This is a genomic window from Pedobacter sp. ASV1-7 (assembly GCF_040203335.1).
GTDB lineage: Bacteria > Bacteroidota > Bacteroidia > Sphingobacteriales > Sphingobacteriaceae > Pedobacter.
The window spans coordinates 403701-461371 of sequence record NZ_JBEHBV010000002.1; the positions used below are offsets into that span (position 1 = coordinate 403701).

General features: G+C 35.4%; 43 protein-coding genes (1 of these 43 only partly in view). 17 read left to right on the forward strand and 26 right to left on the reverse strand.

The window, feature by feature from the left end:
• The 10 genes in view from fucP to ABDJ41_RS06780 are tightly spaced (at most 44 nt apart) and all read right to left on the reverse strand, a layout consistent with a single transcriptional unit that may run on beyond the window.
• A protein-coding gene (fucP, locus tag ABDJ41_RS06735; protein WP_349785095.1) for an L-fucose:H+ symporter permease crosses the window boundary here: on the reverse strand, window positions 1-1129 show its 5' portion. 164 nt of this gene lie to the left of the window's left edge; the window shows 1129 of its 1293 coding nt (coding positions 1-1129); its start codon is at window positions 1127-1129; its stop codon lies beyond the left edge, outside the window.
• 44 nt (window positions 1130-1173) lie between these two features.
• Entirely contained in the window at window positions 1174-1617 is a 444-nt protein-coding gene (locus ABDJ41_RS06740) for a MaoC/PaaZ C-terminal domain-containing protein (RefSeq protein WP_349785096.1), read from the reverse strand.
• 15 nt (window positions 1618-1632) lie between these two features.
• Entirely contained in the window at window positions 1633-2709 is a 1077-nt protein-coding gene (locus ABDJ41_RS06745; RefSeq protein ID WP_349785097.1) for a Gfo/Idh/MocA family protein, read from the reverse strand.
• Between the two features lie 6 nt (window positions 2710-2715).
• A complete protein-coding gene (locus ABDJ41_RS06750; RefSeq protein WP_349785098.1) occupies window positions 2716-3951 on the reverse strand; it encodes an extracellular solute-binding protein in 1236 nt (411 codons plus the stop codon).
• A complete protein-coding gene (locus tag ABDJ41_RS06755) occupies window positions 3944-5125 on the reverse strand; it encodes a CaiB/BaiF CoA transferase family protein (protein WP_349785100.1) in 1182 nt (393 codons plus the stop codon). Before ABDJ41_RS06755 ends, ABDJ41_RS06750 begins: the two co-directional genes overlap by 8 nt.
• A gap of 2 nt (window positions 5126-5127) precedes the next feature.
• The gene (locus tag ABDJ41_RS06760) at window positions 5128-6279 is read right to left on the reverse strand and encodes a CaiB/BaiF CoA transferase family protein (protein WP_349785102.1); all 1152 of its coding nucleotides are present in this window, start codon (window positions 6277-6279) and stop codon (window positions 5128-5130) included.
• Window positions 6276-7436: an extracellular solute-binding protein gene (locus tag ABDJ41_RS06765; RefSeq protein ID WP_349785103.1), complete on the reverse strand. Its 1161-nt coding sequence runs from the start codon at window positions 7434-7436 to the stop codon at window positions 6276-6278. Before ABDJ41_RS06765 ends, ABDJ41_RS06760 begins: the two co-directional genes overlap by 4 nt.
• Window positions 7437-7461: 25 nt before the next feature.
• Entirely contained in the window at window positions 7462-9873 is a 2412-nt protein-coding gene (gene galB, locus ABDJ41_RS06770) for a beta-galactosidase GalB (RefSeq protein WP_349785104.1), read from the reverse strand.
• A 15-nt stretch (window positions 9874-9888) separates the two neighbouring features.
• Window positions 9889-11004, reverse strand: coding sequence for a glycoside hydrolase family protein (locus ABDJ41_RS06775; RefSeq protein WP_349785106.1), 1116 nt, complete (start codon window positions 11002-11004; stop codon window positions 9889-9891).
• Between the two features lie 8 nt (window positions 11005-11012).
• On the reverse strand, window positions 11013-13781 hold the full coding sequence (locus ABDJ41_RS06780; protein ID WP_349785107.1) for a glycoside hydrolase family 78 protein: 2769 nt from the start codon (window positions 13779-13781) through the stop codon (window positions 11013-11015).
• A 209-nt stretch (window positions 13782-13990) separates the two neighbouring features.
• Between ABDJ41_RS06780 and ABDJ41_RS06785 the strand changes: the two genes are divergently transcribed.
• The 9 genes from ABDJ41_RS06785 (at window position 13991) to ABDJ41_RS06825 (ending at window position 30606) form a co-directional block, all read left to right on the forward strand.
• The gene (locus tag ABDJ41_RS06785) at window positions 13991-14761 is read left to right on the forward strand and encodes an IclR family transcriptional regulator (RefSeq protein WP_349785109.1); all 771 of its coding nucleotides are present in this window, start codon (window positions 13991-13993) and stop codon (window positions 14759-14761) included.
• Window positions 14762-15059: 298 nt separating this feature from the next.
• Window positions 15060-17240, forward strand: coding sequence for a S46 family peptidase (locus tag ABDJ41_RS06790; RefSeq protein WP_349785110.1), 2181 nt, complete (start codon window positions 15060-15062; stop codon window positions 17238-17240).
• A 54-nt stretch (window positions 17241-17294) separates the two neighbouring features.
• Window positions 17295-17546, forward strand: coding sequence for a hypothetical protein (locus ABDJ41_RS06795; RefSeq protein WP_349785111.1), 252 nt, complete (start codon window positions 17295-17297; stop codon window positions 17544-17546).
• 260 nt (window positions 17547-17806) lie between these two features.
• Window positions 17807-18385, forward strand: coding sequence for a hypothetical protein (locus tag ABDJ41_RS06800; RefSeq protein ID WP_349785112.1), 579 nt, complete (start codon window positions 17807-17809; stop codon window positions 18383-18385).
• 259 nt (window positions 18386-18644) lie between these two features.
• Entirely contained in the window at window positions 18645-18827 is a 183-nt protein-coding gene (locus ABDJ41_RS06805) for a hypothetical protein (RefSeq protein WP_349785113.1), read from the forward strand.
• A 105-nt stretch (window positions 18828-18932) separates the two neighbouring features.
• Window positions 18933-25499 (forward strand): amino acid adenylation domain-containing protein, encoded by a 6567-nt coding sequence (locus ABDJ41_RS06810; protein WP_349785114.1) that lies wholly within the window; start codon window positions 18933-18935, stop codon window positions 25497-25499.
• Between the two features lie 17 nt (window positions 25500-25516).
• A complete protein-coding gene (locus tag ABDJ41_RS06815; protein WP_349785115.1) occupies window positions 25517-29542 on the forward strand; it encodes a non-ribosomal peptide synthetase in 4026 nt (1341 codons plus the stop codon).
• A 3-nt stretch (window positions 29543-29545) separates the two neighbouring features.
• Window positions 29546-30241: a 4'-phosphopantetheinyl transferase family protein gene (locus ABDJ41_RS06820; protein WP_349785116.1), complete on the forward strand. Its 696-nt coding sequence runs from the start codon at window positions 29546-29548 to the stop codon at window positions 30239-30241.
• Window positions 30242-30369: 128 nt separating this feature from the next.
• A complete protein-coding gene (locus ABDJ41_RS06825; protein WP_349785118.1) occupies window positions 30370-30606 on the forward strand; it encodes a hypothetical protein in 237 nt (78 codons plus the stop codon).
• A 248-nt stretch (window positions 30607-30854) separates the two neighbouring features.
• Here ABDJ41_RS06825 and ABDJ41_RS06830 read toward each other — a convergent pair whose 3' ends face one another.
• Window positions 30855-32024 (reverse strand): glycosyltransferase family 2 protein, encoded by a 1170-nt coding sequence (locus tag ABDJ41_RS06830; protein WP_349785119.1) that lies wholly within the window; start codon window positions 32022-32024, stop codon window positions 30855-30857.
• Window positions 32025-32028: 4 nt separating this feature from the next.
• Window positions 32029-32940 (reverse strand): glycosyltransferase family 2 protein, encoded by a 912-nt coding sequence (locus ABDJ41_RS06835; protein WP_349785120.1) that lies wholly within the window; start codon window positions 32938-32940, stop codon window positions 32029-32031.
• 189 nt (window positions 32941-33129) lie between these two features.
• On the opposite strand from ABDJ41_RS06835, the gene ABDJ41_RS06840 reads away from it, so the two are divergent.
• The 5 genes from ABDJ41_RS06840 to ABDJ41_RS06860 all read left to right on the forward strand — a co-directional run bounded on the left by ABDJ41_RS06840 (window position 33130) and on the right by ABDJ41_RS06860 (window position 39267).
• The gene (locus ABDJ41_RS06840) at window positions 33130-34944 is read left to right on the forward strand and encodes an ABC transporter ATP-binding protein (protein WP_349785121.1); all 1815 of its coding nucleotides are present in this window, start codon (window positions 33130-33132) and stop codon (window positions 34942-34944) included.
• Window positions 34941-35990 (forward strand): prenyltransferase/squalene oxidase repeat-containing protein, encoded by a 1050-nt coding sequence (locus tag ABDJ41_RS06845; protein WP_349785122.1) that lies wholly within the window; start codon window positions 34941-34943, stop codon window positions 35988-35990. Before ABDJ41_RS06840 ends, ABDJ41_RS06845 begins: the two co-directional genes overlap by 4 nt.
• An 18-nt stretch (window positions 35991-36008) precedes the next feature.
• Window positions 36009-37172: a glycosyltransferase family 4 protein gene (locus ABDJ41_RS06850; RefSeq protein WP_349785123.1), complete on the forward strand. Its 1164-nt coding sequence runs from the start codon at window positions 36009-36011 to the stop codon at window positions 37170-37172.
• A gap of 11 nt (window positions 37173-37183) precedes the next feature.
• Window positions 37184-38173 carry a UbiA family prenyltransferase gene (locus tag ABDJ41_RS06855; RefSeq protein ID WP_349785124.1) on the forward strand — a complete coding sequence of 330 codons (990 nt, stop codon included), beginning with the start codon at window positions 37184-37186 and terminating at the stop codon, window positions 38171-38173.
• Window positions 38174-38304: 131 nt separating this feature from the next.
• Entirely contained in the window at window positions 38305-39267 is a 963-nt protein-coding gene (locus tag ABDJ41_RS06860) for a glycosyltransferase family 2 protein (RefSeq protein WP_349785125.1), read from the forward strand.
• Here ABDJ41_RS06860 and ABDJ41_RS06865 read toward each other — a convergent pair.
• Genes ABDJ41_RS06865 through ABDJ41_RS06880 form a run of 4 tightly spaced genes read right to left on the reverse strand, consistent with a single transcriptional unit; the run spans window position 39264 to window position 42897 of the window.
• Window positions 39264-39695, reverse strand: coding sequence for a hypothetical protein (locus ABDJ41_RS06865; RefSeq protein ID WP_349785126.1), 432 nt, complete (start codon window positions 39693-39695; stop codon window positions 39264-39266). The two genes, ABDJ41_RS06860 and ABDJ41_RS06865, sit on opposite strands and share 4 nt — an antisense overlap.
• A complete protein-coding gene (locus tag ABDJ41_RS06870) occupies window positions 39696-41135 on the reverse strand; it encodes a GMC oxidoreductase (RefSeq protein WP_349785127.1) in 1440 nt (479 codons plus the stop codon). It lies immediately after the preceding gene.
• A 25-nt stretch (window positions 41136-41160) separates the two neighbouring features.
• Window positions 41161-42204 carry a UbiA prenyltransferase family protein gene (locus ABDJ41_RS06875; protein WP_349785128.1) on the reverse strand — a complete coding sequence of 348 codons (1044 nt, stop codon included), beginning with the start codon at window positions 42202-42204 and terminating at the stop codon, window positions 41161-41163.
• A gap of 18 nt (window positions 42205-42222) precedes the next feature.
• Window positions 42223-42897: an HAD family hydrolase gene (locus ABDJ41_RS06880; RefSeq protein WP_349785129.1), complete on the reverse strand. Its 675-nt coding sequence runs from the start codon at window positions 42895-42897 to the stop codon at window positions 42223-42225.
• A 67-nt stretch (window positions 42898-42964) separates the two neighbouring features.
• Between ABDJ41_RS06880 and ABDJ41_RS06885 the strand changes: the two genes are divergently transcribed.
• From ABDJ41_RS06885 to ABDJ41_RS06895, 3 genes are all read left to right on the forward strand, one after another.
• Window positions 42965-44605 (forward strand): glycosyltransferase family protein, encoded by a 1641-nt coding sequence (locus tag ABDJ41_RS06885; protein WP_349785130.1) that lies wholly within the window; start codon window positions 42965-42967, stop codon window positions 44603-44605.
• A gap of 59 nt (window positions 44606-44664) precedes the next feature.
• Window positions 44665-45528 (forward strand): beta-1,6-N-acetylglucosaminyltransferase, encoded by an 864-nt coding sequence (locus tag ABDJ41_RS06890; protein WP_349785131.1) that lies wholly within the window; start codon window positions 44665-44667, stop codon window positions 45526-45528.
• 480 nt (window positions 45529-46008) lie between these two features.
• Window positions 46009-47346, forward strand: a complete 1338-nt coding sequence (locus ABDJ41_RS06895; protein WP_349785133.1) for a hypothetical protein — start codon at window positions 46009-46011, stop codon at window positions 47344-47346.
• Between the two features lie 84 nt (window positions 47347-47430).
• Here ABDJ41_RS06895 and ABDJ41_RS06900 read toward each other — a convergent pair whose 3' ends face one another.
• The 10 genes from ABDJ41_RS06900 to ABDJ41_RS06945 form a co-directional block, all read right to left on the reverse strand.
• Window positions 47431-48318, reverse strand: a complete 888-nt coding sequence (locus ABDJ41_RS06900; protein ID WP_349785134.1) for a glycosyltransferase family 8 protein — start codon at window positions 48316-48318, stop codon at window positions 47431-47433.
• 80 nt (window positions 48319-48398) lie between these two features.
• The gene (locus ABDJ41_RS06905; protein ID WP_349785135.1) at window positions 48399-49241 is read right to left on the reverse strand and encodes a sialate O-acetylesterase; all 843 of its coding nucleotides are present in this window, start codon (window positions 49239-49241) and stop codon (window positions 48399-48401) included.
• Window positions 49242-49274: 33 nt separating this feature from the next.
• A complete protein-coding gene (locus ABDJ41_RS06910) occupies window positions 49275-50627 on the reverse strand; it encodes a lipopolysaccharide biosynthesis protein (RefSeq protein ID WP_349785136.1) in 1353 nt (450 codons plus the stop codon).
• Window positions 50628-50643: 16 nt separating this feature from the next.
• Window positions 50644-52341, reverse strand: a complete 1698-nt coding sequence (locus ABDJ41_RS06915) for a GMC oxidoreductase (RefSeq protein WP_349785137.1) — start codon at window positions 52339-52341, stop codon at window positions 50644-50646.
• A 4-nt stretch (window positions 52342-52345) separates the two neighbouring features.
• A complete protein-coding gene (locus ABDJ41_RS06920; RefSeq protein ID WP_349785139.1) occupies window positions 52346-52921 on the reverse strand; it encodes a gluconate 2-dehydrogenase subunit 3 family protein in 576 nt (191 codons plus the stop codon).
• A 30-nt stretch (window positions 52922-52951) separates the two neighbouring features.
• Complete coding sequence (locus ABDJ41_RS06925) at window positions 52952-53761, reverse strand: glycosyltransferase family 2 protein (protein ID WP_349785140.1); 810 nt, start codon at window positions 53759-53761, stop codon at window positions 52952-52954.
• A gap of 37 nt (window positions 53762-53798) precedes the next feature.
• Window positions 53799-54974 carry a glycosyltransferase gene (locus ABDJ41_RS06930; RefSeq protein ID WP_349785142.1) on the reverse strand — a complete coding sequence of 392 codons (1176 nt, stop codon included), beginning with the start codon at window positions 54972-54974 and terminating at the stop codon, window positions 53799-53801.
• Window positions 54971-56158 (reverse strand): glycosyltransferase, encoded by a 1188-nt coding sequence (locus ABDJ41_RS06935; protein WP_349785143.1) that lies wholly within the window; start codon window positions 56156-56158, stop codon window positions 54971-54973. Before ABDJ41_RS06935 ends, ABDJ41_RS06930 begins: the two co-directional genes overlap by 4 nt.
• 2 nt (window positions 56159-56160) lie before the next feature.
• The gene (locus tag ABDJ41_RS06940) at window positions 56161-56940 is read right to left on the reverse strand and encodes a glycosyltransferase (protein ID WP_349785144.1); all 780 of its coding nucleotides are present in this window, start codon (window positions 56938-56940) and stop codon (window positions 56161-56163) included.
• A 14-nt stretch (window positions 56941-56954) separates the two neighbouring features.
• Window positions 56955-57572 carry an acyltransferase gene (locus tag ABDJ41_RS06945; RefSeq protein WP_349785145.1) on the reverse strand — a complete coding sequence of 206 codons (618 nt, stop codon included), beginning with the start codon at window positions 57570-57572 and terminating at the stop codon, window positions 56955-56957.
• Window positions 57573-57671: the final 99 nt, after the last annotated feature.

The following is a 57671-nucleotide window of genomic DNA, read 5'->3' on the forward strand; positions in this document are numbered from 1 at the left end:
ATGATGAGCCTGGCTTGGTATCATCACCAATACCCTCAATTCCTAAAGCAAATATGGTTGGAAACATAATCGACATAAAGAAACCAATGGCTCCTAAGGCATATACCACATAAGCTCCATTACCAAAAATAGCCACAGCACTTAATAATACTGAAATTGCAGAATAGATTGCCAGCAATTTATGAGAAGAAATGAATTGTAACATTGCAGTTCCGGCAAAACGACCAACTGTAAAAAGTAAGCCATATATAGCCAGATAATAAGCGGCTGTTTTCTCATCAAAACCCGCCCCCTGCTGCGCCATCCGGATAAAGAAACTGGTAACACAGACCTGCGCACCAACATAAAAGAATTGTGCAACTACCGCCCACCTTAAGTGTCTGTGACGTAAGGCTCCAAAGAAACTACCTTTAGCTATGCCGTCAGTACTTTTTGTTTTTATTTCAGGGAGATTCACAAAATAAAAGATAATAGCTATAGCTACCAATACTACACCTAGAATGATGTACGGCATCTTCACAGAAGCTGCTTCTTCCATAAAATAACTATTGCGCGCAACATCTGTCATTGCCAAAAGCTCATCCTGAGTATGCGATTTCCCTGAAAGGATAAACATTGAACCAATAAATGGTGCAACCATAGCTGCCAAACCATTAAATGATGCCGCAAGGTTTAGTCTGCTCGTAGCTTTATTTGGATCACCTAAAACAGCAGCATAAGGATTTGCAGAGGTTTCTAAAATGGTCAATCCACAACCAATGATAAATAAAGCAATCAGAAACGTAGTATAAGACAATTGATTTGCAGCTGGTACAAATAAAAATGCTCCCAAAGCAAATACCAATAAACCAATAACCATACTGGCTTTGTAACCCCATTTTTTCAGAATCATACCAGCTGGAATAGCCATTAGAAAATAAGCCATAAATACTGAGGTATCTATTAATGTAGATTGCCTGTTATTTAAATTACAAGCCTTTTTCAAATGAGGAATTAATATCGAATCCAGATTATGTGCCATCCCCCACAGAAAAAATAAACTCACTACCAAAATAAATGGCACTAAATATTTCTTACCTGCTCGCGGTCCTCCATTGACAATTTCAACCTGCTCTGTTGTATGGTTCATATATTGGTTGTATTAGGTTTGATCTTTTAAAAATTGGCTTTACACTATGCGTTCTTCTTAACCAGCAACAGGTGATCACATACCAGAACTACTTCACCATGCTGGTTTTTAATTTCTACATGCTCAGTTACAGTACCGTACTCTGGTTTCTTAGCATCTGCTTTTTCAGAAATGGTAATTTCCGAATGGATGGTATCACCAATGTATACCGGTTTAACGAAACGCAAACGGTCATATCCTTTAGAGAATGCTTCCGGATTAATCTCTGATGCTGTTAAACCAATACCTATACTGAAAATCATTGTTCCGTGTGCAATCCTATGCTTAAATGGTTGTGTTTTACACCATTCTTCATCCATATGATGAGGAAAAAAGTCTCCCGTATGTCCTGCATGAACAACAAAATCTGTTTCTGTAATGGTTCTTCCTAATGTTACCCGTTTTTCTTCTAACTGATAATCTTCAAAAAATATCGATCTGAAATACATATTCTATAATGTGTTCTAATTGTTTTTAAATTGCTCATCTAGTTTTACACCACCTATTTCGCTGGAGATATAAGCACTTTCTACTACCGCCATAGTCTTAATCACGTCTTCCACACTTGTATACAGCACATCAGATGAACCTTCTTTACACCTCATTAAATTAGCCATTGTACCAATAAATGCCTCTGGAAACCATGAACCTTCCAACTCCAGCCGCTTCCATTCAGATGAACTTTCATCTTTCAGGCAATATTCAAATACATCAGGTATACCATGTGGGTAGTCCATCAAAAGCCCCACACTTGCCTTTATCGCCCCTTTTGTACCTTCCCATTTGATGAAACACTCCTGATTATGTGCCCCAAAATCATGGTCATGGTTGGTATTGATTACCGCATGCATCGTATCTCCGTAATCAAGTAAAATAGTAGAACGGGAAGAAGAAAGTGGTTTAGCAGGATGTTTTAAGGTTTTGGCCATGACCGTTTTCGGGTCGCCCAGAAAGGAACGAAGTAAATCCACATAATGAATACTATGGTAAAGAATTTCCAATCTTGGATGTACCATTACATGTGGAAAAATCTCCCATGGTGTTTTAATAGTAACCCGTACTTCCATATCATATAATTCTCCGATCATTCCCTGTTCGATCATATATCTTGCCGCACTTACAAAAGGTGCAAAGCGAAGCTGGAAGTTAATCGCAGCAATCAGTTTCTTTTTTCTGCATAACTGCAAAATCTCATTTGCCTGCTTAAAGTGATCCCCCATAGGCTTTTGGATCAACACAGCTGCACCATCAGGTAATTGTTCCAATACCTCAATATATTGCTCAGGCATAATAGTAAGATCGTAGACTGCATTTGCCGGAGCTTTAGCCACAGCTTCGGCAACAGATTCATAAACATTTGGAATTTGAAATGCCGCAGCTAGTTTCTCAGCCTTTGCTTTAGTACGGTTCACAATACCATGAACCATAAATCCAGCCTTTTTATATGCTGGAAGATGAGCATCTGCTACAATACCGCCAGCACCAATAATGATAACAGGTTGTATAGTTTCAGGTAGCTGAGGTTTATATATAATCTCCATAGAAGTTTATTTATCAATTAAATTAATCTTATCCTGACTCTCTTTTACAATATCAGCAATCGCCAGTTCAGAATTTAAAACGTTTAATACCATCCCATCAATTATTTCAGCAATTTCTGCCCAATTGCTCTTCTGAGGTAATGTCTTAGCACCTTCATGCAGTTGCTCTAACTTATGGTAATAAGGTACAACATGATTAATCTCTGCATCTTTCCATGTTGAAATGCGGCAACCGATACCTCCTTCAAGGGTCAATAGTTTATCGTTAGTCTCGTTCACTGCAAAACGAATAAAATCATAGGCCACCTGCTTATGCTGGCTGCCTGCACCTATGGTGTATAGCCAATAAACATTTAAAGAAGCAGATTTACTGCCGGGAGCAGCAGGTAGTAAAGCCACTTCTACTTTTCCTTTCACAGCCGAAGCCGGATCAACCTCACACACTGAAGCAAAACCAAACCAATTGATCATCATTGCAACTTCTCCTCTTGCAAAAGCTGCTCCGGCCCTAACCGAATCGAAATCAACTGAACCCGGATGTGTAATTCCCTTGTCTTTTACTGCTGCACGATAAAACTCAAGTCCTTCAATAGCTGGAGCAGAATTTACATTCACCTTCCCCTCTTCGTCTATCAATGTTCCTCCACGGCTCCAGAGTTGCAGGGAAAAGTCAAATACCGTGTTGTGTCCATCCGGATAGCAAGCAAATGCCGTCCCAAACAAATTTTGTTCCGGGCGGTTAAAATAACTGGCAACCTGCATAAAATCCTCCCAGGTTTCAGGAACCTTAAGCGCTTTGCCATATCTTGCTAAATAACACTCCTGTTCTGTCTTATCCTCAAAAAGATCTTTTCTATAAATTAAACATTCAGGACCATCATGAAATGGCAAACCAAAGATCTGGTCATTAAACTGTTGTGAAGCTAACAATGAATTACTCCAGCCCTCCGGGAAGGCATCAGGAGTTTGTTTTGCGATAAATGGTGTAAGGTTTTCAAAAGCACCATAAGAATATCCCTCAAATAACCAATCCGTATTAATATGAGCAACATCCCAGTCACCATTCTTCAACCCCTTATTCAATAAAGTATGCTCATGAAGATCGTGTAAATCTAATGGTACCAGTTCGGCTTTTAGATTACAACCAGAATAAAGGCAATATTTATCCCATACCTTTTGCATGGCAGACTCAAAAGGAGCAAACTTACGAACAGCTATCCTGAAAACTTCGTTTTTATCCATCAACATTTGATTTTACAGTTACAAACTGGTTAATGATATTTTCATTATCCTGCCCTAATTTAGGGGAACCTTTGGAAGAAACCAGCAAATCTCCATCAATCCGTATCGGACAACGTGTAGTTTCATAACGATAACCGTCTATCATTTCCACTTCCTGAATCATATTTAAGGCTTTAAACCCCTCATGCTCCATTAATTGATTCCAGTTCAAAACATCAGAACACCAGATATCTGCTGGTTCTAATACTTCAAGCCAGCTTTCTGTGGTTCCTGTTTGTAAATGCTCAGCAAGGATTGCTTTAATTTCATCTCGTTTGTCAAATGCTTCCGCGGGCTCAGTATATCCTTCCATAGCTTTACAACCTAACAAACTGCTCAATACTGGAATTGACCCCATGGCAAGTGCTATAAAACCGTTTGCAGTTTTATATATACCATATGGTGCACCAAGATAAGCATTCGCATTATTTTGTATTGTACGTTCAGGGAGTTCTCCACCATCATTCATAAAAGTTGTGATCGTTTCAAATTGAAAATCATAGGCTGACTCAATCATACTTACCTGTACCAATGCTCCTTCTCCAGCCCCATCATTATCATTAGCTATTGTCAATCTACGGAATAAACAAGCAAGAATTCCTTGAGCAAGGTGAGAACCCGCTAACATATCAACAATAGAAAGTCCCATTGCTACAGGACTACCTGCATTACCTGTTAACCAGGTTAACCCAGTTGCCGACTGTAATAATAAATCCTGACCAGGCTTCCCTTTTCCCTCACCATCTGTTCCATAACCCGAAAGCTCTGCATATATAATGCTTTTATTCAGTTGTTGAACAGTTGCATAATCAAAACCTAATCTTTCCATCACACCCGGACGGAAGTTATGAATCATCACATCAGCCTTTCTAAGCAGATCACGTACCATTTTGCAATCTTCTTCATTTTTAAGGTCTACTTCAAAGCTTTCCTTATTTCTGTTGATAGCATGAAAAACCGATGATTCTCCATTCATGACCACATTGGAAGTGTACAGTGTACGACAAATATCGCCAGTTCCTGTACGCTCTATTTTAATCACCCTTGCGCCCATATCTGCCAGCCTCAGACTTGCTGAGGGGCCAGATAAAAACTGGCTAAAATCTACCACTAAATAATCTTCCAGGGGTTTCATATTTATATCAAATCAAATTCTTTATTAATCTTATTATTATCTGCACCAATTTCAGGAGCTGCTTTAGCTGAGTAAAGCTTATGCCCATCAATACGAATTGGGCCTCTGGTAGTGGTTATTGTATGTCCATCTTCTAAATTCAACTTCTGTGTGATCTGCTGACTTTTAAACACCTCCAATTCAACTGCTTCTCTATAGTTTAATACCGCAGCACACCATATATCAGATGGCTCTAATAAAGCTAACCAATACTGGTTGCTCTGACTGATAAAAGTCTCCCCTAATACTTTCAATATTTCGTCTCTATTGTCGAAAGAAGCAGATGCGTCAGTATACAACTCTGAAATATCACAACCAATCAATTGACTGATCTTGCTCAGATTTCCCATAGCCAGTGCCAGGTAACCATCTTTAGTCTTATAAATTCCATAAGGCGCACTTAAATAAGCATGAGCACTGCCTTTCACTTTACTTCTTTGAGGTAGCTGCTTTCCATCATTTAAATAAGTGGTAAGCACTTCGAACTGCACATCAAGTGCTGATTCCAACAAGCTCACTTCAACTAACACACTCTTTTTTGTTTTAGCACGCTTAATCAATGCTGCTAAAATACCTTGTGTAAGGTGATTGCCACACATAATATCAGTTACCGATAAGCCGAAAGGCACTGGTCCTTCTTCACTACTACCCGAAAGTTGTGTTAAGCCAGAAACAGACTGCACCAATAAATCTTGTCCGGGTTTTGCTGCCCAGGGTCCCTCAGTTCCATATCCTGTAACTGCTGCATATACAATCTTTGGATTGATGCTTTGTACCGATAAATAATCCAGACCAATTTTCTCCATTACTCCAGGTCTGAAATTATGGGTCAGCACATCTGCTTTAGCAATCAGTTTCCTAAGTATTGCAAGGTCTTCCGGGTTCTTTAAATCTGCTGCATAAGAATCTTTATTTCTATTGATGGTATGAAAAAGCAAACTATCTCCATCAATAAAGAGATTTTTAATAGCAAGCTGTCTGCATGCATCCCCTTTTACCGGACGCTCAATTTTAATCACACGCGCTCCTAGATCTGCTAGTTTTAATCCGGCAGATGGACCTGCCAGAAACTGACAGAATTCTAAAATCAATATTCCTTCAAGTGGTTTTCTCATGATAATACCAGGCTTCTCGATTCTATATATAAATTATTCATTCTTTCCAGCACTTTCAATTCTGCACCACCATTCATCAGGTAATCCCTGACTATGTCGCCAGCATGATCTTGAAAAAACATGTGTCCATGATAACGAGGACGTAAAAATGCGCGCTGTAAAGCAGGTAATGTGTTTGCAAAAAAATCACTTGATTTTCTGTTTACTTCTGCATCTTCCCATGCACTTAAATGCCCGGGTTGACCACCATTTTCAAAGAAAACAGTTTGCTGACAAGCTGATGAAGCAACATAATCAGCATACTTTACTGCCATTTCTATATGTGCTGAGCTTGATGACACTGCCAATCCTGTCCCTCCCAATGTACTTCTCAGATTGTTTTCCCCGTCTAAGGAGATCATATCGTGAAAATGCAGCAACTTACGTGCATATCCAGGTCTTGAATAATTAGAGTAACCATATGCAAAAGGACAATAAGCAATTGAATCAGTTAAAGTCATTGCCTCGTATACCTGAATTGGATTTCTTTTAAAATTATCCGGATGAATTTTAGAAGCCAGTTCACGATACATCTGTAATGCTTTTATACCAGTATCTCTCGAAACGATTAGATCTTCCATCTGACAAGGATCTTCTCCCAATGAACAGCAGAAAGTATAAAAATTCATTAATACATCAATAGGAATACCGGCAAAGGCCACCAATCCTTTATCTGCCAGTTGTAACAAATCATCGAAAGATTCAGGCAACTTAAAGCCATTCTTTTCTAATAAATCGGGCCTGCTAGAAGCTACCGGTGTCGCAGCATCAATAGGTAAAGCCCACTGATGCCCATCATAAGCATAGCTCTCAAATGAATGTCCAACTGTATTATTACGTTGATCTTCAAGATAAGGTTTTGATAAATACTGGTCTAAAGGCAGTATAGAAGCTGTCTTTGCTGCAAATCCAGCCCATGGATGATCTATAACCAATAAATCAAAACGCTTTGCCAACTGTTGTATAGAAAAATCGGCAAAAGCCTGTAAGCTTCTTTTTTCCCAGGTAATTTCTACTTGCGGATTTAATTCTGAAAACCGCTGTGCTGTGGCTACCATCGGGACAAATCCACGACTATGGTTCCAAGTTATTCCTTTTAAAACTATTTTGTCACTCATGACCTATATCTCTTTCTTATTATCTCTACTTTACAGTAATTGTCAAACTCGCTGCCTCCAATCCGCTAGCAGTAGCCCTTAGCTCTAATTTTCCTGCCTTTTTATTTGCCTGTACAATTGCTAAACACAAACCGCGATATGCTTTGCGATAATCTGCCTTAAAAGGCTCCAGACTTGCCTGAAATCCATTATCTACCCCAGCAATAATCCCTTCACCTTCTAGTTTAAATTGTACCAGATTATCTGCATCAGGCACCAAATTCCCTTGCTCATCTAAAATCCTCACAGTTACAAAAGAGAGATCAGTACCATTTGCCGCAATTGTACTTCTGTCGGCCACTAATTCTATTTTTGCAGGCTTGCCAGCGGTCTTAGTCTCTTTTACCAATACAACCTTACCATTCTTCTTTGACACAGCTTTTAACACACCTGGTTCATATTTCAGCTGCCATTGCACATGTAAATCTTCCCCTTGTTTAGTTTTTGAACCTAATGATTTACCATTCAGAAACAGTTCTACTTCATCAGCATTATTGAAATAAGCCCAGACATCAACTGTTTTACCAGCCGTCCAGTTCCAATGTGGAAACACATGTAATACTGGCTTATTGGTCCATTCGCTCTTATACATATAATAAGCATCTTTAGGGAAGCCTGCCAGATCTACAATTCCGAAGTATGAACTTCTTGCCGGCCATGGATAAGGTAATGGCTCACCCAGATAATCAAAACCTGTCCACACAAACAAACCAGAAACGTGGTCATATTTCTTAGCCTCCTTCCAGGTTTCGGCATGTGTTGAGCCCCAATAAGCCGAAACATTATCATATGATGAAGCTGCAAATTCAGCATTCCCTTCAGTAAATTTCGTTTTACCATCTTTTGGCCAGCGACGAATACTGTCTGATGGCATATCGTAAAAACCGCGTGTATCTAAAGAAGAAGTAGTTTCTGTTGCAAGGAATTTTTGTCCGGGATAGTTTTTAGGGAAGTCCTTGTACAATTTATGGTTATAATTCAGACCATAGATATCCAATACACCAGCCTGATATATAAAGTTTTTGGTTGAATCAGTTTCTGTAAGTGCCGATAAAACCGGACGTGTGGTATCCAGATCTTTCACCAGTTTTACCAACTCTTTTGTTATCGCAATACCAGTACTATCAAACTGTTCACGAATCTCATTTCCAATACTCCATAAAATAATAGATGGATGATTTCTATCACGCTTTACCATATCCTGCAGATCTGCCGCATGCCACTCTTCAAAATTCAAATGATAGTCTTTTGAGTTTTTCTTCTTCTTCCACATATCAAAAGCCTCATCCATTACCAGGAATCCCATTTTATCACACAGATCAAGTAATTCCGGTGCAGGTGGATTATGTGCTGTACGAATAGCATTACAGCCCATTTCTTTTAATATTTCCAACTGACGCTCCATCGCCCTTACATTTATTGCTGCACCTAAAGCCCCAAGGTCATGGTGCATACATACACCCAGTATTTTCATATACTCACCATTTAATGTAAAGCCTTTTGCTGCATCAAAATTGAAATAGCGGATACCAAGAGGTGTTTCATAACGATCTACAAGTCTTTTACCTGAGAATATCTGTGTAACTACATTATAGAGATGAGGATTATTTACTGACCATAGTTCAGGTTGATTGACAACAGCAAATTGTTCTAAATCAAATGATTTATCTTTTAAGCCAAGCTGATTCGTTCTAACAGAAGCAACCATTTTGCCTTTTGCATTAAATACCTGAGATAGTACATCAATCTTTCCTTTTACCCCTGTTTTATTTCTGATTTTGGTTTTAAAGCTAACTTTAGCAGCCTCTTTACTTATAGTAGGTGTACTTACAAAAGTCCCCCAATGATCAATAGCAATACTTTCCGTAGAAGTTAACCAAACATTCCTATAAATACCAGAACCTGAATACCATCGGGAATCCGGCTGAGCAGAGTTGTCTACCCTTACCGCAATCACATTTTTGCCGGGTTTTAAATACTTCGTAAGTTCATAGTGGAAAGATGAATAACCAAATGGACGCTTGCCTAAGAACTGACCATTGATCCATACTTCACTGTCCTTATAAACACCATCAAACTCAATAAAAATGTTCTTATTTTTCAATGATGCAGGTAGTGTAAACGATTTCCTGTACCATGCAACTCCTGTCGGTAATCCGCCTCCCTCTGGTTTAGCAGGATTCTTTATATCAAACTTACCTTCAATGCTCCAATCATGAGGTAAAGTGAGGCTTCTCCATTGAAGATCATTAAAATCATTTGATTTTGCAGTCGCATCATCTCCTAAATAAAACTTCCAGTCCTGATTAAAATTCTGACGCAGACGCGGTTGACTATAGGCACTTTGCATTCCAACCCACATCATTAACAACAAAACAAGACTCTTTCTTAACATCATATCGGTATCTTTAACTTATTTATCAGCCGGCTTTACAAATCCGACTTTACTCTTTCCTAAATCTTTTGACGTTGCTACTGCAATGCCACGCTGATCCTGCTTATTTACTGCACAATAAAAATGATAAACTACTCCTTTATGCTTTAAAACAAATGACTTATGTGCATACAACTCATCATAAGGTTCGGATGATTCAACCAGGTTATCACCAGTCCAGTCTGTCCAGTTCACTAAATCCTTTGATGCTGCAAAACGGTTAAAGCCTCCTTTTCTATCTTGCCAGAAGGCACCAAAATAGAACATTACCCATGTATCTTTAATCTTTTGAATTACTCCATCACCAGTAATTCCCACCGGATGGTGTACCACCGGATCCGTCTTAAATCGTTTCCAATGACGCATATCATCAGAAACTGCCATTCCTATCCGCTCATACCACCTTGTTTTCTTATTGTTCTTCAAAGAATCACCCACAGCATTATAATACATCACAAATCTATGTCCCGTAAGCTTCTTTTTATCTTCAATTACACTGCTTTTAAAAAGCTTGTGCCTGTTTTCCCACCACCTTACATCTTTATCGAGTGCACTTAAAACAGGCTCTGGCATTCTTGTCCATTCCTTTGCAACCCATGGTTCTTTATCAGTATACGCCATTCCGATCGAAAGTGGTTCTGTCTCATATCCCTTTTCTTTACCACCAAAGTATGACATCCAGTATTTACCATCAAATTTACTCAGCTTATAGTTGCCTCCCCACTTAGTGGAGGTTAAAGCATTATATCCGGCTTTCTGGTTATCATCCCATTTACCTGCATCACCGAAAGACATGAGACGCCCCATGTTTTCCCAGTTCAGCAAATCTTTACTTTTTGATAGCCATGTTTCATACCCCCTGCCACTATAAATCAGATAGGTCATATACCAATACTTCCCTTCGCGAAATATAGTCGGACAGTCCATCTTGTGTTGTTCATCCTTTGGTACCATTACCAAACCATATTTATAAGGCGTTTTAACCTCTTCATATAGTTCCTGCATTTTAGCAGCAGAAATATCATTTTTCTGCGATTGTGCAAATACTCCCGACGAAATAAAGAAAGTAAAACTTAAAACCCTTAGCCACTTCATACTTAAAACTATTGAACATTAAATGTATAACTCCCCGATCCGATTTGTAAAATTGCTCTTCCCTGATCATAACCAATTAACTTAATTTCAGCTTTGTCTTTAACTGTTACATTACTTTCAGTAAGCTGCTGTTTTTCTGTTGCCGGCAGGTAAACTACTGCGGTGGTATTGGCTGGTATAGTAACAGACAACTCAAACGACTGCTCTGTTTTTTTCCATTCGGAACTAATTAATCCATAAGGTGATTGATAACTACCTTTTGCACTGGTCAAATCACCTACAGGTTGAGGATAAATCTTTAAATTTTTAAATGCCACAGAGCCTTCTTCCTGTCTGATTCCAGCAAGTCCACTGTAAAACCATTCCATAATATGTCCGAGCATAAAGTGGTTATTGGATACTTCCGGTAATGCTGCCCATGATTCGGTCAATGCTGTAGCACCATGTGCCAGTTGATAACCATAACCAGGAACATCGCTTCTGCTGTTCATATCAAATATCACATCCGAACGATTTTCTTGCTCCAATACTCTTAAGACATAACGATAACCGATATCTCCAGCTGTTAAAGCGTTGTTCCTATCCCGGATATCTTTAATCAGATTTGCCAGTACTTTAGCTTTATTTTCTGGTGCTACCAACTCCATATATATAGCCATAGCATTTGCAGCCTGGCTACCTGTTGCATATTGTCCGGTTCTCTCATTATAAAAACTAGTATTAAATGCCTCTTTTACCGTTTCAGCTAGCTTTGCATAATTGCTGGCATCTGCTGTTTTCCCTAGCAATAAAGCCATCTTCTGCATTAAATTCAGGTTATAATAATAGATAGCGGTACCTGTAACCCCTTTTGGTGTTTGTTGCGAAACTCCGGGACGTTCAGGACCAATGTCATACCAATCACCCAAACCCTGTTTCAGCAAATTACCTTCAGCTTTTGTCTGCAGATAGGCAATATAACGCTGCATAGTGGGATAAGCTTTTTTAATTATCTCTGTATTACCATACCATTTATATAAATACCATGGCAGAATAATTCCTGTACTTCCCCATTCAGGAGAATCACGGAACATTTCACCACCCCATGTAAACTGAATATATTCAGGTGCAATTTCAGGAATTAATCCATTGTCCAGTTGCGATGTGATCACATCATTTACCACTTTATTGGCTAGTGTTGATACATCATAATTATACATTACCGAAGAAACCATTAGATGCGATTGCTCTAACCAGCCTAATTTTTCCCTATGTGGGCAATCGGTAAATACGCTTGCCATATTACTTTTTATGGCCCAGTCTATCAGAACATCTGTTTTATTAAACAGCTCATTCGATGAACTGAATTCACCTGCCCTCTTTGCGGCGTTACGGGTATGAAGTCCTTTCAGTTCCAATACCTCCGGTAGCTTCCCACCTGTAATCTTGCCTGATGGTGCAGCACCTCTAACCTCAAGATACCTAAAGCCATAATAAGTAAAACGTGGTTGCCAGATTTCAACACCTTCACCATTTAATACATATTCGAAATAAAACGGGCTTCCGGTAGGCTTCTGATTAACTTTACCATCTTTAAGCAACTCGCCGGGATATACTCTGATGGTATCACCCTTTTTACCTTTTACTTTAAGACTGATTATACCCGAAGCATTTTGACCCAAATCATAAATCCAATCTTTTTCAGATAATTTACCAATATTTTTTGCACTAAAGTTCTCAAATATTTTTAGCGGTTCTGCTTGTTGTGATCTGATTTCCGGGGGGCCGTCTACCACCAATACCTGCTTCCATTGTTTATCATTAAAAGATGGTGTATCCCAACCTTTTTGTTCTAAACGAGCATCATAATCTTCACCACCATATATGCTTGAAAAAGTAATTGGCCCGGATGCTGTTTTCCAGCTTTTATCGCTGATGATATTTTCCGTAGTCCCATCCTTATATTCAATATACAAACGACATATCATTTTGGGCAAACCAAAAGCTGGCTTAGATTTCCTAAACCTTCCCTTTACTGGTGGCACATAATAGAAACCATTCCCCAACATCACACCAATAGTGTTTGTACCTTTCAATAAACTGTGGGTGACATCAAAACTAACATATAGAGCTTCCTTATCATACTTTACCCAACCAGCATCTAAAAAATGATCCCCCTGCTTTTTCCCATTCAGACTCAATTCAAAATGACCCAAACCGCTAATAAACATGCTGGCTTTAGCGATAGCTTTCTTAACTATAAAATCTTTACGCAAAAGAGGCAATACATTACTTCCGAAATAGGTGTCTTTCTTATTGTCTTTAGGTAATACATTAATGTTCGAATCTGCAAGTTTCTCATATGCAATCCAATTTGCATTTTTCCAGTCGGCCGCCGTTAACAGCCCCATTTGCCAATTTGATACCGTAGTCCATTCTGATATTTTCCCTTTATTGTCCCACACTCTTACTTTCCAGTAATAAGCTTTCCCTCCAACCAGAGCCTTGCCTTTATAAAGTATCTGAATAGATTTATCTGAAGGAGTTTTTCCAGAGTCCCAGATGTTACCTGTATTTTTTGATAAAGCCTTTAAATTATCAGCAACCAGCACCTGATATGCAGACTGAAATATATTTCTTTCAGTTGATTTTAGCTCCCAGCTAAACACTGGTGAAGCTGACTCTACTCCTCGTGGGTTTGTTTTATATTCGCAACGCAAAGCATCAACATTCAATCCCTGGGAATATACCGGAACTGTAAGTAACAATAAACCAAATAAGTATAGTAGCTTGCTCATTCAAATTGATAGATTAACACCTGTTATAACTAAATTTGTTTTTAGTTTAAATAACACAGTATCTCGGTTTACAAATGGTTATTAATTCAAATATAAATATTTATTTCAAATATGAAAGTATATCTTTATGTAAATTCGTACATCAATTTAAGGAATGATGATTAAAAAGCATTTAGTATGTTTGCTTAATAAACCATATATAAGTTTTTATGAAGGATAAAGAAGTGAAATATCAGGCACCTGCATTAGACAAAGGTCTTGATATTCTTGAATACCTGTCTTCCCAATCGATACCACTTTCTCAGACGGAGATTGCTACAGGAATAGACAAAAGTCCGAATGAGATTTACCGTATGCTAATGAGTCTTGAAAGCAGAGGCTATATTTTGCGGGACGAAGTTTCAGGGAAATACAGACTTTCATTAAAACTTTTCCATCTATCTCACCGTCACTCTCCTGTTGATGAACTTCGTAAAGCTTCACAATACCCCCTGGAAGAACTGGCGAATACGATTATGCAGTCCTGCCACCTTAGTATATTATATATGAATCAGGTGATGGTAGTTCTCCATGCTAAAAGTCCGGGCCCGATTGCTTTATCTATTGAAGAAGGCAATCTATTCCCTCTGCTTTTAACAGCTTCAGGAAAGGTGCTGCTCTCTTATTTACCTGATTCAGAACAAACAACTATCTTTAACAACAATGCCATTTTCCAGGCTTTCACTGATAAGGAGAAGGTTAAATTTATCAAATCTTTAAAAGAGATAAAAGATAAGGGCGCTTACATACGCACCAGTGATCTGGCTGCAGGTGTAATTGATATTTCAGTGCCAATCGGCAAAGGAAACACAGGAATTATTGCCTGTTTAACTGTTTCCAGTTTAACTGCGCTAAATGTAAATAAGGATATTGATAATGAAGACATTCTTGCAGAAGCAATTAAATGTGCTGAAAGAATAGAACAAAGAATAGGGTTATAAAACATAAGCTATTAAAATGGCTTTTAAATGCATTTTAAACGACTTTTACTCATACAAAGTCATACAAGACTCATAAGAGAGTCATAGGAGACTCATACAAATCATAAGCCACACCCTCACTACACTCTGATTATCAACAAATTAAAACTTAAAAAAAACATATACAAAACAACATTAACAGCTGTACTTTAGCTTTTTCTGCTTCAAACAACTTATTTGATTAAATTTGGTGTTTTTAAAGAATAGTTCATTTAGCATTGAATTTTCTTTTAAAACTAACTATTATAAATCAATTAGAATGAATAAGAAAACTCTAGTAACCTCCTTATTAACAATTGTATTGCTCACTATTGGCATCTTACAGTCGGGCTATAAGCCTTGGGAAGAAGGAATGTTCCCTTTAAGCGAAATCCACAAAGTTGATCTGAAAAAAGCAGGATTAAAGATCAGCCAAAATGAAATATACAACCCTAAAGGTACAAGTCTTGTTGATGCCCTTGTAAACGTAGGTGGCTGTACTGGCTCCTTCATTTCTAATCAAGGCTTAATTATCACCAATCACCATTGCTCTTTTAGTGCCGTACAACAGGCAAGCACACCTGAACATGATTATCTTACAAATGGATTTGTAGCAGAAACAAAAGAACAGGAAATACAGGCTAAAGGTTTAACATGTCGCATTACAGATAGCTATGAAGATGTATCTGATAGAGTTTTAGGAGCAGTAGCACAAGTTACAGATCCAGCATCAAGGTTAAAACTGATTAATGATGCCATGAAAAATATTGCTTTGGAGGCAGAGCAAAAGGATCCTGGCATCCAGGCTGAGGTTTCAGAAATGTTCATTGGTAAATCGTATGTATTATTCAGATATAAAACCATACAAGATGTAAGATTGGTATATGTACCAAATCGTCAGATTGGCGAATATGGTGGGGAAACAGATAACTGGGTATGGCCGCGTCATACCGGAGACTTTGCTTTTATGCGTGCGTATGTAGCTCCTGATGGCTCTCCTGCTAAGTATGCTAAAAACAATATCCCATATACACCTAAAAAATTTCTTAAGGTAAACCCTAAAGGAACAAATGAAGAAGATTTCGTGTTTATACTGGGATACCCCGGCAGAACTTTTCGCCACCGTCCTGCCCAATTCATAGAATACCAGCAGCAATATGTATTACCTTATACATCAAACCTATATGATTTCCAGAATACAACTATGGAAAATGCAGGTAAGAAAGACAAGGCTACTGAAATAAAACTGGCAACAAGAATCAAGAGAAATGCCAATGTAATGAAAAACTACAGAGGTAAATTACAAGGTCTCAAAGGGATTGACCTGATTTCGCAGAAAAAGACCGAAGATGCAGCGCTTGCAAAATTCATCAATGGTAATGTTGATGTTAAAGCCCGCTACGGTAGTTTAATGGAAGATATTGACAACCTCTATAAATTGATTAATGGAGATGCAAAAAGAGATCTTTGGCTGACTCAGATATATAATTCAACCAGTCTGTTAGGCATATCAAGAAATATCAATGTATTTAAAACTGCAATGGAAGCACAGCCGGAAAACCAAAGAGCTGCATTTTTAACTCAAAATAAATCGAGATTAAAGCAGTTCCTTTCAGCGATCTATGATGCTTATGATATTGATGTGGATAAAAAAATCTTTAAAAAGATGCTTACTGACGCGTCTGAATTCTCCACAGATCAATATGTTAGTGCAGTTAACAAAGTTATAGGGAAATCTACCAATAAAGAGCAGGCAATTGAGAATTTTATAAACAATGCATTTGCTAAATCTAAGCTTACAGATACCAGTTATGTATTTAACACGCTAATTTCTTCTCCAAAAACTATTTCCGCTTATAGCGATGAAATCTTATCCTTTGAAAAAGATATTTCGACTCAGATTGCTCAATTAAAACCTGAAAAAGACAGGCGCGATGGTATTCTGAACAAACTAATGGGTGATTATGTAAATGTAAAGGAGAAGTTTTTGAAAAAGGACTTTATTCCTGATGCGAACAGCACACTACGACTTACTTATGGTCATGTAAGAGGATATTGGGCTGCTGACGCTACTTATATGCATCCTTACACCACTATTAAAGGAATATTAGAGAAAGGCACTACAGGAAACCCTGAGTTTGACTACCCTGCTCAAATCAGAAAACTCTGGGAGGCTAAAGATTTTGGCCCATTTGCTAAAAAGGATTTAAACGATGTTCCAGTTGGACTATTATATAATATGGACACCACTGGTGGCAATTCCGGTTCACCAATCATGAATGCATATGGTGAACTGATTGGAGTAAACTTTGACCGTGCCTATGGTGCAACAATTAATGACTATGCATGGAATGAAAGCTATAGCAGATCGATTGGTGTAGACATCCGTTATGTACTATGGGTAGCTTCAAAGATTGACAAAGCAAATTTCTTATTGGAAGAAATGGGAGTTAAAATTTAATAAAAACAATGTAAGGGAGCTGTAATAACAGCTCCTTTTTTAATATAAAAATACATGAGAGTAATAGCAGAACTGCCACACCCGGATTGCAAAATCACTTTGTTTCATATGAACCAAAAGTATATTATAAAGTTTGAACAAGGAACATTGGAACAGAGTTATAAATTGTCGGAACTTGATCTTACAGGTGGAGGAGCCAATGAAGTTTTTCAGATTATTGATGAGGTATTTATTTCCACTGTTGTGGAACGTTTTAAGAGTATGAGGGCAGATTTCAAGATCGCTTATGACAAGCAGCAGTATTAGTTAATGTAAATAAACATAAACAACTGACAAACAGAATGATTAAAACAACAAAAACATATAACAAAACTATATTCTGTTTGTTACATCATGAATCAGTCTGAAAAATCGAAATAGATAAATAATAAGTTTAACAAAAAACAAACAACACAACTGTAAATCAATAATTTAAAAACAACAACAAAATATAATTCTGAAGAATAAAAACACCAAATTTAATATAAGTTGAGTGTTTTTAACAGATATAAACTACCTTGCAAATCATGAAAAACACAGCCATAAATATACTTTTATTTTCTATTGTTACTACATGTATTTCCTGCAGTAAAATATCAGAAAATATTGAACAAGATATTATCGTTAATGACACTGCTTTTTTTGACATCCCAGTAATAAATAGCATCACTACTACCACCCCTATTTCAGGAATTCCTTTCACGCTTAATTTGGAAGAAGAAGTAAAAAGTGGATTAAATAAGTACACCATTGATCAGATTAAATCTACTAAACTCAGAAGTATGAATTTGTCTTTGGCATTTATAGGAAAAGACACTTCAGGAAAAGACTCCCTTGACACAAAGAACAACTTTGGAAATTTAGAATCTGTAAAGTTCAGAATCGCCGCAAATAGCAGCTTAGCAAATTTGGCAAATACCACAATTACTTCTAGTGGAACTATTGGCGCACTTGCCTTAACTCCAGTAATCGTGCCCGACAGTTTAAGAACCTTCATAACTAATCCCACAAAGACATACCATGTAATCATTAAAGCAAAAGCAATTACAACTCTCCCCATGCGAGTAAGAGCTACTTCAACCTACACCATTACCTTAGCTAAATAGGTTATAGCTTATTAAGTTTAATTTTCTTATATTTGTACAAAACGGGATATTCATTATACTATTCTCTAATTTACTTGCCAATTATCCTTTGATTGGGTTTCATATTCTATAGGTTGCTGATCCGTTGCCAACCAGGAATTAAATTATACTTCGCCCCGATGATTATTGATCATTCCGCAGGCTACAACAGGTAAGAACAGAGAAAAGTTATTTTTTTAACTAACACATTGAATTTATGGCTAAATCTCAAGCTACCTTCATGAAGAAGCAACTAGAAAAGAATAGACAAAAGAAAAAAGAAGAAAAAGAACAACGTAAACTAGAACGTCAGCAGAATTCCACTGGTGGTGATTTAGAAAGCATGATGGCTTGGGTAAATGAATTTGGAGAAATTGTAGATACACCTCCGGAGAAAAAAGTAACACCTTTGGAAAATAAATAAATAAACAAAAGCTACCCTGGAGGTAGCTTTATTTATTTTACATCAAATATTATTCTTATTTTTGAAGAAGGGCTAACCAAAAATAATTCACTCCAAGACTCTCGTATGATGATAGGTAAAACCTCCAATCAACAGATTCAAAAAGCTTATTTTGTACACAAACTTTTTGAAAATGCCGCTCATAAACATCCGCATGCAATAGCTGTAATCTCTGCAAATCAATCTCTGACCTATCATGAGCTAGATACTAAATCTACTGCCTTATCGAAGTTACTTATCAATCAATCCTTTGATGAAGAAATCATTGGCATCAGCACAGTACGATCTATAGACATGATAATTGCGTTGCTTGCTATTCTTAAAGCAGGAAAAGCATATCTACCATTAGATCCTAACTATCCCGAACATCGAATAAAACAGATCATTAATGATTCTAAAATCAAATCCTGTATTACAGGAGAAGATTTAAATGATTTCTTTACAGCATTAGATTTAAAAGTTCTGGAAAGGTCTGAGTTGACTGAGACTACGACGCCAATTGCCTCATCACAAAACCCTAATATCTACGTATTATATACTTCAGGCTCTACAGGCACACCTAAAGGAGTGTATATGACGCATAAAGCGATGGTAAACCTGATCCATTGGCAATATGAAAATTCGTTAGCGGGGCCAGGCACCAGGACGTTACAATTTGCACCACTTACTTTCGATGTATCTTTCCAGGAGATTTTTACTACCCTCACCAGTGGTGCGACTTTAATCATGATTAACGATGATTTAAGACTAGACCCTGTAAATCTGCTTAAACATATTGAAACATTTAATATCGATCGTATTTTTCTACCATTTGTTGCACTTCAGTTTTTAGCTGAAGCGGCAACCAGTACTAAAGTATACCCACAATGTTTAAAGGAGGTAATGACTGCTGGCGAGCAATTGAAAATTACGCCTCAGATAAAAGAGTTTTTTAAAGAATTAAGTCACTGTAAACTTTATAACCAATACGGCCCAACAGAATGCCATGTTGTTACGCAACTGGCTCTGGAAGGACCAAGCAGCGATTGGCCACTGTTACCAAACATTGGTGTCCCCATATGGAACACCAGTATTTATATCGTTGGTCCCGATAAAAATCTGTTACCCCATGGTGAAACAGGAGAACTGGCTATAGGAGGATTTGGTTTGGCCGCAGGGTATCTCAACAAGCCTGATCTGACTAATGAAAAGTTTACCAATATTTTGATAGATGGAGCAGAGACTCGTGTTTATCTGACCGGAGACCTTGCCCGTTATGAAGAAAACGAAACCATAGAGTTTTTAGGAAGACGGGACGATCAGGTTAAAATCAGAGGCTATAGGATTGAATTAGGAGAAATAGAAGTATTATTAAATGCAATTGAAGGTATAAAACAAGCTGTTGTTACAGCCAAAAATGATTTGGCTGGCCAGAGCAAATTAATAGCTTACCTTCTTGCCGCTAATACAGAAATCAGTACACCACTAGTTAGAAAACAACTGGAAGAGCAGCTTCCGGATTATATGATTCCCTCCTCTTTTGTCTGGCTGGATGATTTTCCTAAAACCACTAGCGGTAAAATAGATAAAAAAGCCCTACCGGCACCTGAGCAAAAGCGTCCGGATATTTCTGTACTCTACACCCCTCCATCTTCTGTTGAAGAAAAGAAGTTTGCAGCAATATGGGCTAATGTATTAGAACTAGACACAGTAGGTATTCACGATAACTTTTTTGAACTTGGAGGTAATTCTTTACTAGCCTTAAAAACGGTATCCCTTTTACGTTCTTCCGAAAATATCGAATTACCAATCACAAAATTATACCAGTTTCCTACCATCGCTGCTATATCAGCGTATTTAAACGCTGGAAATTCTTTTCAAAATAAAAAAAGAAAATACAGTACATCAGCAGACATCTCTCAACCTATAGCCATTATTGGCATGGCTGGAAGGTTCCCTGGAGCTGATACGATAGCTGAATTATGGAATGTATTAAAACAGGGAGAAGAAACCATTTCTTTTTTTGAAGACAATGAACTGGACAGTTCCATTTCGATGGAGACAAAAAAAGACCCTTTGTATGTAAAAGCAAGGGGCATAATTAAAGATTCGGCTTTTTTTGATGCTTCATTTTTCGGCATCAATCCTAAACTTGCAGAAGCAATGGATCCTCAGCAAAGAGTATTCCTTGAAATCAGCAGGGATGTATTAGAAAAAACTGGCCACTTACCAGCAGTATATGATGGCTTAATTGGTGTATTTGCTGGATCAGGGAACAACAGTTACTATCCTAACAATGTATATGGAAATACCGATCTGCAAATGCAATTGGGTAGCTTTCAGGTGATGACTGTAAATGAGAAAGATTATATCTCATCAAGAACTGCTTACCAGCTAGATTTAAAAGGTCCTGCTGTTAGTGTATTTTCTGCATGCTCTACTTCCCTCCTTGCTGTTGCACAGGCTGTAGAGAGTCTTAGAAAGAATCAATGTGATGTAGCAATCGCCGGCGGAGCAAGTATAACATCGCCTATTAAAAGCGGCCATTTATATCAAGAAGGTGCAATGTTAAGTAAAGATGGGCATTGTCGCTCATTCGATGAAAAAGCCACAGGAACTGTATTTAGTGACGGTGCTGGTGTTGTTTTGTTAAAAACATTAAATAATGCCCTTGAAGATGGCGATATAGTGTATGGTGTAATTAAAGGTATTGGAGTAAATAATGATGGCAGCCAAAAAGGAAGTTTTACTGCACCAAGTACAAATGGACAGGCATCTGCAATTGCTATGGCTATCTCTGATGCAAATATTGATGCTGCTTCTATTTCCTATATTGAAACACATGGTACTGCAACTCCACTTGGAGATCCAATAGAAATAGAAGGACTTAAACAAGCATTTGGCCCCCAGTCAAATGAGGGTTATTGCGCCATTGGTTCTATAAAAAGTAATATGGGACATATGACTGCCGCTGCAGGTGTTGCAGGACTCATTAAAACAACACTGGCTTTATACCATAAAGAAATACCTCCTTCTATCAATTTTGATCATCCAAATCCTAATATTGATTTTAAGGGTTCTCCATTCTATGTGAATGATAAACTGAGTAACTGGGAGACTGAAGGTCCTAGAAGAGCTGGAATTAGCTCTTTTGGTGTTGGAGGCACGAACGTCCATGTGATTATGGAAGAATACGACCATAATCAGATAAATGATCCTGTATCAGATGATTCACCACAGATCTTTGCCTGGTCGGCCAAATCACTACCTAGTTTGCAAAAATATAGCGATAGCTTAAAAAATTATGTAAACCAGTCCGGAGCTTGCCTTGCTGACGTGGCCTATACACTTCAAACCACACGTGAAGATTTCAATTATCGTACTTTTGTAGTGGCTAACAACCTGAATGAGCTGAGTAACTCTTTGGAATGGGCAGCTGGGCTTGAAGTCCCTCCATTAAACCAATTACCAGGAGAAACTGTTTTTCTATTTCCCGGCCAGGGTGCTCAGTACATTAATATGGGCAAATCATTGTACGACAATGAACCTGTCTATCGTCAGGCTATAGATGAATGTGCAGATTTGCTGGTTGATTTATTAGATAAAGATATCCGGGATGTTCTTTTTGCAGAAGAGAATAATGATCAGGCAGTTGCAGATCTAAATAACACGAAATATACGCAGCCGGCTCTTTTTGTAACAGAATATGCGCTGGCAAAAGTATGGATGAACCGGGGAATAGTTCCTTCAATATTATGTGGACATAGCATAGGTGAATATGTTGCAGCTCATTTAGCTGGTATCTTCTCATTGCCTGATGCTATAAAACTCGTAGCATACCGAGGTTTGCTGATAAGTAAATTACCTGGAGGGAGTATGTTAAGTGTAAGGGCAGGAATTACTGACATTAGTTTACCTTCCGGATTATCAATAGCAGCTATTAATAGCGATAGGCTATTTGTTGCATCTGGATCTGATGAAGACATTGCTGCTTTCCAATTAGTTTTAGATGGCAAAGAAATTTTAAATAAAAAACTATTTACCAGCCATGCATTCCATTCAGCAATGATGGATCCGGTTTTAGAAGATTTCTCGAAAATAGTATCCGAAGTAAAGCTGAACAGGCCTCAAAAACCGATTGTTTCTACAGTTACAGGTCAGTTCCTAACTGATCTTGATGCACAAAGCTCTACGTATTGGACAAATCATCTCCGGCAAACTGTTCAATTCTCTGCGGCAGTAAAAACTATAATGGAAATGAATAACCCTATTTTTATAGAAACAGGGCCGGGCACCGTATGTACCACACTGATTTATCAGCAAGGAATTAAAACTCAATTTTCTGGAGTTGCAAGTCTTGATAACAAGAAAACACCTGATTCACTTCGCTCTATCCTGCTTGCACTGGGCAGGGTTTGGCAATTAGGCTTAAACCCTGATTGGAAATCGCTTAACAATACGTCAACAAGAAAAAAACTAGATATACCAACGTACAATTACCATAAGAAGAGGTATTGGTCGGAAACTATAGCAACACCTACAAAAAACATCATAATACCAATTGAAAACAATAACAAAATGAGGAAAGATACTTTACTTGAGAAAATAAAACAAGTGTTGGAAAATGCTTCCGGCATTGAAATGGATGGTGTTAATACACAGCAAAGCTTTCTTGAAATTGGCTTTGACTCCTTGCTGCTTACTCAGGTTGCCATTTCTCTTAAGAACGAATTTAAGCTACCTATTACTTTTAGAAAATTACACGAAGAGTTTCCAAATTTAGACTTGTTAACAGCTTATATTGATCAGAATACAGCACCAGATCAAGCAAGCAGTGTAACTTTAAATGGACAACAAATTCATCAGCAAGCAATCCAAACGTCCATCCCGCAATCTCCTCCCCCTGTTATGTCAGGTAATCTTCCTGTGAATGATACTGCATTAGGATTAATAGCCCAACAATTAGAGATTTTATCTAAACAAGTGATGCTGATGCATGGTCAACAGCCAGGTCAACCTGTTGTTCAAGCTAATCATTCTGCTCCTGTAATGGTGCAGCAGAAAACTGAGAATGACGAAATCAGTGTTTCCGAAAAAAAGGAACTACTAAAGCCGTTTGGAGCCACACCTAGAATAGAACGCAATACAGATTCACTGAATGCTGTTCAATTGGGTTTTATTAAAGAGTTGACAGAGCGCTATAATGCAAAAACAGCGAAAAGTAAAGCTTATGCTGCAGAAAGCAGAAGTTATATGTCAGACCCAAGAGTTGTTTCAGGTTTCAGAATACAAACAAAAGAATTGGTCTACCCAATTGTTATCAACAAATCTGACGGTAGTAGATTATGGGATATTGACGGAAATGAATATATAGATGCTTTAAATGGATTTGGTTCTAATATGCTCGGCTATCAGCATCCGGTTATCAAAAAAGCGATGCATGATCAGATTGACAAAGGTTATGAAGTAGGTCCTCAGCATGAACTTGCTGCCCGGGTTAGCAAATTAGTATGTGAACTAACGGGATTTGATCGGGCTGCACTTTGCAGTACAGGTTCTGAAGCAGTACTAGGCTGCATCAGAATTGCTCGTACCGCAACAGGAAGATCACTGATTGTTGCTTTTACAGGTTCTTATCATGGTATTATCGATGAAGTTCTTGTTCGTGGAACCAAAAAGTTAAAATCTTTCCCTGCTGTTGCGGGCGTAATGCCTGAAGCTGTCCAGAACATATTAGTACTTGATTATGGTACAGAAGAAACCCTTGCTATTATTAAAGAACGTGCACATGAAATTGCAGCTGTTCTGGTAGAACCAATACAAAGCAGAAGACCGGAGTTTGTGCCGATTGATTTTGTAAAGGAACTCAGAGAAATCACACTTAATTCAGGTACTGCATTGATTTTTGATGAAGTGATAACTGGATTTAGAATGCATCCGGGAGGTGCACAAGCTATATTTGGTATCCGTGCAGATCTTGCTTCCTATGGAAAAGTCGTTGGGGCTGGTGTGCCAATTGGGGTTATTGGTGGAAAAAGAGAATTCATGGATGCTCTGGACGGTGGAACGTGGCAATATGGTGACAACTCCTTCCCAAAAGTTGGTGTAACCTATTTTGCAGGTACATTTGTACGTCATCCTTTAGCTCTGGCTTCTGCAAAAGTGGCTCTTGAATATATGAAAGAGAAAGGTCCGGCATTACAGGAAGAACTAAATCAAAAAGGTAAATACTTAGCTGATAATTTAAATCTTGAGATTGAAAAAAGAAGTCTTCCATTCTTTACAGCCAATTATGGATCACTCTGGAAGATTAAATTTCATGATGATGTACCGTATGCTGAGCTGATGTTTACTTTAATGCGTCAAAAAGGCATCCATGTCCTAGATGGTTTCCCTTGCTTTATTACAGAAGCGATGACATATAATGATATTGATGAAATCATTAAATGTTTTATAGAAAGTATGGATGCAATGATTGATGCAGGTTTTTTCACCAGAGAAGTTAATGGTTCAAATGTAGAAAGAGCAGCGGTATTAGATGCGTCTAATCCGCCAGTTACTGGTGCAAGACTAGGAAAAGACAGCAATGGAAATCCAGCCTGGTTTGTTCAAGATGATAAGAATCCAGGAAAGTTTTTACAAATACAGCTTTAGAATCAAGCAACTTAAGAATGCATAACAATTATAACCTTGTAGCTGTTGATTTTAATCCTTTTGAAGGAAATGAAATTGAAAAAATTGCCATTACCAATGAACCGCAACGCGAAGTCTGGCTTTCCTGTATTTTAGGTGGCGAAGAAGCTAGTTTGGCTTACAATGAATCAGTATCATTGGAACTTAAAGGGAGATTTAATGAATTAGCTTTTGAAAAAGCAATACATGATTTGATTGCCAGACATGAAGGTTTGAGAGCTGTATTGAGTAAGAATGGTGAGGACTTAATCATATATAAAGAAATATCATTTGATATTTTAAAATCAGAAGATCTTTCTGAAACCTCTCTGACTGAAAAAGAATTGAACCTTAAATCTTCCATTCAAGTGGAAATGGGGAAATCATTTGATTTATATAATGGTCCTCTTTTTAGAATTTACTTGCATAAGCTTAATGAGCACATACATTACTTTACCATCATAATTCACCATTTAATTGGAGATGGTTGGTCATTAGGCATAATCCTTGAAGATTTGAGTCTATTGTATAATGCTCATTCAAGTGGCAAACAGACTTTATTACCGAAAGCTGAACAAATTAGTGATTATGCAATACAGCAAACTGATTTCTTCAAGACAGAGGAATATAGATCTACAACTGATTTTTGGCTTAATAAATATAAGGACAACGTTCCTGTTATAAATTTACCGCTCGATTTTAACCGTCCTTCATTAAGGACCTATAAAGGAAAACGTAATGATTATAAACTAGCAGACGATTTACTTTCTCAAATTCAGGCACTATCAAAACAAACCGGAAGCAGTTTAGTGGTAACGCTTGTTACTGTGTTTGAAGTCCTGTTATACCATCGTACCGGACAAAAAGACCTTGTAGTAGGATTACCTTCTGCCGGGCAACTTGCTACTGAAAACTTGAGGTTGGTTGGTCATTGCGTAAATTTATTACCTCTTCTAAGTAAAATTGATCCGGAACAACCATTCATAGATTATCTAAAAAAAAGAAGATCTGAAATATATGATGCTTACGACCATCAAAGGTTAACGTTTAGTGAACTGATCAGGAAATTAAACCTAAAACGTGATAAAGCACTTGTCCCCCTGGTACCAATTGTATTTAATGTTGATATGGGAATGGATGAGAAAGTTGAGTTTAAGGAACTGAACCATCGACTGATCTCTAATCCGAGGGTTTCTCAGACTTTTGAAATTTCTTTGAATGTAAATGGTTCCAAAAATGCTTTAACATTTGAATGGGCTTACAATAGTCAGCTTTTTACATCGACAACAATTGACGTGATGATGCAAGAGTTTGAATTACTCTTAAGAAAGCTTACCTCTGAACCTGCTACCCCGATTCAGGATGCCATCATTCACCAGTCACCTTTCCCTGAAATTGCTATTCAACATTGTGATTACCCAAAAGATAAGACCTTTGTTGACCTTTTTTATGAGCAGGCTGCAAAAGTTCCCGATCATACTGCAATAGTTTTTGAAGGCAGGAAGTTAAGCTATGCAAAGCTGAATGCTCAATCTAACAAACTTGCTAATCACCTGATCAGCAAAGGTGCAAAACCTGGAACTTTAATTCCAATTTGTATCAAACCATCTATGGAAATGCTGATTGGTATATTGGGAATTTTAAAAAGTGGTGCTGCATACTTACCTATCGATGTCGAGTTTCCTGTTAAAAGAATAAGCTTCATGCTCAGCGAGTCGAATACTGATTTCATCATTAGTGATGATGAAACAGCAAAAACGCTCAATAAAACAACAGAAAAAGAAGTCATTTGTCTGGATGATTCCGGAATTGATGTCTGGAAAGCAAGTGCTGAGCGTCCTAAGGTTACAATATCTCCTGCTGACCTGCTGTATGTTATATACACATCTGGCTCTACGGGAAACCCAAAAGGTGTAATGATAGCACATGGCTCTTTAGTAGATTATCTTTTTGGTCTAAAAGCGAATCTGCCTGTTCTGGAAAGTTGTAAAAGTTTTGCTTTAGGTTCTACAATTGCTACTGACCTTGGGAATACAATATTATACAGTGCCTTGGCAATAGGTGGTGAATTACATGTTTTTAATAAAAATAAGTTTAACGACACTGTATATATTCACGACTATTTTAATAAGCATCAAATAGACTGTTTAAAGATTGTTCCATCTCAATGGAAGTTTTTAAATCAAGCTGAAAAAGCATTGTTTCCCGAGAAGCTTTTGATGTTTGGCGGAGAGTCTCTACCTGGTGAGTTCATTAAAGAGATTGATGCTTCAGCAGTAAAATGTGAGGTTGTAAATCATTATGGTCCAACAGAAACCACCATTGGCAAATTATTGTATAAAGTGGATAAAAAATCAACTTTTCCAGTAACTGTTCCCATTGGAAGGCCATTTTCTAATGCATCAATTTTTGTATTGAACTCCAATTTAAGATCATGTCCAATTGGCATCCCTGGTGAGCTTTATATAGGGGGCGCTGGTGTTGCTCAGGGATATTTAAATAATCAGGAGTTAACAGATAAAGTATTTATAAACAATTTACCGGAGGATAAAAGCAATAGCACTTTTTATAAAACCGGCGATTTAGTAAGATGGTTACCTGATGGTAATATTGAGTATTTAGGACGTATTGATGATCAAATCAAAATAAGAGGTAACAGAATAGAACTTGGAGAAATACAGAATGTTTTACAAAAACATGCCGATATTAAGCAATGTACCATAACTGTTGAAGAACATCCGAAATCAGGAAAAATGCTAGCAGCTTATATAGTTGCAGATGGAGACTTTGATAAACAAGTTATTATATCCTATTTGAGAGAAAGTCTGCCTGATTATATGGTTCCTCGAATTTTAATCCCATTAGATCAGATCCCGCTTACGGCGAACGGAAAAGTTGATCGTAAAGCTTTGCCTAAATATGATTTGTTTACAGAAGATGATGAGAAACCTTTTATAGCTCCTAATAATAAGGAACAAAAGCTAATAGCTGATATATGGGCAAAACACCTTTCCCTTGAGAAAATAAGCATTAATGATGATTTCTTTGAACTAGGTGGGCACTCTATGATTGCCATAAAAATAATGGTTGAAATTGAAAAACAGACAGGTATCAGACTCCCACTGGCTGTTCTTTTTGACAATTCAACCATTGAAAAGCTGGCTCTTAATCTAAGCAAACCTGACCAGGCGATGAACTGGAAATCACTTATTCCAATAAAAAACTCCGGGAACAAGCCTCCTCTCTATATTATTCATGGTCAGGGAATGAATATTATCATTTTCAAAAGCCTTGTCCAAGAGATTGATAAAGATCAACCTATTTTAGGTTTACAGCCTCTAGGTTTAAATCCTGAAGACGAACCTGCAGACAGTATTGAAGATATTGCTGAAGGCTATGTTAATGAGATCATCAAAAATAATCCAGAAGGTCCATACCTATTAATGGGATATTCTTCCGGTGGGACCATAGCATTGGAGATGTCAGAGCAATTTAGGAAGTTAGGGAAAAAAGTATCTTTTTTAGGCCTTCTTGATACCTATTATGATGGCGATAGCTATTCCAGTCTTTTAAAAGCAACTAAATTTGGGCAAATCTTTAATCAATTAATAAAGACTTTAGGTTATGCCTTCGTTTATTTTTTCAGGTATCCTAAAGACTTTATTATACATAAGAAAAATTTCATATTGGGCAGCCTTTATAATTATTATAAGAAATTTAATCCCATTAAAAAAGACCCTGCCAATCCGCTGTATGTTATAGATAGAATTCAAAAGGCCCATAAAAAAGCATTTGAACATTATAAATTAAAAAAATATCAAGAAGATGTAGTACTTTTCAGAGCGAACGATAAAAAAATGACATATATCCCTCATATGGAAAGCAACGGTTTTGCACCTTATATGGGTGGAAAACTAACATTAGTTGATATTCCTTTAGCGCATTTAAAGTTTTTCGCTCCTGATCATGTTCATCTCTTTGCAGAGAAATTACAATATGAATTAAATCGGAGCCTTCGCTCATAACCAATGAAACTTATAGATTTCGAGCATCCTCAACTTGAATGGCAAGACTATAATTCAGATATAGGATTGAGTAAAGATATTACCCATGTTTTTAAAATAAACATAAATAATTACGAAAGAATAAAGCCAGGATATTTATCTGTTCTTAGTATAGATGAAATTACAAAAGCCAATCGCTTCAGAAGTGCAGATGACAGAAAACGGTATGTGATTGGCAAATACTTTTCAAGAATTATTCTTTCTATCATTTTAAACCTTAAAACAAAAGACATTCATTTCTCCTATACAGGAAACAAGAAACCACATGTTGAAGGTATACATTTTAACATTAGTCATAGTGGTAGATTTACCATCATTGCTTTCAGCCCTAAGCCTATTGGAATTGATATCGAATATATAAATGAGAAGTTTGATTTTGCTCCATTATTAAACATTTGCTTCAAGGAATCTGAATTAAGCTGCATTCATGGTATAGTTGATTTTTATACCTTATGGACAAGAAAAGAAGCCATACTTAAAGCAAGCGGCGAAGGCCTGATCGACAACTTACATGACATTGAATGCTTAAAAAATATTGTCAAAAGAAATGACACTAATTTCTATATTTCCAGCAAAAAAATCGACCACAACCATATTATAAGCCTTGCAATAAACACATTACAAACAAAAATCAATTACTGGAATATGGCCGTCTCGTGAAAAACAATCGACAAAAACCTTTAGTGACAAAAAATAATTAATTACAAAAAAAATTATTGCGATTAGAGCTGTAATTATTCGATGTTTTTATTTTATATTTATATATCAGTATTTACTGATTTTATACCATGAAAGAAATAATGGATCTTGTGGAAACTAGCAATGAGAATAATCCTGCGCCTTATCCATTGATCTTTAATATTCCTAATCAATTACCTGAATTACTTCCATTAATTGACCCATTAAATTTAAATTATGCCTGCCCAAATTGGTTAGAAAGCAAATGGTTTAAAAAAGGCTATTGGGGAAGTGCTACTGAGCTTTTCATAGGTGGTCCTGGGGGAAATTTCCCTACTTACACCTAGATTATTATCACCTGAATGCATGGATTACGCAATTATATGGCGAAAAGCGTGGTACCTGGCATTCTGCCTATTCACTTACACCTACTATATCCGTAGCTTTTGATCAGTTAAATTACAAAAACAGCAAGGATTTTCTAAAAGATGTATGGTCATTTAAACGTCGAGAGGGCCTTATGAAAGCTGTAACAATGTATAGTTATGCATGGCTCGGTTGTCAAATGGGCAATACGCTGAAATAAATAGAGACATCAAACCTTTCTCTTTGACTTCTCCCAGGCGGCACTTTGATTATTATTAAAATACCGGAATATTCCTGCTATAACTGCGTAATTCATAACACAAAAATAATAAGGAATAAAAAATGCTTTGATCCGTATGTTTCTACTTTCAAAAAACATCCCAATTAAACTTAATAAATAAAACAAAACTTGTCCGATAAATAAAGTTATATACAAAGTACTCCCATTTTTTTGTAAAATCAATAGATTTAGTATAAAAACTAAAATTAGTAAAAAAGGTGTTATGGTCCACCTTAGCACCCTATGACTAATATATTGAAATGTAAGAACCGGATAATAAAATGGATTTGCAGCTTTTCTGAGTCTAAAAATAGACTGAATACCTCCTGCTGCAATTCTTATCTTTCTTTTCAATTCTTCTTTAGTATTTGCCGATGCAGTTTCCATTGCATAAGCGCCAGGTTCATATGCAATTACATAACCATTTTCAGCAATTCTCATCGCGATCATATGATCATCTATAATGGTATCTGACTCAACAGAAGGATACAAGCCCGTTCTGATGCTAAATAACTCTCCTGCTGCTCCTACGTTAGAGTATAACTCATAATCCCATTTTTTAAGCTTTGATTCGTACTTCCAGTAAAATCCCTCTCCTGCCGAACTTGCATCGGCCGACTCTTCCACCAATATTCTTTTTTCTCCTGCTACCGCACCTACCTTAGGGTTTTGGTAATGCTTCACCAATTCCAGAATTGCATCTTTATTTAAGAAAGTATTAGCATCCGTAAAAACCGTAATGTTACCATTTACAAAAGGAATTGCCCTTTTAATAGCCGCCATCTTTCCTGACCGTCCATCCTGATGTAATAAAGTAACCTGATTATACCTTTTTATCCGATCAGCTGTATGATCAGTTGAACCATCTGTTATAAATATTACTTCAAGCTTATCCTGAGGATAATTAAGGTCTAAAGTATTATTTATCTTATCTACAATAAGATCCTCCTCATTATATGCGGCAATAAGTATTGTAACCGTTGGAAGATCTGCATTATTTTCATATTTAGATGGCCGGATCAGGACTTTCTTTAAGCTTACTAATATAAACAGGACTAATCCATAGCCAACAAAAGTATAAATAACCAGAAATAAGCAGATCCAAAAAACTATAATCATTTTTTTATATTTTAAAACCTAGTTTATTACTATTTTTTGAATTTGTTAAATTCCATAACACCCCTTTAAAAACCCATTTAATAAGGCTTAAACGGCCCTTTAAAAAGGATAGCAAAATTTGTTTGGAACAAGCAAACAAAATATAATATATACTAAAGAAGAAAGTATTTGTTGCTCCTGTATTTCTTCTGATAAAAAGCATTCGGTTTCTGGTCATAAAATAAGTTTTGATAATACTTTCTTTACCAACACTTATTGATTCTTTATGATATATTTTTGTTTTACCAGTGAACCAGATAAGCTTATCTGCTTTTTTAAATTTCTCACACCAATCCAATTCTTCATAATATAAGAAAAAATGCTCTGCCATTAAACCAACTATTTCGAGGTCACTTTTACGACACATCATTGCTGCACCGTGGCAATACCCGGTTTCCCTGCTATCCTTACTGTATTGTCCTTTATCCACTTCCATTTGTCCTATACCTTTGTTTCTACATGTCAGGTAATTCATTTCTGTAAAGCCAGCATATTGGATAATGTCCGGCTGATCATAATATAAAATCAAAGGTGATAACATCCCAATTTCAGGACGTTGGTTCATTTCGTTTTTTAACACCTCTATGGTGTCTTCAACAATTTCAGTGTCATTATTCAGGAACAGGAGAAACTCTCCTTTAGCAGCTTTAATCCCCAGATTATTTCCACCTGCAAAACCAAGGTTTACATCTGATCTGATATAAATTAATTCAGGATATATCTCCTTATATGTAACTACATGATTTTCTCTACTCCCATTATCAACAACAATCACTTCAACAGCTTCTTCTTTAGTATGAGCTTTTACTGATTTAAGGAAAGCGATTGTAACTTCCGGTTGATTGAAGTTTACAGTAATTATAGATGTTATCTGCATTTTAGAATAAATGTAATTCTTTTGTTTGTAAAACAACAAATCTTTTTCTACACTGCATGTTTCTTAAAAACCTTGTAAATCCGAATTGCTGATAATCAATTTCCATTTGATTAATCAAAACTAAAAGCTTGAGCAATTTTTTAGTAGCTTTGCACATACCTGTTTCAAGTATAAACTGTTATTTTTTTCATGGTCGAATCAATTGCTCAAAAGTTTAAAAAGCTTAAGACTAATCTAAATGTAAAAAGAACACTGGTTTTGGTATGGCATGCCGCCAAAGGCTGGATGTTATTATCCATAATTATGATAGTGGCAGAAACCCTTTTGTTTTTAGCTTCAATTTATTCTTTAAAAGTTCTGATTGATAAAGTTGCCCATATTAATGTAACCTCCCATTCCGAAGAAGAAATTGTTAGACAAGTAATTATTGCCGGTTCTCTTGCTCTCTTATATGCTGTTGCAAGAGCAGGATCTGCATATGTTACAGAAGTTCAGGCCACCAAAGTCTCTAACTTCATTGATGAAAAAATACACCACACGGCGATTCAAATGGATTTATCTCACTATGAAAGCCCGGATTACTATGATATATTAAAACGGGCCAAAGATGCTGGAGCAGATCGTCCAAATGTTGTGATAACCACAATCATGGAAATCACAAAAAATACGCTCAATTTATTAGCAGTAGGCTCATTATTTATCACAATCAATTGGTTCTTACTTCCGCTATTATTCATTTTTGTACTCCCGACACTATTTGTACGAATATATTTTGCCAATAAGCAAAACATATGGAGATTAAAACATACTCCTTTAGAGCGAAAATCTTCCTACTTAAGTAACCTGATTACTTCAGATACTTCGGCGAAAGAGATCAGAAGTTTTAATTTGGGTAACTATTTTAAAGATTTGTATCAGGTATTAAGAATTGAGGTGATTCTTCAGCGCCTGAATCTGAGCTATAAAAGAACCCTAAACGAAAGTATAACTTCATCAATTGCAACAATAGGTTTTTTCACCTGTATAGCTTATATTGCTGTTGGGACAGTACGAGGGACTACCAGCGTGGGTGACATTGCATTATTTCTGATCATATTCCCACAATCTTTTACACTCATACAAAACATTTCCTCAGGTATTTCGGCTTTATATCAAAACAACATATTCATCAATAGTATATTTGAATTATTTGATCTTCAACCCGAAACAAATTCAGAAGAAAACAAAAAACCAATTCCAGAAGATATTGACCTTGACCTGGAACTCAAAAATGTAAGTTTCACCTATCCCCATTCGTCCAAACCAGCATTAAGTAATATTAATATAAAGATTCCTTCCGGAAAGATCGTTGCCATCGTAGGGTTAAATGGCGCAGGGAAATCCACTTTAATTAAGTTATTATGTCGACTTTATGAACCAAATTCCGGTTCAATAACATTAGGTGATTTGGACATACAGGAATTTAACCTGATGACTTATCGAAAACAGATAAGTACAGTTTTTCAAGACTTTTCAAAATACAATGTATCTGCTGCTGACAATATACGTTTTGGAGACATTGAAAAAGAATTTCATGAAAAAAATATCATTGCTGCATCAAAAAAAGCTGGCTCCCATTCCTTTATTGAAAAATTTACAAAGGGATATGATACAATGATGGGCAGGCTATTTGATGAAGGACATGAGGTTAGCATAGGTCAGTGGCAAAAACTGGCAATTGCAAGAGCTCTATACAGTGAATCAAGGTTCATTATACTTGATGAGGCGACCAGTGCACTGGATGCAATTGCTGAAAAAGAATTATTTGATTCCTTTAGGAAACATATTGGAAATCGTGCAGGAGTAATTATCAGCCACAGACATTCTGCAATTAAACATGCGGATTATATCTATGTACTATCAGGTGGAGCAATATTGCAGCAAGGAACGGACAGAGAATTACTGGAAATGCCAGGAGACTATGCTAATTTATTTAATGATAATTCACCAGCAAAAACAACATGATGAATCTGGACATAGATAATTCTATTAAAAATGGTGTATTGTATCTTTATGACCATCAACTCCCTAATGGTGAATTCTGTTGTTATATTAGTGCGGACGATGAAATGAAAATGTGTGTTACGCACAGCAATGTATTCCCTACTTCCCTAATTGCATATTCATTACTTAATTTAAGAAGTATACCAGAAGTAAATGAGATACTTGAGAAATGTGCAGCCTTTCTTCAGTACCATATTATGCGTGGAGGTGCATGGAACAATTTCACGGTCTTAAACCCGTTGTTTCCGATTTGTCCACCCGATGTAGATAATACTGTTTGTGCTTCGTTAGTACTTCAAAAATTAGGTAAACCTTCAATTGACAATTCCGGATTAATTTTGGCTAATCGAACTACAAAAGGATTGTTATATACCTGGTTTACATTGCGACCAAAACTGAATCCATCAAAAAACTACTGGCTTTTGAGTCTGAGGGAATTTAAACACCCCATTAAGACTTTTTTGTTCTGGAGAAATACCGAGGCCTCAAGATATGATGTAGATGCTGTTGTTAATGCAAATGCACTTCTATATTTGGGGCTGAACGAAAAGACTATAGTAATGCTGAATTACATGATAGAAATCATTAGTTCAGAAAGAGAAGGTGATTGTGATTCCTGGTATAGAAACCCTTTTACTATTTATTACTTTTTCTCAAGAAATTACAAAGCAGGCATTAAAGAATTAGCTCCTATCGTCAAACTTATGACCGACCGAATTCTTCATAATATAAAACCTGACAATTCATTTGGAGAAAGTGTATTGGATACTGCTCTAAGCATCATATCTCTTATAAATTGTAATCATGATTCAATAGTGTTAGATCAAGCGATAAAATACCTGATTGAACAACAAAACCGATCAGGAGGCTGGATAAGACGCGGAGTTTATTATGGCGGTCCTAAAAAACGTACAACTTTTGGTTCTGAAGAAATGACAACTGGTTTTTGTCTTGAAGCTTTAGCACTTTACAAAATCCATAAGGGTAAACAAAACAATGAAAATTAAGCAATCATTCAGGTACATATGAAATATATTGATCAGAAAGAAATAGCACTTGTTACCTTTTGTATGGACGATTGGGGCGGAAGTGAAGAACTATGGGCCAGGTCTATTCCAATGCTTAAAGAAAAGAAAACACTAACAGTTTATAAGGCAAAATTTAACCGATCTAACTCTGAAGTCATTAAACTCATTAATCAAAATGTTAAATTAGTTGAACTAGATCCAATACTATCAATACCTCAGAAAATAAAACGTAAAGTAAATTATTATTTACATAAATTAAACCTTAGCTCATTTAGGGATAACCATAGTTTATATAAGTTTCATAGGGAAATGGAAATCTCCAGACCACAACTTGTTATAATAGCTCAGGGAATAAATTTTGACGGACTTTCTTACGCATATCAATGCTATTTACTAAAAATACCTTATGTAGTCATAGCACAAAAAGCAGTAGACTTTTACTGGCCTTATTATACAGATAGAGCCTACATGAAAGAAACATTACTAAACGCACTTAAATGTTACTTTGTTTCTCATCATAATAAGAGATTGACGGAAGAACAATTCGGCATTAGACTTCCAAATAGCGAAGTTGTTTTTAACCCTATAAAGACAAAAACACATGTATTGCCATTTCCACAAACTGAAAATGGCATTCGTTTAGCTTGTGTTGCCCGACTGTTTATCATTGATAAGGGCCAGGATATCCTATTACGCATTCTTAACAAAGAAAAATGGAGAAACCGACCAATATCAGTCACCTTTATCGGGACAGGACTTGATGAAGAAGGTATAAAAGATATGGTAAAGCTTCTTGATATTAAAAATGTTCAGTTCATAGGATTTCATCAGAATATAGAGGAAATATGGAGTGATCATCATGCGTTAGTCTTACCTTCAAGAAGTGAAGGACTTCCTTTGTCTATGATAGAAGCTATGTCGTTAGGCAGAACGGTAATTGTAAGTACCGCAGGTGGAAATTCAGAAATTATCAATCATAAAATTAATGGTTTTATAGGAGAAGCGACAGAAGATGGTTTCGAAAAAATTATGGATGATGCATGGGAAATGCGTGACAAATGGCATGAGATTGGTAAAACGGCTTGTTCGCACATCAAAAATCATTTTCCAGATTCCCCTGAAATTGAATTTGCTAACAGCATAAATAACCTGCTAACCTAACAGAGAAGTCTTTGAATCTATTAAAAGTCATAAGATCTGCTGAGTGGTGGGAATACAAACTTCCTCCATTACTAGCCATAGGCTATGCAACTGTAATTAAAACTAACGCCGATTTTTTAAAATCAATTCCTCACCTTTTATTTTTGCTTTTGTCTTTGATCATTGGGGCTGCATATGTTAGCATTATAAATGATATAACAGACATACAGGACGATCAGGCTAGTGGTAAAGTAAATAGGATAGCAAATGTAAATCCTAATATCCGTTGGCTCTTCCCGTTATTATGCCTGTCTGCAGGTGCATTCTGCTGTTACTTTTTATATCCCGACTGGCTATCTATCAGTTTATATATATTGCCATGGATTAGCTTTAGCTTATATTCTTTCCGTCCTGTACGACTCAAGAATAGAGGTTTATGGGGAGTATTAGCAGATGCTAGCGGATCTCATATTTTCACAAGCTTATTGATGGTGAGTAGCATGAGCTTTTATAGCAACGAACATGTTGATTGGCTTTGGTTTACCAGTACAGGTATCTGGGCATTATGTTATGGCATAAGAGGTATATTATGGCACCAGTTTTTTGACAGAAAAAACGATATAGAAGCCGGATTAAGCACTTTTGCAGTTAAAATTTATCCTGAAAATTTTAAAATAAGAGAAATCGTAATTTTCATTATAGAAATGATGGCAATTATCATAATGCTCTACTCCATAGATCAACTATTACCTGTTTTATTTCTATTTGTATACTCAATTTTAGCGTATATCCGAACTTTTAAACTGAAATATAAGCCTGTGTTCATTGTTGCTCCGGAAAATCGAGTTTACCATATCGTAATGGCCGATTTTTATCAGGTTTTCTTTCCTATTTCATTATTGTTGACTGCAACGTTAAACAACTACTATGTTTTGATGGTTCTAATAGTCCATTTAGTGCTTTTTCCAAGAAAAATATTTGGTTGTTTAAGAGACATAATATATTTAATTCGTGCCAATTAGCAGCTACTCGTTTGTAATGAAAAAAATATTTGATAAATATTCTTTAAAAAAATCTTGTCCTATTGCCTGTAGAAGCATATTTTCATTATATTAGTAGCAGAAAACGCCCTTCTTTGTTAAACAAAAGATTAATGAAAATTCAAAGCTTGGTTACCGTCATTATTCCAACTTATAATAGAGCAACAATACTTCCTGATGCAATTGAAAGCGCGTTAAACCAAACGTATACCAATAAACAGATCATTGTGATTGATGATGGTTCGACTGATACTACCGCTGAATTGTTGAAAAAATATCCTCAAATCGAGTACTATTATAAACAAAATGGTGGACAAGCATCTGCGAGGAATCTAGGTTTAAAATACGCCAAGGGCTCAATTATAGCCTCACTTGACTCTGATGACATCTGGTATCCAGACTTCTTAAGTAAATGTATTGAAAAGCTTGAAGTTGAGCAGCTTGATTTCGTTTTTGCAAACTGGGATCAGGATGCTAAGCAGGGAGAATCATGGAATTTCCTGATAAAAGACCGCTTTTTAAAACCTTATTTACAAAAGGAGGTAAATCACTGGATAAATCTGGAGTATGAAGAAACCCGGGATTTGTATCTCAATTCCTGCCCTTCACCTTCTTCATCTGTTGTGCTTCGAAAATCTTCAATTGTATCTGGTTGGGATGAAGAAATTAACATTGGTGATGATTGGTGCATGTATCTGGATATGATCTTGTCAAAGGAACGAAAAGTTGCCTTTACCATGGAAAGATTATGGCATAAAAGAATAGATGATATTAATATATATGATGGAAGAAAGTGGGCGGAAATATTAGAATTCCTCTATATAGAAGATCTTAAGAAAAAAATAAACAGATTCCAGCACCAGCTAACAAAAGTAGAATTAAGAATCCTTCAGGAGCGATATATGGCTAGCTTAGTCGAGTTATCGAAACATAACCTTATACGTGAATTCCGGTTATTTACATCTTTAAATTTGCTTGGAAAAGCATTGGCTATTGATATTCCCTATACATTAAAAGCAATCCCAAATGCATTTATAAGAGGATTACAAAATAAAATGAGGAGCAACTTAAGCTAAACATCCTTAACTGTATCTGGTGGGTAAAGAGTAAATGAGAAAGGGTTTGGAACCGGACTTTTATAAGGATTATATAATCCTAAATACCTGACTACTTTACTTTCATCAGCTTTATTAATAAAAAAATCTGTCGATAACAAGTAGTATTTTACCAGTTCAAAAAAAATAGCGGATTGATCTGGCTTTATTTGCATATAATACATTGCTTTCCATTTCAACTTAGCTAACAGATTGTTATGGGCACTTCTAAAATAGTCTGCAACGTATTTCTCTACACTACCTTCTTCCAGTTTTAAATAATACAATTCTCTTTTGATAAGCAATACCGCATGTTCATTAATGGCTGGAGACAAAAAATAAAGCGATGCAGGAACAGCTATACTTCCTGTTCCAACTCCTACCAATAATAAAAAACTTCTTCTTTTCATTTAAAACATTTTATCAGCCGCAAACAAAGACATTGCAGAAAGCGTCAATGTAGGATTTGAAGCACTATAAGTTGTAAAAGCACCTGCGCCTAATACAAATAAGTTTCTGTATTGATGATGAACCATGTGTTTATCCACTACCCCGTTTTCAGGACTATTACTCATTCTGGTTCCCCCAATAATATGCCCTTCATTAGGAAAGGGTTCCAGATACTTTAATTTCTCTACCGGCAAGCAAGAAAGAATTTCCGGTAATTTATTTTTCACGTTCTCTATTGCTTTAAGCGTATATTCAGAACGGCCAGCAAAATTAACTTTTGGCATCAACCGATCTGAAGTTGTCGTAATATAATTTGTCTCCAGAGGTAAATCTTCAAATAGCAAACGTATGCTTGCCATATTCAGCCATTTTCCACGTTCTAATCTGATATAATAAGGCGCATTACTGACTTCCATTAAACAAGCAGCAAAATCCTTTCTATGTTCACCATCATAAAGCATATACCCATTAGCATTAACCCATGTACTGCCTCCAACGTTACTCATATTATCCAGATATATCAATACCTGCATCCCTAGCTGTTCACCAAAGCCCTTACCGGTTAGTCGGTTTTTATCACCAGCATTTAAAAGAATATTAGTATTAAAAAATGGATTCGCTCCTAAAGCTATTACTTCCGCAGAAGCCTTGTATTCCTTACCATCCTTTATGTAATTAACTTTTCTTGCCACATCATTAACAACTTCTAAGCTGTAAGCAGCGGCTCCATACAACAGTTCTATTCTCTGATCATCATACACTCCCATATCAGAGTTTTCAATTGTAAATTTTGCATTTACTGGACAAGTATCACAAGTGCTGGAATCCATACAAGAGTTTCTTCCCCTAGCTGACCTACTTGCCCGGGCTGTAGGTTGACTAATGTATTGAATGCCATATTTCTTATGTAATATCTTATCAACCACACTAAATGTATGAGGAGGCAAAGGATACTTTCCATTTCTTGGAAATGGTGTCCCTTCAGGGCCCGAAATAGACATCAAATCCTCTACTTCATAATAATATGAATCGAGATCATTATAATCTATTGGCCAATCCTGCTCAACTCCATAGAGAGACTTCATTTTAAAATCTGAAGGCATAAACCTTGGGGTACAACCCCACCAGCAATTGGACGAACCTCCTAACCCTGTGGTAAAAGGCCATCTTTTCTCTTTATTTATATTAACGATCGCCTTTTCCCAAGGCTCCTCATACTTTTCAAATTCAGATGACTCTCCCCTTTTTACTTTCAATCTTTCATCATGCGGATAATAATAACCTCTTTCTAAAACCAATACTCGTTTAGTCTGATCTACTTTAGCAAGATATTTTTTCAAGAAAAAGGTTGAGGCAAATCCTGTACCTACAACTATTAAATCATAATGATCTTGTTTCATTTAATTTAAGGCTAACAATCAGTATTTAATATTCATAATTATTTGCATTCTGTAAAAACCAATGTAGCCACGGTATCTCAACAAACATTAAAATACATAGTAAAATGGTAAATAAAACTACATACAACATGAACCATTTTCTGGTATATAGTTTTTCTGAGCCCTGTACTGGAGAATCATTTAACAGGCCAATTCTCAAATACCATGAAAACAATAAAGCAAAAAACGGAAAGCTAACTAATAGTTCAATCCTATCTTTTATTAGAAAAATGCCCATAAAAAATGCGCATGTAATCCCATAAAAAAACATTGAAACCAATAAACTATTCTCAGTATAATACTTAAACGATCGACGATATCGTCCAGCAACTTCAGGGTTAGCTATTAAACGATATTCCGCAAAACGTTTAGTAGCCATTAAAAATGCTCCACCCATCCAATAGGCGATAATAATACTTACTGGTGGAAATGTATTAATCCAATCCAAATCCCACTTGGTATCTGGAATTCCCAAAGCCGGACTAAATATAAACCAACCAGCAGCAAACCTGATCGGGTTATTAACTGACTCACTCAGCACATCTAAAAACACCCTATCTTTACTTCTAAAAGGCTTTACATTATACATGATTCCCATAAAAAGTAACAATAGCGCCATGGATAAAAACTTAATGGAAACACAATACCCTAAGAAAAGTCCCAGAATAGCTAAAATGGCATATTCACTATAAACGATAGTAGGATTTACTTCAGATACAACAGACGATCTTCTTTTCTTAAGTGGATGAAATTGATCAAATCCTGCATCCAGATATTCATTAATAACATAATTAGCAGATGCTATAAAACAGAAACTGATTAAGCCTAAAATTATTTTAATCAGCAAATGGGTATCAAAAGGAGTATGAAAAATAGATAATGCAAATAACATTCCTGGTATCATAAATGCATTTTTTGCCCAATTATCTGGCCGGGCAATTCTGATATAGTCATTTAATCCAGCTTTTCTTAATGCAGGTACATCTTCATTTTCTAAATTTTCCCCACTTGCTAAACTCGTTTTAGTCATATTGAATAAGTTTTCCGATTAATGATTTAGTAACTGATCGTATAACACCTTGAAAGGTTGTTTATTTGTATTATCGTCATTGATCAAGAAAAAAGGAATTTCTGCACGTAATGCGCACTCGCCATCGAGCTCATTTCGGTCACCAATAAAAAGACAATTACTATTTTTAATTTTCAACTTAGCGATAATATAATTCAAACCAATTGGATTTGGTTTGAATGCATTAATATTTACATCAGTAGAACTTACGATCAAGTCTACAGTAATATTCATATTTCTTAATTTTTGTTCTGACTCATAATCAGAATATATTGCAGTCCGGATATTATTTTTTTTTAGCTCAGCTAAAAACTGCTTAAGACCTGGATATACACATGCATTTAACAATTTATTAGGATAACTAAATATCCAATAATCTACTACTTTTTTGATTCTATACAAGGATACATTAACCTTTGGCAACACCCATAAATATTGCTCAGTCTGAAGATTATCTGATTGATAACCATGTCTTTTTTCTCTTTCTTTTCTAAAATGGTACAAAATTAAGAGATCTTTATAACGCCAGGGTCTGATGCAATAATGAAAGAATAAAGCAAGCATCATATTATTCCTTAATTTTTTTTGATCATAAAGTGTCCCATCAACATCAAAAATTACCAATTCTAATTCATCCCAGTTGATACTTTCCACTTCAGCATATTTATTTAAGGGTAAAATTATTAAAAATTTCGATATTGCAAACTTTAGCCATCTACAAATGAATTATTTAAGAAATCTAAGTTTTGCCGGCAATTATAAAGATTATGATGTAACACTTTATCTGGTATTATTTCTGGGTACTACATTCAGGCTTTTTCATTTCTTTTATAACCATTCATTGTGGATGGATGAAGTTTATCTATCTACCAGTCTGGTAAAAATGAACTATAAAGAATTACTTAGCCAGCCACTCTACTACCAGCAAAAAGCTCCCGTTGGTTTTCTAATTCTTGTCAAATCCATACTCAATATATTTGGAAATAAAGAAATCTATTTACGGATTATCCCTCTTATATCTGGAACAACGGCTATGTTTTTATTTGTTCCTGTAGCCAAACATTTTTTAAAAAGACAAGGAGTTTATGTCGCAGTTTCAATTTTTGCCCTATCACCGGCATTGATATTTCACAGTGTAGAAATTAAACAGTATTCAACAGAACTATTGGGTTCAATATTGAGTTATCTAGCATTTATACACTATAACAACCCAAGTAACACTAAAAATCTTTTAAAAAGCAGATTTATCTGGGGAGCAATTGGTGCAATAATTATCTGGTTTTCTTATTCTTCAATTTTTATATTAGTTGGAATAGCCATAGGCCTAAGTATACAACAATTAACTCTCAGAAAATGGCGTACATTCTTTTTAAATGCTATTCCCTTTATTTTTTGGGGCCTAAGTTTTTGTATTAACTATTTTATTTTCACACATAAACATGCCGAATCAGCATGGATTGCCTATTGGTTCAGGTCTTATAATAACTTTATGCCTCTCTTACCTACATCCATTGCTGAATTCCTCTGGTTTCCAATGAATTTGTATCGTATGTTGGATTATCCTCTTGGATTATTATGGAACTTTAATGCTTTATCAGATAACCAGGCAATTAATATGGCTTTAAAAATGCCATTTATCGGCATCACACTACTCTTTTTAGGTTTATATGCAATATTAAAAAATCTCAGAGCCAATGCCTTCGTTCTAATCCCCCCCATTATACTTATGCTCATTGCTTCGGGAATGGAATTATATCCCTTAACAGAAAGGTTCTGGGTATTTATCTCTCCTATTTTCATTATATTCATAGCACAAGGATTTCAATATCTATCAAGATTCATCAGATCAAAAAGAATTATTCTTTTAATTTATCTTATAATCATTGCAGGTCCACTTATTCAATCTGTGCAATTAGCTTTAAAACCTCAGTCTTTCTACATCCATAAAAAGTCTTTTCAAAAAGAAGCCCTCAATTATGTCAATTCTCAATTCAAATCTGGTGACATAGTATACGTTTACTGGAACAACTTACCAGGATATAAGCTTTATAAGGAAATGTATGGATATAAATTTAAAGCAATTGAAGGTAAAGACTACAGACAAAGTTCAATAGATTTTAATGATTATATAAATCATTTAAAGCCTGACTTTAAACTGCTAAAAAACGCTAAAAGAGTATGGGTTATATACAATAAGCAATTTTTAACTGATATTGGTGATAAACTTGATGACCCAGCCTGGTATTACAATTCAGAAGAAATCCCACCTCTACATTTGATTAAGGAATTTGGAAAATATGGTAAAACAAAAAACGCTTATGAAAGTACTGACATATCTGTATATTTAGTTGAATGGAATTGACATACTCAACTATCAAATTAATTTATTATTTCTAGATTTATAACCAAATATCTTCTAATATGCGTATTGCCCATCTAATCATGATCCATAAAGACCCTAATCAAACAATTAGGCTAATTAAAAGACTTCAACATCCAAATGCAGACTTTTATATTCATGTTGATGCTAAATCAAATATTGAAGATTTCAAAGATGTTGTATTTGCAGATCAGATAACTTTCATCAACAATAGAATTAATTGCAACTGGGGAGGTAATAGTTTACTTATTGGTATTGCAACGGCTTTACATGAAGTGACTGCTCAAAATAAAGGTTATGACTTTATAAATTTATTAAGTGCTCAGGATTATCCTCTAAAATCATCAGAAGAACTCCACCAGTATTTTAGTGAACATATTGGACAAAACTTTGTGTCCTATGAAGCTGCTGATTCTTTTTGGTGGAAAAAGGCGAAAAGACGTTATGAGAAGTATCACTTTACCGACTTTAACTTCCCAGGAAAATATTTCGTAGAAAGAATGGCTAATAAATTCCTACCGACAAGGAAATTTCCCCTGCCAATTGAACTTTATGGAGGATGTAAATCAACATGGTGGACTATATCGGAAGCATGTGCAAAATATATTACCGAACAATTACGCAATGATGATAAACTTCAGAATTTCATAAAATACTGTTGGGGCACTGATGAATTCATATTAACTACACTTATAATGAATTCACCTTTCGCCACCATGACTATAGGTGATAATATGCGCTATATTAATTGGTCTGAAGGAAAAGCTCATCCAAAATTACTGGACAACACTGATTTTGAAACGATGAAAAACTCGCAAATGTTATTTGCAAGAAAATTTGAAATGGATGCCTCAATTCTAGACAGAATAGATACGGAACTTTTGGGCTATTCTACCCCAGGTTAAATTTAGCTAAGTAACATATACAATATTTAAATAAATTCTATTTCTACACAATCCTTAATGGAATCTCAATTCATTATTACTCTTTTATATAAGATAAGAGTTCTCAATTATTTGCCTCAAACATAGTGTGGAAAAAAATACCCAACACACATATATCTTCACAATCAAACAAAAATAAAATCATGCCAGTTTTATTCAAAATATTGACAGAAATGCTGTCAAATAAATTTACTTAGTAAAAAACAGGCCTAATTTTAACAAAACAGATTGTTTGTAACAATTTTGTCATATTAAAAATAATATGTAAAATAACCAATACACAGAAAAGTGAGAAAATCATTCCTCAATTACTCCAATCGTACATTTTGTAATTATTTTAGCAATAACCTAACAATCTGTTAATAAAAGAGGCAATTGTGATTGTATTATTTTTAATGCATCTTCGTTTCAAAGGGATAATTAAAAAAAAAATTTACATTTATGGAAAAAAGAATCTCGATGCATTTAATCCTATGCTTATTAATGTCCTTCAGCATTGCTTGTAAAAAAAGCGAAACATTAATTACTGAGGATAACAAAGAAATTCCCGCCCAACCAGAACAACCAGTTACCCCTACCACCCCCACAACCCCTCCTATTACTCCTACGGAACCAGATCCTGATGCAACTGTATATGAATTCGGTAGAGGAACTGGTAGCTTAGTTATAGATGGTAATACATTTACATTAGCCAGCAAAGCAATAATTAAAATTAAAAGTGGTACATATTCCACAATTAATATCGTCAATATTAAAGGAACAGAGGATAAACCCGTTTTTGTTAAAAATGATGGACAGGTAACAATTACTCAGGGAATGTTTACTGATAATATTGAGAATGTTGTTATAGCAGGTGACAATAATTCAAATATAACCTATGGCTTCAAGTTTGAAAATATATCTTATCGTGCAGTTCAGTTTAATGGGAAAATGAATGGCGTCACTTTAAAGAATATGAGCTTTACAAATGTTAATGATTACGTTATTAGCAGCAACAGCAATAGTGGAATGCCATATAATGGTAGTAAAGACTCTCGTGTGGAGAAATTCAAAATCTTAAACTGTTTATTCGATGGTACCGGCCAGATTTCACTTGGAGGAAATCTATCAAAAGAGACAGGGCAGGACAATGGCCTTTTTAAAGATGTAGAAATTGCATACAATGAATTCAAAAACACTAATATTGGTACACTTTGTTCATTTACAAATGTTCAAGATTACAACATTCACCATAATATAGTTAATAACGTAAATCCAAGCAACAATAACCACAATGGAATATTCTCGATGCAAGGAAATGGAATTTTCCATGATAATAAATTAACAAATTATCAAGGAAATGCTATACGAATGTGGTTATATTCAAGAGGAAGCATACCAGCAACTGTTGAGATTTATAACAATATATGTTATAACACCAGAAAATATGGTGCATTTGAACTGCAAATGTTTGATCGCAATATTGTACCAGGTAAATCAACATATGCGAATGCTAAAGTTTACAACAACACAGCGGGAAGAATGAATACCAATGAAGATTGGCATGGACAGATGCTAGATTTATATAATACTGGTGGTACTCTTGAGTATTATAATAACCTTGGATTCGATTTGTATTCAAGTGATCCAAACAGACCTGTAAATAACATGATTAACAACATGAGCGATACAAAGATCATTGTTGAAAGCAATAATAAATATGTTAGTAAAGAAAATGCCATTAACAATCTGACTGATTTCACTTCAAAAATTAGCGGGGTTGGTGCAGCAATTAGATAATTTAAATCCCTATTATAAAAAAGAGTCCCTTGTTTTAATTAACAAGGGACTCTTTAATTATAAGGAATATTTTCTCTAGCAACCTTATTGTAAAAAGCTCAAGATTTGTTTTTTAATTTTATTGGAAAACTTTCTAAGCACTCTATAATTACCGCTGATGGGTTTGAATCCCGCCCATTTGGTCTGATTTAGATAGTAATAAAAAACCTCTTTAAACTTTTCCTGTGACCTATATGATTTAAATGTTGGCTTAATATCCAAATAATGAATAATATATGGCTCATTATGTTCAAATGTTGCAAACCAATTCCATCTAGGATCTAATTCTAACCATTTATTAGCAAAGACTACATTAAGTCCATATTGATCAACTAATACCACATGTTCTGCATATTTCCTTAAAGCATCAATAACTTGCTTAGAAATATCTTGCTCAACCCATTTAACCACGTCAATAAGCATTATTCCAGCATTAAAATATTTAGTAGTTGATAACAAGCCAAGCTCTTTATAATTAGGAATTCCTCCCCACGCACAATCAACGGTTTTTCCTACATCCAGAACTGCTCCGATGGTAGCTCCTTTTAAATCTGTATTCCAAAGAATTGAGATATCTTTCATTACAACAGTATCAACATCCAAATAGATCAATCTTTCTACATCCTTTGGTAAAGCATATGGTGCAAATAATCTGAGGTAAGTTGTCAAAGGAAATGCTGATTTATCCACTGGAATACTCATCCCTGCAGGGATAATAGATTTTTTATCGAACCAATTTATCGTTATTGTATTTGCAGATACTGAATCTTCGATCTTACTCTTGTTCTTATTTGAAATACCATCATCAATTATATAAAAATCAATGTGTTCATCACTAATATGATTAAGTTCAATAGATTTTAAAAGAGCTGCAATAAGAATTGCATAATGATTATCACTTGCTACAACAATTGATATATTGTTTTTTTTCATAATTGAACTAATTTAAGAGAAATAAATCCAAGTTTAACCAAAAATATAAAATTATAATACGTTCATTATTAACAAAATAACTACCTATTATTTTGTCTAATACTCTCGAACCACTTTTTTGCTAACTCATCTAGCCCTTTTTCTGTAAAATGAACAGCGTCAGCTCTATAGTACGCTAAATTTAGCGAATCGGTGTTAGGCCCCCGCTTAACATTTGCAACTTCTTTAATAACTTCTTCCTGAGCTTTTACGATTCCCTGATCTATACCATTCAAATTTTCATTATTATAGGGAAAATAACTACTAATAGATGTGTAAAAAGGCGCATCAAAATTCATATCTCTTATAATCTTTATCACCTCTTTTAAACGTCCTTTATACTCATTAGTACTGGTATTATCTACATTATCTGTTTCACCTTGATCCCAAAAAATATGTGTTAACTTTATTTTATCATTTCTTAAATAATCCAATGTTTTTATTAACTTATCTTTGCAATAACCTTCAGACCAGCATTTTACTGATGTACCACCAATTGCACAAGGCACTATAACTACCTTATCATACAATCCGCTATCAATGAGCATGTCCGCTACCCGAGTCCAAACACTACTACCACCCCCATCTGGACCTAAAAGAGGCTCCTCGGCCTTATAAAGCTCTCCTTTATAATAATTGTAAACATCGTTTCTACAAGTATACTTGCCATTTCCGTAATTGCCGGCGTTAGATTGTCCAAAAGTTAAACAAACCATTACTTTCGGAGCATTAACAATATTATTTTTATCACTCAATACCTTCCTAAAATGTAAATGATCTCTTATAAACTGCGCATTAATTAAATATTCCCGATTCCTATTTGCTAATATGCCTAATGCTATGCCAATAATTACTAGCGACAGATATTTGATAACTTTTTTCATTATATAGAAACCTGATAACAATTAAAAATAAAGCTAATTTCTTGAAAACGCAGCTTTTGAAAACCCTTTTAAAAATAGCACAACCTCTTTATAACCAGTTACATAAATATCTACAATACTAATCTGTTTAAACTTATTTAGGGGATAATACGTCATAAGTATTGCTACAATTCCCGGAAACAATGATGCAATTGCAATAGAATAAATAGATTTATATATACTTACACTTATAAAAACAGCAACAACAAACACTGCCACCATTATTATTATTTTATAAAAATTCACTTTTGGTAAATGGATAACATCAATAGCTAATGCAAAAAAACGATCTATTGGATAAAGTAATGACATTAGCATAAATATTCGGAATAGATTTGGTGCTTCGGTATGAATATATGATTCGCCTCCAAGCAATTGAATAATTGGTTCTGCAAATATTAATGCTATAATAACAAATGGTATAAGAGCTATTGTTAACATTCCTATTAACTTTTTTAAAGAGTACATCATATCATCAAGTTTACCATTGTTGTAATGTGTTGAAAGAATAGGCATACCAGTGGCTGCAAAACTCAGAAGAGGGATTTCAATGACCTGCAATAATTTACCTGCCAGATTGTACATTGCAAGTGCTGCTGGCCCAATTAAAAAATTGATGATAAAAGTACTTGTTAATCCAAACAGGCTAAGATTAATATTTGTTCCCATTGCATATTTACCGAAATGGAATAATTCTAGAATAGTTTCTTTATTTGCATATTTTAATGTACCAATTTTTGTCCAGCCAAATAACAATACACATACGCTCGAAAGCAAATTAGACCCTGCATAAACCAGTAAAACCGAAATAAGGCTAACCTCTTTTAATAACATTAAAACAAATATTGCAAGTAAAAAGGAACCCTGGCTTATAATCCTTAGGATTAGTAAACGATCAAACCTTAAATAGGATTGGACTACACAGTTTGCCATAAACGAAGGCAATGACACAATTGGAATTACAGAAAAATACTTCAATGATAAGATCAAACCTTTATCAGAAAAAAGATCTGCTAAAAAAAAGGCCGGTATATTGATCAATATTGCTACAACTGCTACTGCAATCCCCAAAAACCATGCAGATCCGGCAATTTGCCGAGCCCTCTCGCCTGTAGTACCAGAATAAAACTTTATAAAAGTAATGGTTAAAAATCCTCCACGTAAGGTTTCCATTACTCCATTAACCGTTAAAATAAAAATATAAACTCCAATTTCTTCGATAGATAGTGATCTGTATAGTAAAGCCAGACTTAGCATACCTATACCGGCCATCAAGCCATTACCAAATAATGACTGGAAATGAACATTTTTATATATTGCTTCTATTTTCCTTAAGATAAAATGCATGCAGATTTCTTGATTTCTATAAATTACCTGATTTCAATTCGTTATAGGCATAATCACAAGCACGAGCAGTTAATGCCATATATGTTAAAGAAGGATTTTGACAGCCAGAGGATGTCATACAACTTCCATCTGTAACAAAGACATTTTTCACAGCATGTATTTGATTAAATTTGTTTAAAACAGAAGTTTTCGGATCATTCCCCATACGTGCAGTTCCCATTTCATGAGCTGTAGAACCTCCCGGCTTATGGTAGTTAAATGAGTTCACATTACTAAATCCTGCATCAAGCAACATTTTTTCAGAGGTTTGTTTAATGTGCTCCATCATTCTATCCTCATTCTCACCAAATGAAAAACTAATTTTTACCAAAGGCAATCCCCACTGGTCTACTTCATTATTAGATAAAGTGATTTTATTCTCATAATAAGGTAAACACTCGCCCCATCCGGCCATCCATACTGTCCAAGGTCCAGGTGTGGTTAATTGAGTTTTAAAATCTTTCCCAAACCCTGATAAATTATAAAGTCTATCTCCCCATTCCTGCCTTTCTCCGTGCCCCTGAATGTTGTACCCTCTCTTAAAAGGCAGACTTTCATCAGACGTTAGGTTTTGATATCGGGGAATTAAAAATCCACAAGGTCTTCTACCTTTATAATATTTATCCTTAAGCCCATTAAATACTCCTGATGCACCCGCTGAAGAATGGTGATCCATTAAGTTATGTCCTAATTGCCCACTATCATTTCCCAATCCATTTGGAAATCTATCTGATCTGGAATTTAATAGTAAAGCTGTGGTAGCTATAGTGGAAGCATTTACAAAAATGATTTTCGCATAAAACTCCAATTTCTCCTTTGTATTCGTATCTATAACTTTCACTCCTGTTGCCCGTTCTGTCTTATCATCATAGATGACCTCAGAAACAACCGAAAATGGTCGTAAAACCAGATTCCCGGTTTCAAGAGCAACAGGTATAGTCGAACTGTTACTACTGAAATATCCTCCAAAAGGACAACCTCTGTTACAAAGGTTACGATACTGACAAGGACCACGACCTTCCCAACCGCGTGTTAAATTGGCAACACGTGCTATAGTTAACAATCGGTTTCTATTATTTTTTCTTATAGAGTCACCCAAGTGCTTTTCTACACAATTTAATTCCATTGGAGGTAAAAAATTTCCATCAGGAAGTTGTGACAAATTCTCCTTCTGACCACTTACCCCTATGAAAGACTCTACGTAATCATACCATGAAGAAATTTCCTTATAACGAATTGGCCAATCTACACCAATACCGTCTTTTTTATTTGCTTCAAAATCCAGGTCACTCAAACGATAACTTTGTCGCCCCCAAACTAATGACCTTCCCCCCACTTGATATCCCCTAAGCCAAAGAAATGGTGTCTCTTGTATATACGGATGTTCCTTATCTCTTACATAAAAATGTTTTGTAGCAGGACTATATGCATTAGCATGAATACTATCAGCTTCCATATCCTGTCTTGTATTATTAAATCCATTTTTAAAGTCCCAGGGATTTAAATTTGCAGTTGGATAATCCTTCACATGCTCTACATTTCTCCCTCTATCCAGTAACAAAGTTTTTAACCCCTTTTTACACAGTTCCATCGCTGCCCAGCCACCACTAATTCCAGAGCCAATTACAATTGCATCGTAGGTATTATTGTTTTTTATATGATCAGAATTATACATAAATCTATTTAGTTGCCCAAGATCTTTGATGTGACTTAAGCGGAATACAAGATTCAAAAGAACCTGGTATATAATCATAAGCTAACCCTTGAGTTGCCCCTATATGAGAATTACAATATCCCTCAACGGTTAGATTTTTAAGCTGTGTAAAAAACGGTTTTCCAAACAACTTTTTATTTATTTTATTTATTATTTGATAGGGATAAACACTCTTGGCTTCAAAATGTTCAAGTATTTGGTTCCGTTCATCTAAAGTACACTTTAAGTAGCTTTTATCATATTTATCCATAGCATATCTTTCTATATTCCTCAATCCGTTTAAAAAAATATTTTGTTCTACAGTTTCCGTACAATTTAAGATAACATTTAGAATGTAGTTTTCTACATTAGCTGCTTTTGCACCTGGAGTATCCGTCAATGGAATAATGGTTTCCGCCAATTCCGCAATTAATTCTTTATAAGCTATTATAGATGAGGAATCAATACTCTTATGGAAAAAAAACCATTTGTAAGCAGAGAAAGAGGAGACTCCTAAAAAACTTAAAGTTAAAATCCCCTTTAAAGTTGTCCTTCTATCCATTAATCATTTTTTAGTATAACGCTATTCTTGCTAACTAATATTTAAGACTCTTTTAACTCTTTTAATGGTTCCCTTAACTATCCCTCCATCAATCTGAATACGGCGATCGGTAGTCCACACCAATGCCCTGATATTGTTTACATAAAAAAGTTTTCCAAAGCCTTTATTCCTAAGTTTCAATGCAAGCCACCCATCTTCAATAGTCCCAGGCGGATGGTTAAATCCTTCAACCTGCAAGCCTTGTTCCTTTCTAAAAGCTGAATTGAATCCGTATACATTCACAGCCTCATCCTTTACAAGCTTATTATATCGACGTGAAAAACCCGATATGTATTCATAAAAAAAATAAGTTAACCTTCCTGTTGGTCCTGTTGGGATCAAAGAGAACCTTCCATATGTAATCGCAATACTTTCATCATCTATCAAAGGCTTAACCATTAATTCAATCCAATCTTCAGGATAAATGGTATCTGCATCTGCGTTTAAAATATACTTTCCAGTGGCAGCATTCATTCCAGCATTCCTAGCAAAAGCAATTCCTTGTCTATTTTCAGAAACAACCTTTACACCACAAGCTTTTGCTAAGTCCTCGGTATCATCTTTTGAATTATTATTGGAAACGATAATTTCTACCCTTCTATGTGTTTTATTATGGCATAGGGAGGATAATGCAGGAACAATACTTTCTGTCTCATTATATGCAGGCATAACCACACTGATTTCCGGCTCGCCTTTATATAAAATGGCATATGCATCCGATGCTTCCTTGCACATTTCTGCTTTAGTCAAAGAGCTTTTTATATATTGATTAATTGATTTTGGAATTTGAATTGGCCTCATGATCTTAAAATTTGTTCCCTATGAACGGATTTTGCAACTATTTCGTTGTCTTTTCTATATAGTGTTCTGTTGCGACTGATATTTTATTAGCTATGCGAGCTTTCATTAGTGCCAATACCTGGAAATAAATAAATTTAGGTATGGCTATCAATGATTTATATATTTCCTTTTTTGCTTTAAAGTGTATCAATGACTTTATAAAAACAATTACAAAACCAATGCCTAAGATAGCAAACAAAATGGCTATTTTGGGCATGATAAAGAGATTAACTAAAAAACAAATCATGGAAAGAAAAAGCAATATAAAAAGTGGAGGTCTGCACAACATAATTCCATAAAGGAATTGATTCCAGTTAAATTTAAAGAGCCCTGTTAATAACATTTTTAAACCCAGGCGGAAAAATTTAAACCACGTATTAATCCATCTAGCTCTTTGCTTAACCAACTGATCAGATTTTGCCGTTTTTTCATCTAAAACAACGGCCTTCTCAGAAAAAGCAATTTTGAGCTTTCTGATTACAATTTCATACTGAAGGATTTTATCAAACCCCGCCCCATTGCTATCCAAATCTTTCAGGCATTCTATATATAGGGTAGTGCTAAAAGCCATTCCTGACCCAGATAGAGAGGAAGAGGAACCTGCTTTAGTCAGTAGAAACTTATCTACATAACGATAGTAAATGTCATTTGCGGCATCCAGACAAGCATAATTAGAATTTAAGTTTTTTGCTTCACGAACGCCCTGCACTGCCTGGTATCCTCTTTCAAATACTTTATTCAACTCAATTAAATAATTTGGCTCTACTAAGTTATCACTGTCTATAATAGTTAAACGTTCATGGTTGCGTTTAAAATTATTTATAGCATAAAAATGAGATTTAACATTGCTTGCTAATACTGTTTCAGGACGAAGTACAATTACCTTCTCATCATCAAATGTCAGACTAGAAACATCACAATTATCAGCTACGATATAAACCAAATAGTTACTATAATTGAGACTAAGAATAGACCGAACAACATCAGGAATTAAATCAGTTTGCTGATAGGCTGTAACAATAACAGCATAATCGGTTTCGACAACATAATCGGATTTTTCTTTCGATGAATTGGGAACAAAAAATCTAACCAACCATAGAAAAATCGGAAAGATTAAATGTATTATCACATATGCCTGCAATACATAAAACAATAATAATAGACCTATCATCATGCTTTCAATAAAGTATTAATTTCATTCATCATTTCCTGGACACTATTTTCCCAGGTATGACCAAATGCAAAATCTTTCCTTGCCAATCTACGTTCTTCGCTATCTTCATGAATGGCAAGTTTTATTAATTTGATATAATCCTCCTTATTATCTGCTAAATAAACAAAATCACTAAAAAACTCCATAGTTTCTGTACGTGTAGCCACAACAGGTTTACCTAATGCAAGATACTCATCTATTTTTCTTGGGTAATTACCACGGGTAATTGCATTTACAACTTGCGGATTAATGCAGATATCAAAAGTATTGATATAAACAGGAAGATCCGAGACTTCCTTTTGTCCAAGGAAGTGTACGTTATTCAAATCATGAAGTTTGCTGGCTCTGAATACATCATCTTCTGGCCCAACTAACACAATTTGATAATCTATATATTCCATTGCAATATGTAATATAATATCAACATCCAACCGCGACGCACTAACCACTCCTACATACCCGATGATGGGACCTTTTAAATGATTTAAATCATCCGGTTTTATATCATTAACATCTTTAAAAGACTCAATATCACAGCCCTGACCAACATTAAACGACCTTATATTATACTTTCTACAATATGTAGCAAGGTATTCTGAATTGGCAAAACAAAGGTCACTTTTAGCAATCAATTCGGGTTCAAGTGTTTCTCCATGTTTTTTCCAGTAATCCACACCAATCATATAATCCCGTGAGTAATAAATGCTCAAAACTGGTTTAAGATAATCAGCGAGGTAAAATGCTTTAAACATCTCATTATCATTAAACAGAATTACATTTTGAAAATTTAATGCTTCTAGAGCCTTAGCAATAGACTTAGATAACTTTCGGTTATTCCTTTTATTAAAAAACCTAAATAGGCTTAATGAATTAATCCAGTTAATAGACTCTACTAAACAATCCGGATAATAGTTCCACAAGTTATCCTGTATTTTTATTAATCCACTTTCTTGTTTATTTACCACATTGATTCTCTTTTGAATTTTAGGATCCTTTTTATTTTTTATTAGGCTGATCCTATCCAAAGGTGAATTGATATACAAAACTCTATTTGTCTTACTCCATTCCAGGGCAATGTTTTTACAATTACTTCCTATATCCGTATCCCAGGGTTGCTGACCTATAATGATAATGTCATTACTCATAATCAATATTTTTTAAGAAAATAACTGTAATTAAATATATACTGTCTATAAAGATACCGCATAAGACTCACAACAGGATTATTACTATTTCTCCAAAAATCTCTTTTAACTGTACTAGGCTCTGCAGAACTATTTATTTGATCAAAAACAGATTTAAAATCATTATATAAATATCCTTTTCCTTTATTTCTTAAAAAAGATATCATCATATCAAATTCAATTTTGTCGGAGTGTTTTGTTTCATTATACCTTCCGAACTTATCTAAAAAGGTACTTCTACGGATATGTGGGTGATCGCTATACAAATGGAATTTATTGGTATCCGCAGACCAAGGGTCAAATATCATTTCTGAGAAACCATCTCTGTAATACTTTACTTTTGGATGTGCAAAATACGAATAGAACCTCACATAGTCAGCCTCTGGATTATCTAATAAAATTCCCAATCCATCTTCCAAAACTTTTTGAAAGCCTGGTAGTGGAACAAAATCCTCTTGAACATACAATGTATAAGGCTTAGTCACAGCATCCTGCCCTTTATTAATATTATTTCCTAATCCACTATTCTTAACTGCCTTTAATAGCTTAAATTCAAACTTCTTATGAAGATTTTCTATATAATTAATATGTTCCTGTTTACTACCATCATCAGAAATCAGAATTTCACCAAATGTAAAACCATATGATGCGAAAGATTCTAATAATCGCTCTAATGATTTACTTCTGTTATAATGTGTAACCAGTAAAGTTACTTGCTCAAAACCTCCCTTTTTTTCAGACATTTCCTTTATCCATATTAAAAAACCTTTTCCCAGATTAAAGTTTCATTATTATAACGCTTTATGACTCTTGCAGGATTACCTACTGCTATACAAAATGGAGGAACATCCTTTGTTACAACACTTCCTGCTCCTATCACACTATGCTTGCCAATGCTAACTCCAGCAGTTATTACACTATTTGCTCCAATCCAGACATCATCCGCAATCATTATTTGTTTTACATTTACAGGTTGAGAGGCAGGCGGAATGCTTATATCTTCATAACCATGATTTAAACCAGAAATAACTATATTTTGAGCTAACATTACGTGATTACCAATTGAAACCGGCCCTATAATCACATTACCAAGACCTATAATACTCTCATTGCCAATAACTACTGCTCCAACTCCATTATTAATTGTTGCAAAATCTTCAATAATTGATTTTGCACCCAATTCAAATGTGTTAAATGGAAATACATCCATACGTGTTTTACTTCGAATGATTGAGTGTTTACCTTTTTTATGCTTAAATGGATTTAAAAACATTCTAACCCAAAGCCTTGGCCTATGATCATTTGCTGGAATCAACAATGATAAAGCCATTTTCTTTAACTTCGGGTTGGACTTTATTTTTGAAATTATAGACATAAATTACTTATAAAAATTCACTAATCATCTGTCTTTTTTAATCCGCTTATTAAGCCTAATATAAGGCAAATAACTGCGGGCAATGTAAAAATTTCGAAT

What these genes read in the sequence shown, in the direction of transcription:
- ABDJ41_RS06740 (WP_349785096.1), bottom strand. Translation starts at nt 1,617, where the DNA reads ATGTATTTCAGATCGATATTTTTTGAAGATTATCAGTTAGAAGAAAAA.
- ABDJ41_RS06745 (WP_349785097.1), bottom strand. Translation starts at nt 2,709, where the DNA reads ATGGAGATTATATATAAACCTCAGCTACCTGAAACTATACAACCTGTT.
- ABDJ41_RS06750 (WP_349785098.1), bottom strand. Translation starts at nt 3,951, where the DNA reads ATGGATAAAAACGAAGTTTTCAGGATAGCTGTTCGTAAGTTTGCTCCT.
- ABDJ41_RS06755 (WP_349785100.1), bottom strand. Translation starts at nt 5,125, where the DNA reads ATGAAACCCCTGGAAGATTATTTAGTGGTAGATTTTAGCCAGTTTTTA.
- ABDJ41_RS06760 (WP_349785102.1), bottom strand. Translation starts at nt 6,279, where the DNA reads ATGAGAAAACCACTTGAAGGAATATTGATTTTAGAATTCTGTCAGTTT.
- ABDJ41_RS06765 (WP_349785103.1), bottom strand. Translation starts at nt 7,436, where the DNA reads ATGAGTGACAAAATAGTTTTAAAAGGAATAACTTGGAACCATAGTCGT.
- galB (WP_349785104.1), bottom strand. Translation starts at nt 9,873, where the DNA reads ATGATGTTAAGAAAGAGTCTTGTTTTGTTGTTAATGATGTGGGTTGGA.
- ABDJ41_RS06775 (WP_349785106.1), bottom strand. Translation starts at nt 11,004, where the DNA reads ATGAAGTGGCTAAGGGTTTTAAGTTTTACTTTCTTTATTTCGTCGGGA.
- ABDJ41_RS06780 (WP_349785107.1), bottom strand. Translation starts at nt 13,781, where the DNA reads ATGAGCAAGCTACTATACTTATTTGGTTTATTGTTACTTACAGTTCCG.
- ABDJ41_RS06785 (WP_349785109.1), top strand. Translation starts at nt 13,991, where the DNA reads ATGAAGGATAAAGAAGTGAAATATCAGGCACCTGCATTAGACAAAGGT.
- ABDJ41_RS06790 (WP_349785110.1), top strand. Translation starts at nt 15,060, where the DNA reads ATGAATAAGAAAACTCTAGTAACCTCCTTATTAACAATTGTATTGCTC.
- ABDJ41_RS06795 (WP_349785111.1), top strand. Translation starts at nt 17,295, where the DNA reads ATGAGAGTAATAGCAGAACTGCCACACCCGGATTGCAAAATCACTTTG.
- ABDJ41_RS06800 (WP_349785112.1), top strand. Translation starts at nt 17,807, where the DNA reads ATGAAAAACACAGCCATAAATATACTTTTATTTTCTATTGTTACTACA.
- ABDJ41_RS06805 (WP_349785113.1), top strand. Translation starts at nt 18,645, where the DNA reads ATGAAGAAGCAACTAGAAAAGAATAGACAAAAGAAAAAAGAAGAAAAA.
- ABDJ41_RS06810 (WP_349785114.1), top strand. Translation starts at nt 18,933, where the DNA reads ATGATGATAGGTAAAACCTCCAATCAACAGATTCAAAAAGCTTATTTT.
- ABDJ41_RS06815 (WP_349785115.1), top strand. Translation starts at nt 25,517, where the DNA reads ATGCATAACAATTATAACCTTGTAGCTGTTGATTTTAATCCTTTTGAA.
- ABDJ41_RS06820 (WP_349785116.1), top strand. Translation starts at nt 29,546, where the DNA reads ATGAAACTTATAGATTTCGAGCATCCTCAACTTGAATGGCAAGACTAT.
- ABDJ41_RS06825 (WP_349785118.1), top strand. Translation starts at nt 30,370, where the DNA reads ATGAAAGAAATAATGGATCTTGTGGAAACTAGCAATGAGAATAATCCT.
- ABDJ41_RS06830 (WP_349785119.1), bottom strand. Translation starts at nt 32,024, where the DNA reads ATGATTATAGTTTTTTGGATCTGCTTATTTCTGGTTATTTATACTTTT.
- ABDJ41_RS06835 (WP_349785120.1), bottom strand. Translation starts at nt 32,940, where the DNA reads ATGCAGATAACATCTATAATTACTGTAAACTTCAATCAACCGGAAGTT.
- ABDJ41_RS06840 (WP_349785121.1), top strand. Translation starts at nt 33,130, where the DNA reads ATGGTCGAATCAATTGCTCAAAAGTTTAAAAAGCTTAAGACTAATCTA.
- ABDJ41_RS06845 (WP_349785122.1), top strand. Translation starts at nt 34,941, where the DNA reads ATGATGAATCTGGACATAGATAATTCTATTAAAAATGGTGTATTGTAT.
- ABDJ41_RS06850 (WP_349785123.1), top strand. Translation starts at nt 36,009, where the DNA reads ATGAAATATATTGATCAGAAAGAAATAGCACTTGTTACCTTTTGTATG.
- ABDJ41_RS06860 (WP_349785125.1), top strand. Translation starts at nt 38,305, where the DNA reads ATGAAAATTCAAAGCTTGGTTACCGTCATTATTCCAACTTATAATAGA.
- ABDJ41_RS06865 (WP_349785126.1), bottom strand. Translation starts at nt 39,695, where the DNA reads ATGAAAAGAAGAAGTTTTTTATTATTGGTAGGAGTTGGAACAGGAAGT.
- ABDJ41_RS06870 (WP_349785127.1), bottom strand. Translation starts at nt 41,135, where the DNA reads ATGAAACAAGATCATTATGATTTAATAGTTGTAGGTACAGGATTTGCC.
- ABDJ41_RS06875 (WP_349785128.1), bottom strand. Translation starts at nt 42,204, where the DNA reads ATGACTAAAACGAGTTTAGCAAGTGGGGAAAATTTAGAAAATGAAGAT.
- ABDJ41_RS06885 (WP_349785130.1), top strand. Translation starts at nt 42,965, where the DNA reads ATGAATTATTTAAGAAATCTAAGTTTTGCCGGCAATTATAAAGATTAT.
- ABDJ41_RS06890 (WP_349785131.1), top strand. Translation starts at nt 44,665, where the DNA reads ATGCGTATTGCCCATCTAATCATGATCCATAAAGACCCTAATCAAACA.
- ABDJ41_RS06895 (WP_349785133.1), top strand. Translation starts at nt 46,009, where the DNA reads ATGGAAAAAAGAATCTCGATGCATTTAATCCTATGCTTATTAATGTCC.
- ABDJ41_RS06900 (WP_349785134.1), bottom strand. Translation starts at nt 48,318, where the DNA reads ATGAAAAAAAACAATATATCAATTGTTGTAGCAAGTGATAATCATTAT.
- ABDJ41_RS06905 (WP_349785135.1), bottom strand. Translation starts at nt 49,241, where the DNA reads ATGAAAAAAGTTATCAAATATCTGTCGCTAGTAATTATTGGCATAGCA.
- ABDJ41_RS06910 (WP_349785136.1), bottom strand. Translation starts at nt 50,627, where the DNA reads ATGCATTTTATCTTAAGGAAAATAGAAGCAATATATAAAAATGTTCAT.
- ABDJ41_RS06915 (WP_349785137.1), bottom strand. Translation starts at nt 52,341, where the DNA reads ATGTATAATTCTGATCATATAAAAAACAATAATACCTACGATGCAATT.
- ABDJ41_RS06920 (WP_349785139.1), bottom strand. Translation starts at nt 52,921, where the DNA reads ATGGATAGAAGGACAACTTTAAAGGGGATTTTAACTTTAAGTTTTTTA.
- ABDJ41_RS06925 (WP_349785140.1), bottom strand. Translation starts at nt 53,761, where the DNA reads ATGAGGCCAATTCAAATTCCAAAATCAATTAATCAATATATAAAAAGC.
- ABDJ41_RS06930 (WP_349785142.1), bottom strand. Translation starts at nt 54,974, where the DNA reads ATGATGATAGGTCTATTATTATTGTTTTATGTATTGCAGGCATATGTG.
- ABDJ41_RS06935 (WP_349785143.1), bottom strand. Translation starts at nt 56,158, where the DNA reads ATGAGTAATGACATTATCATTATAGGTCAGCAACCCTGGGATACGGAT.
- ABDJ41_RS06940 (WP_349785144.1), bottom strand. Translation starts at nt 56,940, where the DNA reads ATGTCTGAAAAAAAGGGAGGTTTTGAGCAAGTAACTTTACTGGTTACA.
- ABDJ41_RS06945 (WP_349785145.1), bottom strand. Translation starts at nt 57,572, where the DNA reads ATGTCTATAATTTCAAAAATAAAGTCCAACCCGAAGTTAAAGAAAATG.